Here is a 57,671-nt window from a genome sequence, read left to right as displayed (position 1 = left end):
CGTCACCACCGCAAGGATCGTCGCGAACGCAACCGCCGAGATGAGCGCGAACAGGAAGTCGCCGCCAATCGCTTTGGCCAGGAGCGGCGCAGCCATGTTGCCCGCTTTATCGACCTCGGTAATATCCGCCGCGCCTACGAAGGCGGCAGCCCCGAAACCGAGAAAGATCGTCATGACATAGAAGATGCCGATAATCCAGGTAGCGTAGACCACGGAGCTGCGTGCCGTCTTGGCATCCTTAACGGTAAAGAAACGGGTCAAAATATGCGGCAGACCTGCCGTGCCGAGTACGAGGGCAAGGTTGAGCGACAGCGTCTCCAGCGGGATTTTGTATTTATTCCCAGGGTTGAGGAATGCCTCCTGCAGCGGCGTGGCCGTCTTCATATGATGGAACATCTGGGTCAGGCTGAAATCGAATTTGGCGAAAACGATCAGCGAAATGATGAACGTGCCGGCCATGAGCAGCACGGCCTTCGAGATTTGAACCCAGCTCGTGGCATGCATGCCGCCAAAGACAACATAGATGGTCATGAGCACGCCGACAATCAGAACGGACGTGACATAATCCAGTCCCAGCAAAAGCTTAATCAGCGCACCTGCTCCAACCAGCTGTGCGATCATGTAGAAGATGGAGATGGAAATCGTGTTCAACGCTGCAACGCCGCGTACTTTCTTGTCGGAGAAACGAGCGGCAATCATGTCCGCCACCGTATACTTCCCGAGATTCCGCAGCGGCTCGGCGACAAGGTACAGCACCACCAGGTAAGCTACGAGGAAACCGATGCTATAAAAGAAGCCGTCAAAGCCGACTAACGCGATCGAGCCTGCGATACCAAGAAAGGAGGCAGCAGACATATAGTCGCCGGCAATGGCTGTCCCATTCTGCCAGCCTTTAAGCCCTCCACCTGCCGTATAGAAATCGCTGGTGTTGGTTGTTTTCTTGGCAGCGTAATACGTTATAATCAGCGTGAGCATTACAATTCCGCAAAACAACGCGATAGCCATAGTCGATTACGCCCCCATATCCTTTTTAATATCGTCTACCATACGGTCAAACTGAGCCGCCTTGCGGGAGTACAGGATGCACAAGACCCATGTCATGACAAACTGCGCGAATGCAAATACCCATGCCCACGTGATCGGGCCGATCGCAGGGTGGTTCAACACGTCGGTGTACGAAGTGAGAATCGGCAGCGCAAAGTAAAACAGAAGAAAAAAGACGGTCATCGGAATAATGAACCGTTTCTTGCGGGAGAGCAGCGTTTTGAATTTTTCGGAATGCCATACTTCGGTATAGCTTTTTTCTTCCATTGCCTTTCCCTCCATTAACGATCAGGATCTATTGCGTCTCCCATGAATGAAAGCGCTTTAGAATGATTATATACAGGAGGACTGCCTGCGACCACAGCTCCTGCGCGAAACGTCCGATAGGGTGCGCGAAAGGGCGGATATGCCGCCTGAACGGGGAGACGCTCCACCGTTCCCCACGCGTGCTTCTCCCTAGGCCTCTCGAAGCAACCGGAACAAATCCCGGGCGGCCTCGCGAGACAAGGGAATCATCGTCCGCTGCTCATCCTTTAACACGATATTGTAAGCGCCGTTCTGCCAAGGGGACAGCTCCGCAATCCGGTTCACGTTAACCAGGTAACTGCGATGAGGCCGAAAGAACGAGTAACCCGCAAGCTTCTCCTCGAGCTCCTGCAGCGTGCTCTTGCTCGTAATCCGCTGGCCTTCGGCCGTCCATATGCGAATAACCCGTTCCTCGCGCACCGCGTACAGGATCGCCTCAGGATCGACGAGCACATGTTTGTCCCCATCATCGAATAGCAGTTTGCCGCGCATGCTGCGAGGAGCAGCCTCAGTAGAAGGATACGAAGCTGCCTGGAGGGCGACATCATAGGCTTCCTGCTTTGGGGTGGCTTGCCCTTCTTGAACCCTGCTGCGAATTCGCTGCAGCGTTTCCTTTAATCGCATATGGCTGTAAGGCTTTAGCAGATAATCAATCGCATTCAGACCAAACGCCTCGACAGCATACTCGTCATAGGCTGTCGTAAAGACAATGAAAGGCGAGACCGGGGAGGCCTTCAGCATTCGCGCAGCCTGCAATCCTTCCAGCTCCGGCATATGAACGTCGAGAAAGACGACATCCGGCTGCCGTAAGGGAACAAGCTCGAGCAGTTCCCGACCGTTCGCTGCATGAGGAAGCAGCTCGATATCAGGCTCCTGTTCCAGCAGGTAAGCCAGCTCCTCCCTTGCCAATCGTTCGTCTTCCGCTATCATCGTTTTAATTCGCTTCACGGTACCGGCTCCCTTCCGATAGACTGCAGGGGATGCTGAAGGATATGCTGCATCCGCCCTCTGCAAGATTCTCTACGATGAGTCTGGCTTCTTTGCCAAACATGCTGATTAAACGCTGATTGATATTGTAAATGCCGTTTCCCGTGCCCTCGCTGCCGATGATCGGCTGTTCACCGAGGCTGTCCAGCACCTCAGGCGAGATGCCAGCCCCGTTGTCCAGCAGTTGTACAACCGCCATATCGCCCGCCCGCTTTAGGGTCAACTGGATGAGGCCCCCGCTCGCTTTATCCCGCAAGCCGTGCTTGATGCTGTTCTCCACCAGCATTTGCAGCGTCGCGGGCGGAATCATAAGCTCGCCAAGCACCGGATCCAGCTGGCACTCAAACGTGAACTGATCCTCGAACCGGATTTGAATAATGTCCAAATAGGCATTCAATAGCTCCATTTCCTCACGAATGGTTGTTCTGCGGGAGGCCATGACCTTGACGTTCAAGCGCATGAACGCCCCCAGCTGCATCGTGGCATGTCTTGCCCGCAGCGGATCGCTCCGGATCAACGAATGGATCGCATTGAGCGTATTGAACAGAAAATGCGGGTTGATCTGCGCCTGCAAAAGCTTAAGCTCCGCCTCTTTCATTAAATGGCTCATCTTCTCGTGGGCCGTGGCCCCGAGCTGATAGGAAATCAGCTGTCCAAGCCCTTGGGCCATGACCAGCTCTACGCGCCGTATATCCTGCGGCCGCTTGAAGTAGAACTGAATGACGCCTACGATCTGGCTACCTTCGATCATCGGGACCAGAATGGCCGCACCGAGTGCCGGATGACGGGGTTGAATATCTTCCGCATTCTCTATGATCCGAAGCTCGCCGGTCGCGATGACATTCTTGGTCAAGTCGGATCTGATCTCTTCTCCGGGATCAATGGTACGGCTCGCGGCGCCGGCATGGGCCAGAAATCGCTCCGTATCCGTAATGGCGACTGCCGTTGTTTTCAGCTCGCGCAGCAGCAAGGTCGCCACGGCCTGAGCCGTTCGGTACGTCAAGCCCTGCTTCAGATGCGGCAGCGCCGCTTCTGCGATATGGAATGCCTTCTCCGTCTCGTAAGCCGCTGCCCGCTCTTCCTCGGTAAGCGCAACCCGCAGCATCGTCGTGAAGATCGCAATGGATATGCTGTTGGTCAGCACCATCGGCAGACCGATCAGGTTGACCAGCTCCACCGCGCGGTCCGGCTCATCGGCACAGATCAAAATAACGCCCATGTGCAGGATCGGGGCGAACATGCCGACGAATAACGCTTTTGCCGGCGAGATCACCCGCTCCTGCGAGAAGAATCGGGCTACGCCCCCGGCCAGGGCACCCGTAAGCGGTACGGCGATAGCTCCTGCCAGCCCCGTGTAGCCGCCGATATACAGGAGATGAGCTCCCGCCAGAAGCCCGCCCCCGATGCCGACGCGGGGCCCGCCGATTAGCCCGCCGATCACAACGCCGACCAAGGCGGAATGGGCCAGCGCCTGTTCCCCGGTCAGCCGCACCAACCAGAAGGAGGAGCTCGACTCGCCATTCTCTACGACAACGCCTGCATACGCTCCGAGGATGCCGAAGAGTCCAAACAGGCAGGAATAGATGAACATTCGCGTGCCGGACATCTCTTTGCGGTCCAGCAATTGGCGGAACAACGGAATTCTCGTCAGTATAAAAGTCAGGATGAGCAGCATGCCCATCCGTTCGAACAGATGCAGCGTCAACTCCTGCATGGACATCCCTCTTCTTTGATGGAGTAGGAATCTTCATCTGACGGTCAGTGGACGGTATGGATAAATAGGATAAGTGTGAATGCGGTTTCATTTCATGCAGTAAAGATTATATAGTACAGCGATGATTTGGACAATAAAAAGGAATAACATGAAACTTATGTAAAAACATTCAAGCGGAGATCCTATCCTAACGGGCACTCCAAAAAACCGTATCCCCGCGGTTAAGCGAACGATACGGCCAGTAAACAGCTGCAAGCCAAAACAGCCAAACATCTCCCCTCATTCTGATGTGTAAGGTCACTTTGGAATCACGAGGCCTTACGAGCCGGTCGAATTGGGTTTTCCAGCTCTTCTCCGGGATATCGACCACTTCCGAATGATCTGATTCGTTACCTCCGATAGCAGCAAACCCAGCGCGATGGCACCTGAAATCATGAAGGCTTGCGCCCCTAGCTGAACAGCCTGATCAAATTGATTCTGGGCGACATGCCGAAGGGCATTATAGGCGACTCCGCCCGGCACCAGCGGAATAATCCCCGACACGCTGAACACGATAATAGGCGTCTTGTATTTTTTGGCGAAAAAATGGCTGATGATCGTTACGCAAAAAGCCGCAAACACGGTGGCCGTCACCGGCTCAACCATCATGTTCTGCAGCATGATGTAGAGCAGCCAGCCCACCATGCCGGCAAACCCGCACTGCAGCAGTGCTTTTTTGGGTACGTTAAATATGATCCCGAAGGCCGCCGAAGCAACAAAACTCGTGATGAGCTGCTGTATATAAAAGGTTGCCACCATCTTCACCTCCACTCACACATCTCTTAGAATGACAACGTAAACGCAATGCCCGCGCCGATGGCAAAGGACGTAACAAAAGCCTCCGCGCCTTTGGACAAGCCGGATATCAGATGCCCCGCCATTAAATCGCGGATGGCATTGGTGATCAGCAAGCCCGGTACGAGCGGCATCACGGAGCTGATAATGATCGTATCCAGCTGATGGCCGAATCCGTATCTGACCATCCATACGGAGGTGATGCCGATGACCAGCGCTCCCGAGAATTCGGCGAAGAATCGCACCGGTATGACCCGATGCATGAATACAAAGCAGGAGAAGCCAAGACCGCCCGCAATGGCAGCCGGTACGAAATCCGGCCAGATGCCGCGAAACATAATGAGGAAGCAGCCGCTGGCAATCGCTGACAGGAAAATCAGCAGCCATGTCGGATAGATCGCCTGCTCATGCTCGATTTTCTCAAGCGCCCTATGAGCCTCTTCAATCGTCAGCTCACCGAGGCTTACGCTCCGAGACACGCTGTTGACCTGATCGATCTTATCGAGATTGGTTGTCCGATCTGAAATACGAATGAGCCGCGTAATATGCTGAGGCTCCTCCACCGAGAAGATAATCCCGGTCGGAGTCATATAGCTGTGGCTGTTCTCCACGCCGAAAGCCGCGGCGATCCGCATCATCGTATCCTCGACCCGATAGGTCTCCGCACCGCTTTGCAGCATGATTTTGCCTGCTAACAAGCAGACTTTGATGATGTCATGCTCCCGCTTCAACAAGTCATTCAAAACGACAATCCTCCTGCTGAACACATTCCGATTCAGAATCTTTGCCTATATTATAGTATCATTGCCATGATAAAGCATAGGATATGCTTTAAAGCAGCACTGCAGCAGCTGCAATCGTTCTGTTCCATGCCCATCATCGACCACAAAAAGCCCCCCGAACGATCGGGAGGCTCCTTTACGATTTATCCTTCGAATCGGCTTAATAGGCACCGCGGATGTGCATGGCTACCTGCTCCTGATAGAAAAGCGCAAGGCGTTCTTTCTCCTCCATGCTGAACGAAGGCACGTCCAGCGTGCCTAGGTTGTCTTCGATCTGGCGGACGCTGCGGAAGCCGGGAATCACCGCAGTGACCTCCGGGCAATCCAGAATCCAGCGCATGGATGCACGGGCCATGTCGCCTCGGCCCTCGGCAATCCAAGCGAGCTCTCTGGCGAGCTCGACACCCTTTTCGAACGGGAGTCCGGCAAAAGTCTCGCCCACGTTAAACTGCTCGCCGTTGGCATTGAAATTCCGATGATCCCCTTCGCTGAAGGTAGTGCTCTCCGTAAATTTCCCGGTTAAGAGACCGCTGGCAAGCGGCAAGCGCACCAAAATGCCCACACCCGACGCTTTGGCCTTCGGGAGTAGCTGGACCAGCGGTTTTTGGCGGAACAGATTAAAGATAACCTGCAGGGACCTCACCCCCGGTACCCCCAGGCAAAACAGTCCTTCCTCCACCGTTTCCACGCTGACGCCATAATGCCTGATTTTCCCCTCGTCCTGCAGCTTGTCCAGCGCTTCAAACACTCGCCCGTCCTTCAACACCTCAAAGGGAGGGCAGTGAACCTGATAAAGATCAATCCGATCCCGCCGAAGCCGCTTCAGGCTGTTCTCGCAATAAATGCGAATCGACGCCTCCGAATAGGTCTGAAGATCATGAATATCTCCGGCACGGCAAAACTTGGTGGCGATATGCACCGAATCCTCCCTGCCTTTGGTTGCGCGTGCAAGCAAATCCTCCGCATGCCCATCTCCATATACGTCGGCCGTATCGAAGAAGTTCACACCTTCGCCAATGGCGCGATCCAAGCCCTTCAAGGCTTCCTCATCGTTGGTCTGCCCCCATGAACCTCCGATCGCCCAAGTGCCGAAGCTGACCTCGCTAATGTGAAGCTCCGTATTTCCCAATTGTCTGTAGTTCATCGACGATATAGCCTCCTCATCCAACTGCCATACTAGTTCACACTACTAGACTAAACGTTAAATCGCTTTCATTCAATCCATATATGACATTTACCTATTTTTCCGCGGGTTGTTGACAATTCATTCCATCGCTCCTATAATACAATCATCAGATATCCAACGTTGGATATCCAGTTGTGAAATTCACCTTCACATACACATCCTAAGGAAGTGACCCAACATGACCAACCTCATCCTGCTCTCATTCCTGCGCCAGCGTCCGATGCACGGCTATGAAATTCAGCAGCTTATTCAGGCCAGCCGCATGGACCTATGGACGAATATTCTGTCCGGCTCCATCTATTATGCACTTAACAAGATGGAAAGCGACGGTTGGATAGCAGCCACCGCTGAAGAGCGGACCGGTGCAAGACTTCGCAAAATTTACAGTATTACGGATGAAGGCGAGAAGTTATTCCAGAAGATGATCCGCGAAACCTTGACGCTTCCTCCCCACACCGTCAAATCCGACTTCTCTCTTGGTTTGGTCTGGATCGAGAACATTCCGAAGCAGGAAGCGGTGGAATTGCTGCAGCAAAACCTTAAACAGGTGGAAGAATCGCTGGCACAATGGCGTTCAGGGAAAGAAATCAAGGGACAGTACGGCTTATCCAAGGTCGCCCTAGCTACCTTCGATAATGCAATCTCGATCCTGGAACAGGACATCGCCTTTCTCAACAAAATCATAATACTCGTTCAAGAATAAGCCTCAGCATCAGCTGCGGCTTTCCTTTACGGTAAATACCCAACATTGGATATATAATATAGGTTAGATCGGCGCAGCTTCATGGATCTTCCGCCCGGATGCGGAGCAGCCTGCCGTATGGAAGCAAGGAGCAACGAAGGAAGCTGCATCGATATAACGTCGTACAAAATCCGATAAGCCCCTTGTATAAAAGACATCTCATGCGGTATACTGAACAACAATATCAACATCAGGCCGATGAAGAGCTTCCAACTCCGAGGCGTTCTCGTCAAGGGGATCCGATCCTACAACCGATCAACGATCCTCCTAAGTTAACCGGACCCGCCCGTTACCGCGGAATCAAAGTGGATTGAACACGGACCCGCCTGTTTTGTGATTAGGTTACGGTTCAATCAATTTGGGTGGCACCGCGAGCGCATAAGCGTCCCTCGTCCCATATGGACTAGGACGCTTTTTTATTTTTTTCAGAAGAAGGAGCGCGGTGATTATGCTAGATATGAAATGGATCCGAGAGAGCACTGAGAATCAGGAAGAACTGCAGCAAGTGGCTGACCAGAAAGGCATCGCCCTGTCGGTTGCCGAACTTGTCCGGCTGGATGACCAGCGTCGGACACTGCTGCTCGCCGTGGAGGGCTTGCGGCAGCAGCGCAATGCCATCTCGCAGGAGATCAGCACGCTCGTGCGGCAAGGCAAACAGGAAGAAGCCGAACGGATGAAACAGCAGGTCAAGGACAGCAACGATCAGTTGGGCAAGCAGGAAGCGTTATACCGGGAGGTTGACGACGCCTATAACAAGCTGCTCATCCTTGTACCGAATATCGTTTCGCCGGATACGCCGGTCGGAGCTTCGGATGAGGACAATGTAGAGATCAGACGCGTTGGCGAGCCCCCCGTGTTTGATTATGAATACAGGGATCATGTTACGCTCGGCGAGCTGCACCGGATGATCGACATTCCCCGCGGCGTCAAAACCGCCGGCACGCGCAGCTACTACCTGACCGGCATCGGCGCAATGCTGCATCGAGCCGTTCAGCAGCTGGCGGTGGATATGCTGGTCGCCAAGGGTTTCACCCTTATCGACGTGCCGTTAACCGTAAGGACGGAGGCCATGCAGAATACAGCATTCTTCCCGCTTGGTCAGGATCAGGCTTTTCAAATAACGGAGCAAGATAAGTGGCTCGTCGGTACGTCGGAAGTGCCGTTGGTATCGTTCTATAGCGGTGAAGTCGTCGATGTGGCGCAGCCGATTCGCCTGGCTGCAGCATCGCTGTGCTTCCGGAGCGAGGTCGGCTCGGGCGGCCGGGACGTTTATGGCTTGTACCGGGTGCATCAGTTCGCGAAGGTGGAACAGGTCGTTATCTGCGAAGCCAGCGCGGAAGCCTCGGAGCTGCTTCTGCAAGAGATCACGGCCAATGCCGAGGAGCTGCTGCAGAAGCTCAAATTGGCTTACCGGGTCGTTGCCGTCTGTACCGGAGATATGTCGCAGAAAACGTACAAGCAATACGACATCGAGACATGGATGCCAAGCCGGAAGGCTTATGGGGAGACCCACTCGTCGTCGAATCTGCTCGACTTTCAGGCGCGTCGCTCGAACATCCGCTACCGGGACGCAGAAGGCAAGCTGCGCTACTGCCACACCCTGAACAATACGGCCGTGGCTTCGCCGCGAATTCTTATCCCGCTGCTGGAGAACCACCAGCAGCCCGACGGCTCGATCCTCATTCCGAGGGCGCTCAGACCTTACATGAACGGGATGGAGCGGATTGAGCCTCCACACACAACGGAATGAAAGACATCATCAACCTATATCTGACGTTCAACAACGCAGCCATTGAATGGCTGCGTTGTTTTGGGATTTCATTTTGTAAGTGAAGTACTTGCCTCCGCTCCGTCACTATAAATGCATGAATCGGGTTTAACCGATACTTAGACCAGCATAAAAAGCATATACTATGAAGTACATTTTTCTTTAGATTATGGAAGCCATCCGTTTTCAGCGAAGCTGAACCGTTCGATAATCGCAAGAAAAATTCCCTCTAAATGCGGTCTGGCTTCTGCGAAGGTGCATCGATGTATATTTTTCTTATGGATTAAGTAGGTATATAATGTTCGTTATATAGGGATACCAACTATCGATAAATAGATTCATTTTTTTCGGCACCCACTTAAACGGATGTCTTCTCCCTATATAAAAACTTTACCGTGCCGCGCACGAATAAGGAGGTCATACCCTATGACAGAACCTAATCTTGATCATACAGCGCCCAAAACGCTTCGCGATATCCCTATTTCCATCCTGGATCTCGCCCCGATTACAGCGGGCAGCACCGCTGCACAGTCGCTGCGGAATACACTTGATCTGGCCAAGCATGCCGAGAAGTGGGGGTATAACCGCTACTGGCTTGCCGAACACCACAATATGCCGGGGATCGCCAGCTCGGCCACTTCAGTCGTCATTGGCCATGTCGCCGGAGGCACGAGCAAAATCCGCGTCGGATCCGGCGGCATCATGCTGCCGAACCACGCTCCGCTGGTCATCGCCGAGCAGTTCGGGACCCTTGAATCGTTGTATCCCGGCCGGATTGATCTCGGTCTTGGCCGTGCGCCGGGATCGGATCAGCTCACATCCCGGGCGCTCCGCCGCGGTCCCGACAGCGACGGCCAGGATTTCCCGGATCGTCTCGGCGAGCTGCGGAATTACTTCCAGCCTACCTCCGGGTCGTCCATGCGCATCCGGGCGATTCCCGGTGAAGGCCTGCATGTACCGATCTGGCTGCTCGGCTCCAGCGGTTTCAGTGCGCAGCTGGCAGGACAGCTGGGGCTTCCGTTCTCTTTTGCGAGCCACTTTGCTCCGGATTATCTGATGGCCGCGCTTGACCTGTATCGAACCAGCTTCCGTCCTTCATCGGAGCTGAGTAAGCCTTATGCCATGATCGGCGTGAACGTGATCTGTGCCGACACGGATGAGGAAGCGCAGCGCCTGGCTACCTCGCCGTACCAGCAGTTCCTGAATATCATCCGGGGCCGAACCGGCCAGCTGAGTCCACCGGTGGACAGCATGGATGATCTGTGGAACCTGCAGGAGCAGGCCATCGTGAAGCGCCAGCTCAGCTTCTCCGCCATCGGCAGCCCTGCAACCGTCCGCGCGCAGCTGGAGCAGTTCCAGCAGTCGACGAACGCGGACGAAATCATTGTCGCGGCCGCCATCTACGATCATGAGGCGCGCTTGCGTTCTTATGAGCTGCTGGCGGATGTTGTCGGCATCAAATAAATGTTATACCAAAAAGACCAGACAAACCCGGTATTCCGGTGCTTGACTGGTCTTTTTTTCAAATATATATTACAACGTCAATCCGCCATCAATTGTAACCAGCGAGCCTGTCATGTAGCTGGAGCCCGGAGAAGCCAGGAAGGCAACCACGTTCGCGATTTCATACGCCTCAGCCGGACGGCCCATCCGCATGTTGCCCACTTCCTCAGGCACGTAGCCGCCTTCCATGAAGGACTTGGCCACCGCTGCCGTGAGCGGCGTCTGAACGCCGCCCGGGCAGATGGCGTTCACGCGAATGCCCTGCTTCACGTATTCCAGCGCTGCTCCCTTCGTCAAGCCCACCACCGCATGCTTGCTTGCCGAATAAGCGGCCGCACTGTGCTCGCTGCGGATACCTGCCGTAGAAGCGGTATTAACGATATGTCCGCTGCCCTGCTCCTTCATGACTTTCAATACATACTTCATGCCGAGAAAAGCGCCCTTGACGTTCACGTTCATTTGACGGTCAAATTCGTTCTCGTCGATGTCGTCCAGCATCGAGAACTTCTGCACGATACCCGCATTGTTGAAGAAAAAATCGATTCTGCCATAGGCCTTAACCGCCTGATTCACGTAGTTCTGGTTTTGGTCACATCCGCTTGCACGAAGATGCCCTCACCGCCCTGCTCCTTGATTAAACGCAGCGTTTCCTCGCCGGCTTCCTTGTTGAAATCAACGAGCACTACCGCTGCACCATCCTCAGCCAATTTCAAGCTGCTGGCTCTGCCGATCCCGCTGGCTGCCCCGGTAATGACAGCGATCTGTTTGTTATCGGACATGGAACAACACTCCCCTTGATGGAAAAATAAAATTAGGCCCGACCGAGTTGTATCACGATCATTTCTGCCGTCTATCGCTTATAGACAAGCCATTGGAAGGATGAATTACTTCGCGAAATATCCGCCATCGATCGGCAGCTCAACGCCTGTAATGTAAGAAGACTCATCCGAAGCAAGGAACAATACGCCGCGTGCGATATCTTCCGCTTTGCCCAGGCGTGGAAGCGGAGTCTGGGATTGGAACCACTGCATCATCTGCTCATCCTTGAAGAGATCCACGGTCATTGGCGTTTCGATGTAGCCAGGGTGAACCGAATTGCAGCGGATGTTATGCTTCGCAAAGTCAACGGCCGTGGCTTTGGTCAGCATGCGTACCGCGCCTTTGCTTGCCGTGTAAGGACCGGCGCCGCTGCCGCCTGTCAGGCCGGCAATGGAGGAGATGTTGACGATGGAACCACCGCCGGCTTCGATCATATGTGGAATAACATATTTTTGGCCGAGGAATATGCTCGTAACGTTAATCGACATGGTCTTCTCCCAGCCTCCGACCGTCAAATCCATGAACGGCGTTGCATTGGAGACACCGGCATTGTTGACCAGGATGTCGATTTTGCCGAATTTTTGAACCGTCTCATCTACGACACGAACCCAATCTTCCTCTGAAGCTACGTTGTGCTTGAATCCGATCGCTTCGCCGCCAAGCGCTTCAATCTCGGCTACGACGTCTTTGATCTTGTCTTCCTGAAGGTCCGTAATCGCAATCTTGGCTCCCTCCTGCGCAAACAAAAGAGCGTCGGCTTTACCCATACCACCTGCTGCACCTGTAATGATGGCTACTTTATTGTCCAATCTCCCCATGAGAATACCTCCTGAAATATTAGTCGTTGGTTTGGCTATCTTCATTGGACCGCCCGATCTTAAGCTGCAGATGTTCAATCATCTTCTCGTATGAAGCGATCAACACATCCATCTCCTGATCGGAGAAATCCGACCATAAGCCTTCATTCAATTCACGGTACTTCGCAATCATCCGGGCTTCAACTTCACGGCCCTGCTCCGTAATCTTAAGATAGACCTGACGCCTGTCCTCGCTGGACGCCACCCGTTCAATATAACCCTTACTGACCAGCTTGTTGCTCAAGTTGGTCACGGCCGACAGCGTAACATTCAAGGCGTTGGCAAAATACGAGCTGGTCTGCTGCCCCTCATACGCCAAGGTCTGCAGCACGTAGTACTGAGGGCCGGTCAAATCATTGTCCAGAATCTTGGCATAGTTCGCCACAAGCGTCATCATCTGACGGGCTACCATGTTAGATAATTGTTCCCTCTTATCCAGTTTCATCACCTCGATGCCCAACGAAGTCTACACATTTATTACAAATTTAAATAGTTAAAAGCTTTTAACAATCTAAATTGTATACCCTTGCACATCGCTCGTCAACCACGATAAAATGCCCGATCTGGTTGTTATTCCCACCGTCGCAAGCAGTGAAGGCAAAATGCACTCAGAGTGGATCTCGCTTGATCGAACCAAGCAAAGATTCCAATGGATAGCACGTTTTATCTATAGAAAAAAAGAGCACCTCAGGTGCTCTTGAAAGTATATCCATCCTCGTTTCGGCGTATCCCGTTAAGAGGAATAGCCGGTATATTCTAAAGTATCGTAGTCGGCGCGAGCCGAGCTTTCCCTGCTATTCCCGGTAGTGTAGGGCGCGATCAGCGCTAGGATAAATCCCATTCCGATCGGACGAGACGATGGCGGCTGGGGCAGATGCATTCGAATCATCGGGTGCCGACTACGTCACCAAACAGGGAATCACACGAAATGGGAGATCCCTAATACGCGCGTTGGTGATAAAAAAAGGCACCACCCTAAGGTGATGCCTTCCAAGTCATTATCCTGCCGTATCCATCCGCGCATCCAGTGTGAGTTGACGCAGTTGATCGAGCGTCATGCGATCTACGAAGCGCGAGAACTTCTCTTTTTTCTTGCCATGCTCCTGATAGATAGTGATCAGCTTCAGGATGATTGGAGCCAGCTGCTGCGGCGTCAAATCCGTATGCAGTTGCTTGGCCAGAGCAGCCTTCAACCCTCTCGGCTCTCCACCTACATAGATATCGTAGGTATTCCGCATCTTAATAACAGCAATATCCTTCAGCAGCGGTTCACTGGTGCCGAGCGCACAGCCCGCGTAACCGATCTTTAGCGGATTGGGTACAGGATGATCGGCGATTACTGCATCCAGCATCTTTGCAACGTCCAGTCCCGAATCCTCCGCCCCCCGGCAGAAGTTGCAGGTGATCAGGCTCTTGGAGACAAAGCCCGCGGGATGAACCTGAAGTCCGGCGGCTTCCAGCTTTGCCTTGGCTTCCACCACCCGATCTGCATCCATCTCCACGTACAATTGCTTAAAGGTTGTCATCTCAATGCGGGCATCCTCGCCTACGATAGACCCCAAGACCGCCAGCTGATCCGGGCGGAACAGCGTTCCGCCCACCTCAAAGCCGGGTGTCACTGCAAATTTTTGCGATGCCAATGTCTACACTCCCATCAAGTCGCCCTTATTATCGTTTCCTTGCTAGGTTTGATCCACGTTATATATGAACGGTCTCTTTGCTTCCGTTATACCTTCATCCGCTGCAGGCGAAGGGCATTCAGCACAACCGATACGGAGCTCAGTGCCATGGCGGCCCCGGCCACCCAAGGTGCCAGAAGACCGATGGCGGCAATCGGAATGCCCAGCGAGTTATAACCCAGCGCCCAGAAGAGGTTCTGACGGATGTTGCTCATCGTCTTGCGGCTCATGTAGATGGCATCCGGAATGCTGTTCAGATCCCCCTTCATCAGTGTCACGTCAGCGGCTTCCATTGCCACATCCGTACCTGTACCGATAGCCATGCCGATGTCGGCAACCGCAAGTGCCGGCGCATCGTTAATGCCGTCGCCAACCATGGCGACCTTCTTGCCCTGCTGCTGGAGCTTCTTCACTTCTTCCGCTTTGCCTTCCGGCAGTACCTCGGCCCGCACATGGTCGATACCAACCTGCTTCGCGATGGCCTGTGCCGTGCGTTCATTGTCACCGGTAATCATAATGACTTCGATGCCCATTTCTTTCAATCTTGCTACGGCAGCACGGGACGTCTCCTTGATTGTATCCGCCACAGCCACAAGACCTGCATATTGGCCGTCTACAGCCGTTAACATGGCAGTCTTGCCCTCGGTTTCAAGCTCTGACATTCTGCCGAGGATCGCATCTATCGGCACGTTATGCTGTGCCATCAGCTTACGTGTACCGACCAGCACCTCGTGTCCTTCCACGCTGGCACGGATGCCATAGCCTGGAATGGCTTCAAAATGCTCAGCTGCCGGAAGCTGCGTTCCTTTGGCCTCAATTCCGGCCACAATCGCTTCAGCAAGCGGATGCTCGGAGCTCCTCTCAGCAGATCCGACCAGACGAAGGAACCGCTCTTGATCAAAGTTATGAACTTCCACATCGGTCAACTCGGGTTTGCCTTTGGTGACCGTCCCTGTTTTATCCAGAATAATGGTATCGATTTTATGGGTGGACTCCAGATGCTCTCCGCCCTTGAACAGAACACCCAGTTCTGCAGCGCGGCCCGAACCCGCCATGATCGAGGTCGGTGTAGCCAGACCCAACGCACACGGACAAGCAATAACCAGAATCGCAATAGCGATTTCTAACGATTGAGCGAAATTACCAGGCGTTACCCAGAAGTACCACACGAGGAAGGCAGCAATTGCAATGCCGACCACGATCGGAACGAAAATGCCGGAGATGACATCAGCTACCCGCTGAATCGGAGCTTTGGAGCCTTGCGCTTCCTCAACCACCTTGATAATTTGGGCTAGAGCGGTCTCCTTACCCACTTTCGTCGCTTCCAGCGTCAAGCGTCCGTTCTTGTTTATGGTGGCGCCGATAACAGCATCGCCCGCTTTTTTCTCAACCGGAATGCTTTCACCTGTCAGCATCGACTCATCTACCGCCGACGTGCCCTCCACGACTTTACCGTCCACCGGGATTTTCTCACCCGGCTTTACCAATACGAGATCACCCACCAGGACCTGCTCCACCGGAATGGTCATCTCCTGACCGTCACGAACGACCAGCGCCGTTTTGGCTTGAAGGCCCATCAGGGTTTTAATAGCCTCCGACGTACGGCCTTTAGCCAGGGATTCGAACAGTTTCCCCATAATGACCAGCGTGATCAGCACCGCACTGGTTTCATAGTACATTTCGGGCCCATGGTGTACATTGGCTCCTGCAACGGCCCAATCAATTGTTAAATACAGACTGTAGAAATAGGCTGCCGACGTACCGAGTGCGACCAGAACGTCCATATTGGCGCTTTTGTTGCGAAGAGCCTTATAGGCACCCACATAGAACTGTTTCCCGATAAAAAACTGCACCGGCGTTGCCAAGATCAGCTGGAACCAAGGGTTCATAAACAGATCCGGCATCCAGATCCAAGAGGTGAAGGAGAAATGGCTCACCATGGCCCAGAGCAGCGGCAGAGACAGAATCGCCGACAGGAGCAGCTTCCGCTTTTGCTTGGTGATGGCCTCCTTGCGGTGACCTTCCTGATCAAGCGTCTCCTGTTTGGAAACCGCCTGATACCCAAGCTTCTCTACACGCTGTTGAATATCGCTGAGGCTTACCTCTGCGGGATTGAATTCCACCCGGGCCGTCTCCAATGCAAAATTGACGTTGGCCTGATTAACACCTGGCATCTTGCTTACCACTTTCTCGATTTTCGAAGCACAGGCAGCACAGTACATGCCAATCAGCTGCAGGTCCACGGTTTCCTTTGCTGTTCCGTAACCCAGCTTTTCAATTTTCTCTTCCATCTGCTGGACGGAAACCACATTCGGATCAAATGTAACCGACGCTTTTTCCAGCGCAAAATTCACATTCGCTTCCTGGACGCCCTCCATTTTGCTTAGACCCTTCTCAATCCGATTCGCACAGGCGGCACATGTCATACCCGTTAACTGCAGCGACGTTTTCTTCTGTTCCATTGTTGCTTCTGCTCCCATCTTCTCCTCACCCCTCTTCATCCTCGTGCCGTTTAGTTAAACTACGTTGTATCCTTGTTCCTCGATAATTTCTTTGATTTTATCCAAATTGACTTGGCCTGCGTCGTATTTAACGGAGACCGTGCCTGCCTTCAGGTCCACATGACCCTCGATGTTCTCATTCTTTAAAGCTCCTTCAATGGAATTCACGCAATGCATGCAGGACATACCTTCTACTTTTATGGTTACCTGTTCCATGTTCAATCTCTCCTTTTGGATTATGTTTTATTGTGAGCAGCCCTTCTAAAAGCATGCCCGGAATAAGTTTTGAACGGGTTGTGCTCGTTTCTTGATGTTAGTATACCCCCCTACCCTATATTTAGTCAATGGGTTTTCTCACTTTTTTTGAAAAAATGTCCCCCGCTATGCTTTAACCGCTTAACCGTGCGGTATTCTTCACCTTGAATAAACACCAACTGCCACCTTTAGAAGGTGGCAGCTCCATGGACACTCATCATAACCAGACCGTCTCCAGCCAGGAATTCCATTATTTCATTAACTTGTTCATGGTTGTTAACAGCTCGGTAATAACATCGTCGTCACCTTCCTGCAGGCGTTCCACCACACAGCTCTTCATATGATGCTCAAGCAGCAATTTGCTGACGCCGTTCAAGGCCGACTGGATCGAGGAGATCTGGTTTAATACATCATCACAGTACGTATCCTTCTCAATTAAGCCCTTTACACCGCGAATCTGTCCTTCAATCCGGTTCAACCGGCTGACGAGATTGCTTTTCGTTTTGTCGGAATGATGGCTCTTCCGTTCACCGGTTACTGCGCACGCATCATGTACATGGTTCTCGATTGTCATACCCATTCCCCCCTTGATCACGTTACTTCATCTTATTCTAACCCTATTTCCATTATATCATATAGCCCCCCACCCTATAAAGCCCAGCTTATGGAATAAAGATTGAAGCCATAGCCGGATGTACAGCGGGATCGATTCAATTATTGAGATTTTAGAACGATTCATATAACATGGTCAAAAGGTTAATCATCATTTTACGGGAGTGAACATAATGAGCCGTATCACCATATTAATCGCGGATGATGAGTCCGAGATTGCCGACCTGATCGAGCTGCATTTAAAAAAAGAGGGTTACCAGTGCATTAAGGCACGCAATGGCCAGGATGCCATTCATGCGGTTCAAACGTATCCGATTGATCTGGCTATTTTGGATATTATGATGCCCAAGCTCGACGGCTATGAGGTAACAAGGCAAATTCGCGAAAAGTTTTTACTGCCTATTATTTTTCTCAGTGCCAAAATTTCGGACCTCGATAAAATCGAGGGATTGGTGCGAGGGGCGGATGATTATATGACCAAGCCGTTCAACCCCATGGAATTAGTAGCTCGCGTGAACGCCCATCTCAGGCGTACCAAGCAGTTGAGTCAGTCGGCAGTGGAAGTGAATAAACCTATCGTGGAGATCGGGGGCGCCGTCATTTATCCGGATCAGCGAGTGGTCGAGCTCTACGGTAAGCCCATTGAATTGACGCCAAAAGAATTTGATATCTTGTATCTGCTCGCCAGGCATCCCAAAAAAGTCCATAGTGCCGAACATATATTTCAGCAGGTATGGGGCGAAGACTACTATGAAGGCAGAAACACGGTGATGGTGCATATTCGTACGCTGCGGAAAAAGCTCGGGGAAGATACCAACAAGCATAAACTGATCAAGACGGTATGGGGAGTAGGTTATACCATCCATGTCTAACATGATATTTAGCTTTCGGACTAAAATGATTCTGCTGCTCATGGCCAGTATGCTTGCATCCGGCGCTATTACCTTTGGGATCTATAAAGCTCTCCAGCTGTACTATCGATCCGAAGTTTTGTTTGAGAATCCGTTAACTCGAATTCGATATTTCATGAGGTACGAAATTGGGGATGTGAACTCGTTTTTAATTATTTTTGTACCGCTAGCCATCATGTTTTTCTTCTTGTTCACCAAGCCTTACGCAAAGTACTTCAAAGAGATCTCCAAGGGGATCCATCAGCTCGCAACCGGCAATTTCATTGATCGGGTCCATATTACGTCCAAAGATGAGTTCGGTACGATTGGGCGAGATATTAACTTAGCCATGGATAACCTGCGGGAAGCGGTAGAACGGGGCGACTCTGCTGAGAGCAGCAAGGATCAGCTGGTTCTAAACCTGGCCCATGACTTGCGCACACCGCTGACCTCCGTTATCGGGTATCTGGATTTCATTCTTAAAGACAATCAGCTGACTCCGGAGCAATCCAGGCATTATGCCCATATCGCTTACACCAAGTCTCAACGCTTGGAGAAACTTATCGATGAGCTGTTTGAAATCACCCGAATGAACTACGGCAAGGTCCAGCTTGAGAAGAACATGATCGATCTCGGCGAGCTGCTCAACCAACTGAACGAGGAACTATATCCTATATTTGAAAAAAACGGCCTTACCTCCAGAATGAACATTGCAGAGCAGCTGATTATAGGCGGAGATGGAGATTTACTGGCGCGCGTATTTGAGAATCTCCTCACCAATGCGATCCGGTATGGGAATGATGGCCAATTCATCGACATTCACGCATATGTGGATGCCGATGAGGTTGTCGTTCAAATCATCAACTATGGGGATTGTATTGAACCTGAGGAGCTTCCGCATATTTTCGATATGTTTTACACCGGCGACCGGGCACGAAGCCATCAAACGGGAAGCACGGGGCTCGGGCTCTTCATTACCAAAAACATTGTGGAGCAGCATGGTGGAACCATTTCCGCACAGAGCAGCATGATCCGCACACTCTTCGAGGTGCGTTTGCCCCGAAGTGACCGCCAATAGGCTTCGTACAGCAACGACGATTCAATTATTTAAGAAAAATTTTAGAAATAGCCTGCTTCTTTTTTAATTAGTTTCCCCTAACCTTAAGAACATAGAACTGGGAAAGCAAAAATAGGAAGCAGGGTTATTTAACATAACGAATACGTTCTTTTTACTCAAACCATTTTATCCTATTGTACAAACCCGAACCTCCAGATCGGTGCGTACCGTATCTCCAGAATCCTAGCATCGCCAAGTCTTGAATCATTTGCCGGAGGACGCGTAATAACTATCAAGAAACAGAAAGGTGTCCGCTTGCCCTTTATGGAACATGGATGAAAAGATAAAAATATCCGACGATTCTGTTTTAGGCGGACTCTTCTCGAGGAACTTCCCCTTCTTATTGTCATAGAAATACTCCAGGATGTCATCGGATGGTGATGGATCGTATTCTCCATATCGTTTCTTGATCTCGCCAATTTGCATTCCTATTTCAGCGCCGCGCGTTGTTTGATAATGACCTTTCGATTCTTCCTCCATCCTGATCGCAACAACGGCATCATCTCTGTAGAACACCGCGATCCCGAAATCGTAGTCAAATACACCCCTGGCATGCTCTTGTCCCGTGCCAAGCACTTTTTCAGCATCCGTACGATTCATGCCGTAGTGTACCTTTTGGCCATTATCTATGCGCACGATCCCCATGTCTTCTTTGGTAAACTTCTCCGTTGGCTCACCGCCGCCGTTACAGCCTCCTAAGACCAGGATCAATACTATCAACAAGCAGAAGTATCTAACCATGTAATCCTCCTCCTCTAGAGTTTTTTTCCAATATTTTACCATATAATGCTTTATAAAGGGCACTATTTCTACCTGGGCGTGCATCAAAAGTACATGCTCACACAAAGATTCGGCATTCGAAAAGTATCCATCCATAAAAAAAAGGATGCCCCATCAGATCCAACATCTGATGGGGCATCCCCTAATTTCCACGTCCAGTTATAATATGAACTTAGTAAATCGTCCGCCCCTGCTCATCCGGCACGCCGGATTTACGGAAGAAGTACGTGTTGATCACATCTCGCCAATGCTTCGCATGCTCAGCCTGATCGGCCAGGCGCTCGGTTACTTGAATGAAACGCACCGGATCGACTTTATCCTCTAGCGAGGTCCATGCGTCGAGCAGTCCAGCCGCTGCCTGCGCCCCGGCAAAATGTGAGTCATAAATATGCTGAATCACCGTTTTACCGGATTTCAACACATGGGAATACGGCACATGATGGAAGAACAGCAGCAGCTCGTCAGGACAATCCGCCAGCGAATCATATCGAGCCTTATTCGGCTCGAAATACTGTGCGGTATAACCCGTGCCTGTCGCCACCGTGCGATCGACGCCCATCCCGTCCCGATCGGCAAAATGGTACGTACCCCACCTTGAATATTCATAGCCGTCGACATCCGGGCCATAATGCGTATGCGGCGTAATCATCCAGCCCACCCCGAGCGGGGAGGTGTAGCTTTCATAGATCGGCCACGATTGCATCAGCATGTTGCATACCGTGTCGACCACCGGTGCAACATTGCCGAAGGTTAACCTCGTCCATTCTTCCGCGATCCTCTCCGAGGACAAGTCCGGATCCCAGATCAGGCGTCCGAAGCCATACAGATTCGCCTGCGCCAAGGTGTGACCCGTCCAGTTCTCATCATTTCCGATGTTGGAAACGGCGGCAATCCCGCTGTATTTCATGCCGTGCAGGGAACCGTTGACAATCTTCTTCACCTCGGACCCGGACCCATTCGCGCAGGTATCGAAATCCAGCACCTCTTTCCACTGCGGCACCAAATAGCATACGTGACGCTGCTGGCCTGTATACTCCTGGGCGACCTGAAACTCCAGCACTTGATTGGTCTCTCTCATGCTGCCGAACAACGGGGACACCGGTTCCCGAACTTGAAAGTCCATCGGCCCGTTCTTGATCTGCAGCAGCACATTGTCCTTAAACCTGCCGTCCAGCGGGGTAAAATGATCATAGGCCGCCCGCGCTCGGTCCGTGCTGCGGTCGCGCCAATCCTGCATGCAGTTGTAGACGAAGCAGCGCCAGATGACGAGCCCGCCGTGCGGCTCCAGTGCCTCGGCCAGCATATTGGCGCCATCGGCATGGTCCCGCCCATAGGCAAACGGGCCGGGGCGGTGCTCCGAATCCGCCTTCACCAGGAAGCCGCCGAAGTCCGGGATATGATCGTAAATCTCATCCGCCGTGTCCTTCCACCACTGCCGAACCTCTTCGTTCAGCGGGTCGGAGGTGGACACGCCGCCGATATGCAGCGGAGCCGCAAAGTTAATGCTCAAGTACAATGTCATGCCATAATCCCGGAAGATATCCGCGACCTTCGCAATCGTCGGCAAATATTCCGCAGTAATGAATTTCGTCTCGATCTCGTGCACATTGACGTTATTAATGGAGATGGCATTCATGCCCACGGAAGCCAACAGGCGGGCGTAGTCTCTTACCCGATCCAGGTTTTCGGTGAACCGTCCATTTTCGTAAAAAATCGAGTGGCCCGAGTACCCGCGTTCCACCGAGCCGTCGGCATTGTCCCATTGATTGATCATCCGCAGTCCGTTCACTGGCTGCTCGGTCACCTTCAGTCCGGTTAACGGTTGGTGGGAGGCCAGCAATCTCAATAAATGAAACACCCCATATAATACGCCTTTACCGGATCCACCAGTCAGTACCAGCTTCTCCTGCTGCCCTTGAATTGAATGCTCCAGCTGAAAGCCTTCTGCGCCTAGCCGGGCTGCCACCTGGCCCTTATCCCCGCCTGAGCCGACCCCATCCCCCATGCCCTGTTCGGCTGAAGCCGCATGAATGCGAACCTCAAGATAGGACGAAGCCGGTGCCTCGGACGTGATGACCGGTACGATACCGAGCATGGATTGGCACGCCCTCTTCAGTTCCTCCATGGCCGCGTTTGCAACCCGCGACTGCTGAAGGTCCGCAACAATCGTGCCGAGCAGCCTGCCGTATCCGGCAGCAAGCTCGCGGTCCTTCACGGGCGCATACTGCAGCCAAGCTTTATATAAAGTACTGTTCAATGTCAGTTCCTCCTTCTTCGATCGTGATCCGAGCCAAGACGGATTACACCTTGGCTGTACTCTCGACCAATCGGTTAAACGCCGGTTTCGGCTGATGCCGCTCATCAAACAGGAAGGGCCAATTCTTTCGCCCCCGTACCGGGAAATCGTCCAGCCAAGTGTAATCGTCGGCTGCGCCCCAGAAGGTAACGGACGTAATATGACCCCGGTACTCCTTCAGAATGCCGAACATCGCCTCATACCGCTTAGCCTGAGCCTCCAGAAGCTCTTCCGGCGCTTCGGTCAGATCCTTCCGCTTGTCGTCAAACCGGAACATCGACACATCGAGCTCCGTAAGCTGGAGCTGCAGGCCGAGCGACGCGTACTTCTCGATCGCCGCCCGGATATCGTCAAGACCCGGGTCGTACAGATTCCAGTGCGCCTGCAAGCCTACGCCATGGATCGGCGTTCCTTGATCCAGCAGCGACTTGACCAGCGTATGGATTTTGTCCCGCTTGTTCGGATGAGACTCATTGTAATCGTTATAGAACAAGAGGGCCGACGGATCGGCTTCATGAGCATACTCAAATGCCTTGGAGATAAAATCGGGACCCGCAATGTCCAGCCATTTGGACGGACGAAGAAGTTCGGCACCTTCATCGGAGATTACCTCGTTGACGACGTCCCAGGCGTAAATATCGTCCTTGTATCGCTTCACGACCGTGTCGGTATGCGACTTTAGCCGTGCGTACAGCGTAGCTTTATCCACCAGGCTCCCGTTCTTGTCCTCGAACAGCCAGTCGGTCGTTTGGTTATGCCATACCAGCGTATGGCCGCGCATCTTCATTCCATGCTTGCGGGCGAAGGCGGCAAGCCGGTCCGCGTCCTCGAACGTATACGTATCCTCCGCCGGATGCACGCTGACAAACTTCATTTCATTTTCCGCTGTAATGCTGTTGAAATGGTACGATAGCAGTTCCTCCTGCGTTTCGATTGTCCGCGGGTTCACAGCCGCTCCGATGAGAAAGTCATCCGCGAACATTTCCTTAAGCCTCGGTTCATTTCGATGCGTGTTGGACACTTCCAGTCCCTCCTTGAATTAGAGATAACAGCATGTATTGATGGTTTATGATCGTGATGACACCAGCAGCGGTAGCAGTTCCTGCAGATTAACCTTTCACGCCGCCAAGGGTCATCCCTTGCACGAAGTATTTTTGCAGGAACGGATACACGAGAATGATTGGCACGCTGGCCACAATGGTCATCGTTGCCCGAATAGAGGTCGGCGTAACCTGATTCGCGCCGCTCTCGGAGCTAGCAAACTGGCTTGCATAGTCGTTGCCCGAGTTCATCGAGGAGTTCGAATTCTGGAGTATTTTCATCAGCTCATACTGAAGGGTGCTTAATTCGCTGTATGAGGAATTGTATAAGAATACGTCAAACCAGGAGTTCCACTGGGATACCGCCGTAAACAGCGATACCGTAGCAAGCACGGGCACGCACAGCGGAAGCACGATTTTCATGAAAGTCGTGAACTCGCCAGCGCCGTCGATCCGGGCCGATTCCAGAATTCCCTCCGGCAGTCCTTCAATGAAGGAACGAATGACAATCACGTTAAACACGCCGATCAGGCCCGGAATGATGTACACCGAGAAGGTGCCCAGCATGCCCAATTCGCGAATCAACAGGAAGTTCGGAATTAAACCGCCGCTGAAATACATCGTCAGGATGAAAGCAATCGATACGAATTTGCGCAGCACATATTCCGGTCGGCTGATCGTATAGGCGACCATGGCACAGCAGAATACCGAGGTGATCGTTCCGATCACCGTACGCAGAACCGAGATGAAGGTCGCCTGAAAGATCGTCGCTTCGTTAAACACATATTTGTAATTCTCCCACGTGAAATCTCGCGGCCATAGATAAATGCCGCCTTTCACCGAATCCGTCGCATTGTTGAAGGATACTGCGAGCGTATTAATGAACGGGTACAACGTGATAATCATGAGACAGATCATGAACAAAATGTTAAAGGTATCGAATATCCGGTCCGCAGGAGACTTGAACCGGGCATGAGCTCGTGGTGAATCTGATGTCTTCGCCATATGAATCCTCCTGTACGTTTTCTGATAGAGAACGGCCCTCGCAAGCTTTCGCTTAGAACAATCGATCTTCGCCAAGTCTCTTCGCGATATGGTTAGCCGTGAACAAGAGTATGAAGCTGACGACCGTCTTGAACATGCCGGCTGCGATCGAGAGCGAGAAGTTGCCCATCTGAATACCATATTTGAGCACGAAAATATCCAGGTTCTCGGAATAATCCACGTTCATGCCGTTACCAAGCAAATATTGCGGTTCAAAACCGGATTCGAGCAGGTTTCCGATATTCATGATCAGCAGGATGATGAATACCGGTTTCAGACCCGGCAAGGTAATGTTCCAGATCCGTTGAAAGCGTCCGGCGCCATCGATTTCCGCCGCCTCGTACTGCGAGGGATCGATCATCGTCATGGCTGCCAAATATATAATGGTGTTCCAGCCGACATTCTTCCATACCTCCGAAACACCGAGTATTCCCCAGAAATATTCCCCTTCCCCAAGCCATAGGATCGGTTCCTTAATGATCCCGAACCACATGAGGAGTTCATTGATTATCCCGCCGTCTGCCGACAGGGCTGTCGAAATAATGCTCGCAGCCACAACCCAAGAGATGAAATGGGGCAAATAACTGATCGTCTGCACGACCCGCTTAAACATCAAATTACGGAGCTCATTGAGCAGGATCGCTAACACAATCGCCGTAACAAACCCCAAGACGAGATTAATGAAACTCATGGCGAGCGTGTTGCGCATGACCCGAAGGAAGTGTTCGTCCTGAAACAGGAAAGCAAAATGCTGCAAGCCCACCCATTCCTGATCGAAAATCTTCTTGGCCGGTTTAAAATCCTGAAAAGCGATCGTCCAGCCCCATAAAGGCATGTACTTAAAGACAAACAACCATATCAAAAAAGGAATCGACATGAAGACCAGCGCCTTCTGTCGCAGCAGCTTCTGGAAGAAGCTTTTTTCGCCTGTTGGCGGTCTATTGTTTAATTCAGTATCGTTTTTCCGTTGTTTATTGAAGAAACCTTTCGATACCGCCGGCGTTTCGCGTAACGCCGTAGTCTCTGCAGGTCCAATCGGGTTCGCTTTATCCACGGTTTCTTCTCCTTCCTATCCAGGCCCTAGAAGAGGAGGGACGGATCTCGGCCATTTCGGCGGTCCGCCCTTGTTCGCCTCTCCTTCATCTATTATTGTCCTTGGGCATTTGCGATTTTCTTGGCTACTTCCTCGGTGATCAGATCCTCGTATCCCTTCACGTCCAGCTTGCCGAACTCGCCCACGTATTCGTTCCAGATACGGTCAAACTCTGCAGGGCTGGCAAGAACCAGTTTCGGGAAGTATTTGCGCTGCAAATCGCTTTTCTTCTGCGTGAAGATTTGGGCCGGCGAGCCCTGATCGATCGGAATGCTCCAAGCCGGGTACCAAGGACGATCGTCCGGTGCCGCAAACAATTGCGAGAAGGAATCGATGTCGTATGCTTCAAGCAATGTCTTGTCCGGTTCGGAGTAGGACATTTTGGCAACCTCAGGCTGGCGTCCCGCACCCACGGAATTACCGTCAGGAAGCGTAGAACCGTTGCCGTAACGAGGCCAGTTGTATTCAAAGTACTTGAAACCGAACGACTCGCGGAAGGCTTCCGTATTGGTCTGTGCAATCTGCTCTTCCGTACGGTAGAAGCGGCCGTTCTCATCTACGGAATACGTCTCGTCCTTGATGCCCCAGTTCGACAGAATCTGGTTCTCGTCCGTCAGCAGGTTATTGAAATACTTCACAATGCGTTCCGGGTCCTTCGCGCTGACGGAGATTCCTACGCCGCGGTTGTTTACAAAGGATGGCGGATCCAGATACTGATCCTTGGTATTCTCATCGTATACGATCGGCAGCGCCATGTATTCGAGATCGTCGTTACCCGATTTATTGGCTGTTTCGCGCAGGTTGTTCATCGCTTGGCCTACCTGCCATCTGTAATCGAAGAAGCCGAGCACCTTACCGGAAGTCAGTTTGGCAAGGTATTGATCATAGTTGTCCACGAAAGAGGATTTATCGAACAGGCCTTCCGCATTCAGCTTGTTCAGCTCTTGCAGGTACCGCTTCGTAATGTCGTCGTCCGCGTAATCATTCGCTACGTGAGTCTCCATGTCGATGATGATCCCGCCATCGTTCGGATAGCCGGCCAAATGCATCGGGGCATTGGTCAGAGCAAAAAATTTATCCTGCGTCGTCAGCGCCAGATATCCGGTCAAGCCTTCCTCCGGATGTTTCTTCACGTAGTCGCGGATCAGGGCCAGGTACTCGTCGAAGGTCTTGATTTTCGGATAACCCGCTTCCTTCAGGACGCGGCGTTGGATCCAGAATGCGCCCTGTTCAATGTTGGGAGCCGATGTGTATTCCCCTACCACCGCGCTCAGCGGCAGGAAGTAGATGTTGCCGTCCTCGGCCTTCATGAGGTTATAATACGGCTCGTACACACGCTTGATATTGGGACCGTACTTATCGATCAGGTCATTCAGCGGGATGAAGGCTCCAGCGCCTACCAGCTTGTCGATCGAGTTCCCCGGCACGATGACGTCGGGGTAATCGTTACTGGCAATGAAGGTTCCTACCTTCGTGTTCTCGTCCCCTACCAAATGCTCCATTTTAAAGTTCACGCCGGTTTGGTCTTCGAAAATTTTACCGATGGTGGTTTCGTTCGTATTTTTGTCTTTACCTGCTGCTGCGTTGAAATACGTGAAGGTGACCTTCTCTTCTTTCTTCTCGCCTTCGCCGCCAGCAGCCGGTGTGGTTTCCGCTGCATTATCTTTACCGCCGCCGCAAGCTGCTAGAAGCGATACCATCATGACCACGGTCAGACAGCTCAGCCAAAATTTCTTGTTCATGCTCTTGACCTACCCCTTTCGGTCTCGTTAATTTGTAAGCACTTTCATTATAAGAGAGCTCATGAGCGATTTTCACCCGTCAATCTTTAGGTGATACTTAGAAAACTATAGAACCGTTTCTTTTGTTGTGAAAAATGGCAGCTTCCAGCTCCGCAGCCTTCCTGCTGGACTCCTGCCGACTAACGAACAAATCCTGCTGTAGTCACTCCGAATCGGAATGCCAAGCAGGATTTGCCGTCGTTATGTTTCGATGGGGATGGACAGCCTGACCCGGGTGCCTTGTCCGGGCGAGCTGTCGATGTCAAACCGGAACCGGCTGCCGTAGTACAGCTTCAACCGGTATATGACATTCTGAATGCCGATCCGCTCGCCCATCTCGTCCTCGGTATTCAGATAACGGCGGATGCGTTCTACCTTCTCCGCGGACATGCCTGCCCCGTTATCTTGGATGGTACAGATTAGGGATTGGCCCTCGCGCACAATCTGAACTTCAATGCGCCCCCCGTGTTTGATCGGCTCGATGCCGTGAATGCTGGCATTCTCCACAAACGTGACGATGGCCATCTTCGGTATTTGCAGGTGTCCCTCTTCGGCTGGCGCATGGACCGAATAATCGATTTTGTCGCCAAACCGGTATTTCTGGATCTCAAGGAAACAATGGATAAACTCCACTTCTTCCTTGAGCGTCACCATGTCTTTTTTCCAAACGAGCGAATTGCGGAAGATCTTCGCCATATTATGAATGATTTTTGCCGTCTCATCCTCATCCTTCATCAGGCTGCGCATGCGGATCGTCTCCAAAGCGTTAAAGAGGAAGTGCGGATTAATCTGGCTCTGCAGGGCATTTAATTGCGCGTGCCTCCGCTGCAGCTCCAAGTTCTTCTTCTGGATATCCGCTACGTACACGTCATTGATCAGGCTCTCAAGCTGCAGGGTCATCCGGTTGAATTCACCCGTCAGCTGACCGATCTCGTCACGTGCTTCAGCCTCTTGGATCGTGTCGTAATTTTGGTTCTTGACCTTTTTCATATGTTTGAGTATCCGTACCAGACGTACGTTCAGGGACCGGCTGATCCAGACAATCACCAGGCTCGGAAGCAGGAAATTGAGGCAGGTCAGCACAATGACGAACCGCAAGGACTGATGCACGTCACGCAGCACTACATCCTCCGGCGTCACCGCCATGATCGTCCAGGTGTTCAGATTGTTGGTCGTGAACGTATCGGTATGAAACTCCAGAAACTTCTCACCATGTGCGATGCTGCTGTACGGTACGGAGCCCTGCATGATATCGACCTTGGGATCCGTGGTATATTCAATATTCCCGGCGCCGCTCAGCAGGTATACTTTGCCCTGCACATTCAGATTGCTCATGATCTGACGGATTGAGGACATCCGCATATCAATCTTGAGATACTTGGTATGGTCATCCTGCGAGCTGAAATAATTCATGCTCCGGATGATGCTGAAGCTGTCCAATTGGCCGTTGTTGCCCGTGCGCATCACGATCGGCTGGGTAACGTTCTTGCCCGCGATCGCCTTGTACCAAGCCTCTTCCTTCACCTGGCCATCGATATAATTAATGCCGCCGGAATACAGCAGGGTCGGATTGTCCACGTATACCGTAATCTCGCTGACCGAATTGTACACGGCGCTGCCCGAGTTCAAAATGCGGCGGAGATAGGTATCGTAAGCCTCGATATAATCGGCCGGATGATCGTACACCGTCTCCACGATCTCGTTCAATTGAACGTCCGTGTAGAAGACCGAGGAGATCTCCAGAGCATCCTCGACTTCTCGGCGGAACTCGTTCTTCATCTGCTCCAGCGCTACGGTTATATCCTGGATCCGCTGCTCCCTCACGCTGCCGGATGTCACGTTGTAGAAGATGAGGTTGGTAATCAGGATCGGTAAAAATACAGCCAGGAAATACAATAGCAGCATCTTGTCCCGCAGACGGACATTATTTAGGCTCGGCTTCATGCATTCGTCCCTTCGGACGCGGCCTCCCTCATCAAGCGGCTCCGGTACTCGCTTGGCGTCATCCGTTCCATCTTCTCGAATTGCGTAACGAAATAGTCCGGATTGCCGAAGCCGACCCGCTCCGCCACCTCATAGATGCGCAGATCCGTCTGGCGCAGCAGTCTCTTCGCTTCGTTCACGCGCAGCTGCAGCAGGAAATCATTAAAGTACATACCGTACGCCTTTTTGAACAGTTGTCCCAGGTAAACCGGGTTCATATAGAATTTCCCTGCAATGCCCTTCAGACTGATGTTCTCATGATAATGGGCCTCAATGTAAGCCCGGATCTTCTGGATTCCGCCCTTGTGCTGCTCCTTGCGAAGCTGCGCGATATAGGTCGCGCTTTCAATCGCAAAATCCGTAAACAACCGCTTCAGCCCATGGAGCGACAAGTTTCGGTCATGCCACTCGGTCATCGGCTCCAGACTGGACAGCCGGCTTTGATCCCCATCCATGCTGCTGAGCACCCGGACCACGCCCAGCACGCATTGGTTGATCGCCGTCTTCACCGCTTCGGGAGCATACAGCTGCTCCTGAAAGGATTCGAACAGCGAGCGAATCGTCCCCTCCAGCTTCTCGAAATGCAGCTCCTCGATCTGCTCCAGCAGCTGCTGGTAAAGACGCTCCTCCAGCCCGATATATTGCAGATCATGCACCGAGGCTTCCTCATGGATCACCATGCCGCTCTCATCATAGATGTACTTGTATAGGAGCGCTTCCTTGGCCGTTTCGTAGGCGTCCTGAATGAGGGAAAGTGTCGAAACCGGCCGGCCGAAATAGACGAAGATTCGTTCTTGCTCCGAATCGGCGAGTGATTGCTGAATGCGCCTAGCAAATCCCCGCTGACACCCCTGGAACGATTGCAGGATGCTCCCCGGAACGATGATGCCGATTCGATTACGGTGCTCATGCAGATAGAAGGGCTGTTCCCCATTCGAGATCGCAAGAAGGGCCGCTTCCACCCTGTCCTTGAATTCGCCTCTGCCCCCGTCATTGTCGTTAGCCGAAGCCAGCGGATGGTCATTCCGTTCGACAAAGACATAGAACAGACGATCTCCCGGCAGGAGCTCAAGGCGTTGCTCCCATTCGTATAGCAGCGTCTCATCGGCTTCCCCTATAATGAGCGATTCCATCAAGGCTCCGGACAACAGCCTCTCTTCTCGCACGCGAGCCTCGCGGTCTGACTCCAGCCGTTCGCTGAGCCGTACCAGCGCATGGCTGAATTCCGTCTCGTCAATCGGTTTCAGAATGAAATCATGCACGCCGTAACGAACAGCCTGCTGGGCATAGTTAAAATCATCGTATCCGCTTACAATAATGAAATACGGCTTCACCATATCGTCCGTAACGACACGCCTGATCAGCTCGAGTCCATCCAGCACCGGCATACGGATATCGGTAATGACCACATCCGGCTGAAGCCGTTCAATCAGTTCCAGCGCATCTTCTCCGTTATCCGCTTCATCCACAATTTGAAAGCCGCAGGCTTCCCAATCAATCAGCTTCAGGAGCCCTTTGCGCGTAAACACCTCGTCATCCACCAATATCGCCCGGTTCCATTGCACGGTATGTCCCCCTCGCCTATTCGTGCACATCTGCCTGTCACAGATCTTCTATCCATCCACCAGCAAACGCTTTCATATAGTAAGTCTATTGTTCATGCTCCGCACGGAATTGTCAATGGATTTGAAAATAGCGCTCGGCATTGTGGTAGCAAATATCCTGGATAATGGCACCGATATATTCATAATCCGCGGGCAGTTCCCCTTCCTTGATCCAGTCCCCGAACAGGCGGCACAGCACTCTGCGGAAATACTCATGCCTCGGAAACGACATAAAGCTCCTGGAATCGGTCAGCATGCCCACAAAGGTGCTGATCAGCCCCATGGAAGACAACGCGGTGAGTTGCTTCAGCATCCCTTCCTTCTGATCGTGGAACCACCAAGCGGAACCGAGCTGAAGCTTGCCCTCGACACCAGCGGACTGGAAATTCCCGATCGTGGTAGCGATCATTTCGTAATGAGAAGAATACAGGCTGTACACAATGGTCTTCGGCAGCTGATCGTTTCTGTCGAGCCTGCTCAGAAATCCGTTCAAGCTTTCCGCCAGATGAAAATCGAGAATCGAGTCATACCCGCTGTCCTTGCCGAGCTTCGCGAACATGCGCGCATTATTGTTCCGGATCGCTCCAATGTGCAGCTGCATGGTCCAGCCCTTGGCGTGGTACATTTCTCCGAGCTTAAGCAAGGTGTAGGTGCGATATTTCCGTTCCTCAAGGGGTGTTAAGCTGCCACCGCTGATCGCTTTGCCGTAAATGTCCGCAACCTCTTTTTCATCGGCTTGTTCGCAAGGAAACGCGCCAAAGCCGTGATCCGACAGGCGGCAGCCATGATCGTGGAAATACTGAATCCGTTCTTGTAGTGCATCCAGCAGCCCTTGATAGGTATCCACGGCTAAACTGGCCGTCGTTCCTAAAGTCTCCACATAGGAGGTGAAGTCCGGGTTCGTGATATCCAGCACCCGATCCGGACGGAATGCAGGGGCAACGACGGTGGACAGCTCCCCATGATCGCGAATGGCACGATGAAACTCCAGCGAATCAACGGGATCATCTGTCGTGCAGGCCACTTTGACTTTGAATTTTTCCAGAATTCCGCCTGCCCGCAAGGCAGGAGCCTTCAGCTTCTCATTGCAAGCGTCCCAGATCTCCTTGCCATTCTCCGCGGTCAACCGCTCCTGAATCCCGAAGTAACGGGTCAGCTCCAGATGGGTCCAGTGATAGAGCGGATTGCCAACCAATCGCGGAACGCATTCCGCCCAAGCCATAAACTTCGCTTCGGCGCTTGCGCTGCCGGTAATCAGCTCTTCGTCGACGCCAAGCCAGCGCATTGCCCTCCACTTGTAGTGATCTCCCTCCAACCATAGTTCCGTCAGGTTATCGAACTGTCGGTTGGTGGCAATATCCTTCGGGTTTAGATGGTTGTGATAATCGAATATCGGCATCCCTTCCGCATAATCATAAAACAGTTTCTTCGCGCTGTTGCTGTTTAGCAGCAGATTTTCCGTGTCCAAACGGCTCATGTGATTGCCCTCCGATTCTTATTTAGATTTTCAGTTCCATACTACCATACAAGTATGGTAGTATGGAATACATTAGGAGGTGATGCAGTGGTAGAATCTTTGCGATTACAGCCGGGATCGGCCGGAAATATCGTGTACTCCCGGCTTAAGCAGCAGATTGTCAGTCTGGAGCTCCCGCCGGGAACGGCTCTGTCCGAGAAGGAGGTTTCCCTATCCTTCGAGGTCAGCCGGACGCCGGTGCGGGAAAGCTTCGTCCGCCTGGCCCAGGAAGACCTTGTGGTTGTGCTTCCCCAGCGGGGCACGCGCGTTTCGCTCATCGATTCGGAGCTCGTCGAGGAAGCGCGCTTCATGCGTGAACAGCTGGAGAAAGCCGTGGTCCGGCTTGCCTGCGAAAGCTTCCCCGAGGACAAACTCGCCGAGCTGGAGCGAAATTTGTCCGAGCAGCGCGAGAGCATCGAGAAGCATGACGGCAAGCACATGTTCGAACTGGATGAGGCCTTCCACCGTATTTTGTTCGAAGGCTGCCGCAAGGTCGGCACATGGAACGTGCTGCAGCAAATGAACGCTCATCTGAACCGGAGCCGGATGTTATGGCTGTCCGCCGATCCGAATTGGACCAACCTGTACGAGCAGCATCGGGAGATCGCGGACGCGATTTCACGTCATGACGCCGATCATGCCGAACGGGAAATGCAGGCACATCTCAGCCTGATCATCTCCAATCTGGCCGTGCTGAAAGAGAAGCATCCCGATTATTTTAAATAAGCCTATGCCGGCGGATGGCTTTATCCGTTCGCAGGCTTCCAGCTTGGCGGTGCACTCGTAACTGCAAAATTTCCATCAGCTTTGCGTTAACTCCTTAAACTTGTAAAGGCGGTGAAGAAATGCGCATGGTATTCAGATGGTTTGGCGAGGGCAACGATACGGTCTCGCTGGATCAGATTAGACAAATCCCCGGCGTGGAGGGCATCGTATGGGCACTTCACGATATTCCTGTCGGCGAGGAATGGCCGATGGATCGAATTGAGGAAATTGCGGACCAAGCCAAAGCGTTCGGGCTTCATATTGACGTCGTGGAAAGCGTGAATGTGCATGAGGATATCAAGCTTGGACTTCCCTCACGGGATCAGTACATAGCCAACTACATCCGGACGATTGAGAAATTAGGCCAGGTCGGCGTCAAAGTCATCTGCTACAATTTCATGCCGGTGTTTGACTGGGCTAGAACCGATCTTCATAAACAGACGCCTGATGGTTCGACGGCGCTCTTCTTCGAGAAGGCCAAGATCCACGGCATTGATCCGATGGAGCTGGTACAGACGATCAACCGAAACAGCACGCTTACGATGCCAGGCTGGGAGCCGGAACGTTTGGCACATCTGACCTCCCTGTTCGAAGCATACCGCGGCGTTACCGAGGACGATCTGTGGCGCAACCTCGAATATTTCTTAAGCGCCGTCATCCCGGCTGCCGAGAAGAACGGCATCCGAATGGCCATTCACCCGGATGATCCGCCATGGCCGATCTTCGGTCTGCCACGGGTCATTACCAGCCAGGAGAATCTGCGGAGATTCCTCAAGCTATATGATAGCCCGGCTAACAGCTTGACCCTGTGCAGCGGTTCGCTTGGCGCCAATCCGGACAATGACATCGTCTCCATGATCCATGAGTTCCATGACCGGATTCCATTTGCGCATATCCGGAATGTACGCGTCTACGAGAACGGCGATTTCATCGAAACGTCCCATCGTACCGAGGACGGTACCGTCGATATTTCCGGCATCGTGCAGGCCTATCATGACAACGGTTTCACCGGATATGTAAGACCCGACCACGGGCGGCATATTTGGGGTGAGCAGTGCCGTCCGGGTTACGGTCTGTATGACCGCGCCTTAGGCATCATGTATCTCTGGGGGCTGTGGGACGCTTACAGCCGGGAGCGTGCAGGAAGCGCAGCTCAGTTGAAGGAGGCTGTTCAATGAGTGAGGTAAATCAACATGCAGCGGGTTCATCTGAACCCGGATCGAGTGGAGCTTCTCATGAATCCACGCCGCAAGGGGCCCTATCTCTTCCCATTCATCCGTCATTAAACGGGAAGACGGTTGTCATCACGGGCGGCTCCGGGGTGCTGTGCCGGGCAATGGCTTTGGAGCTGGGCCGGCAAGGTGCCCGGGTCGCCGTCTTGAATCGTACGGCCGAGAAAGGGCAGCAGGTGGCGGATGAAATTACGGCCGCCGGCGGAACGGCGATTGCCGTTCCCTGCGATGTAACGGATACGGAAAGCGTCCGACAAGCCGAGAAAGCTGTGCGCGAGTCTTTCGGACCCTGCGATATCCTGATTAACGGAGCCGGCGGCAACCGGAAAGACGCGAATACAACCAACGAAATTTTCCGTCCGGAGGATGTGGGGCAGCCGGATCTGACCACCTTCTTCGGGTTAAGCGTGCCGGGCTTCCGCAGCGTATTCGATTTAAACTTTATCGGCACGCTCATACCGACGCAAATCTTTGCGGAAGGGATGCTGGGGCGTCCCGGGGCCGTCGTGCTGAATATCTCGTCCATGAGCGCACCCAGCCCGATGACCAAGGTTCCGGCTTACAGTGCAGCCAAAGCAGCCATCAACAACTTTACGCAGTGGCTGTCCGTTCATCTCGCGGAATCAGGCATTCGTGTGAACGCGATTGCGCCAGGCTTCTTCCTGACCGAGCAGAACCGCAATCTGCTGACCCATAGCGACGGTTCATTAACCGAGCGCTCTCATAAAATCATCTCCCATACCCCCATGAGACGGTTCGGCGTGCCGGAGGATCTGCTCGGCACCCTGCTCTGGCTCGTGGATGATCAGACCTCCGGATTCGTCACGGGAACGGTGATTCCCGTAGACGGCGGCTTCATGGCTTATTCCGGCGTATGACGGATTACTATGCAACAGCCAGTTGGCGTCAAAAGCTTGACTGGCTGGGTCATATAAAGCTATGACTAAGCAGGTGAAATGCTGAAATGACCTCCATTAGGGGAGTCTCCTGTTCATTCCTTAACCTGATACAGCAGCAGGGCCGACTTAAGATCCATGATCTTAAACCGGCCCTGCTTTTTTTGTCTACGGTAACTGAATATGTCTGAGCTTATCCGGATTCGCAACACTATAAATCGTTTCGATCCGATGGTTCTTAAAGGCAAAAGAATAAATAAATTGGACACCGTGATCCAACCGGATCCGCATTCCCGGCAGACCATTGACGGTAAGATAAGAGTACACATATTGTCCTTCATACATTTTAAGCAGGCTCAAATGCAAGTGGATCACTTTATGGACTCCAACCACAGGTATTTGCGCCGCTCTGACTTTACCGCCGCCGTCCGAGTAGAACACGACTTTTTCGCTTAGCAGCTCCAGCAGCTTATTCGTGTTCCCCTGTAAGAGGGAGTCCACAAATTCTTTGATTTGCGCCTCCGCCATCGAAATCGATGGACTCTGATCAGGATCAAAATGAATGCTGCCCTTCGCACGGCGGAAGATTTGACGGCAATTAGCACTGCTTTTTCCCAGAATTTCAGCAATTTCGTCATAAGAATAGTGGAAAATCTCACGCAGAAGAAAAACGGCTCTTTCCACCGCGTTGAGCTGCTGAAGGAGTAACAGGTACGCTGTAGAAATCGACTCTTGCTGCTCTACGATATGAGATGGGTCCGTCTCTGACGCCATATTCTCGATCAGGGGTTCCGGCAGCCAGGGGCCAACGTACAGCTCGCGCTTTTTGGCAGAAGAGCGCAGCAGATCCAAGCAACGATTCGTTACAATTTTGTACAGAAACGCTCTCTCATTACGGATTTCTTCGGGATGGGGCAATTGATTATAGCTGATGAAGGCCTCCTGTACGATATCTTCCGCATCCATCACACTTCCCAGCATTCGGTAAGCTAACGAGAAGAGAGCGGATCGATAGGTTTTATACAATGACTCTGTGCTCATCATTCGGGATCCTTTCCTCACTTTCAAGCGAGAGTATATGCTGTACAGCCCGCTTGGCGCTTGCGGTTGCAGCATCAACCAAGAGTTCGCCATGCGCTGCCCATTCTCCCGCTACATACAACCCGATGATTTCCGGGACGGCTGGACCCGGGTTCTCTTGGCGGTTCACGTGCATAAAATCGTGGCAGACCGTAATGTTAGGAAGGTATTGCTTCTCAACGAGCTCGCTGCGCCAACCCGGCTGCACCAAGTCTAAGGTTTCTTCTAATTCCTGCAAATCCCTTCTTGCATCCTTCTCCTTGCCTTGATACTTAAGCAAGGTTATGACTTGTGCGCCATCATCACTCAGGTAAGCCGCACGGGACTGATTCGAGAGAAAGACGGTTTGATCGAGGCCGTACACAAACTGCTGCTTCGGTTCCGGAAGACGACGCAGGGCTACATCCAAGCAAGCCGCTGTCACTTCGACCGCCTGCTCTTTCCAAGTATGAAGGGCGGTTTCTTCCGCATGGGGCACCAGTTCGTGAGCGACAGCTGGCGGTGTGGTAAGAATAATATGATTGGCTTCTATTTTCATGCCATCACCGCAAAGGACGTGCCGTACCTTTCCCTCGTGATGCTCAACCGAAATGACTTTATTCTTCGTGACGATTTGAACCCCCTGCTCCAGAGCCTTTTGTTTTAATTCATCGACCATGGCCCCCCAGCCCCGATCCAGATACAACACGCCCTTCAGCGCATGCTTAAGCTGCTGCAGTACAGGACCGGCAGCCTGCAGGTCAGGGGCTACCACATAACTCGCTGTACGCAATAACGAATAGAATAAATTTCGCACCATGGGATCCTGCACGTTACCTTCAATCCATTCGCGCACACTTATGTTATCGTACAGCTGTGTATCCAGTTTACCTAGTTTCGCAAGCCAGGCACCGAGCTCCATCTTGCCCTTCCAGGTTAATAGAGGGGTGGTGAAAAGGGATTTCACGCCCATGGGTAACGGACTAAGTTTTCCTTTCCAGATCCCGTACCCGTCAATCGAAGGTTGACCCCCGGGCAATTGGAGCCCTAATTCGCGAAAGGTTGAAAGGGCATCTCCATGATATAAGGCATGCCCGCCCAGATTGAAGTAGGCTCCCTTCTTCTTATGGGTCATGGCCCGACCACCTAAACGCTCCTGCTTTTCAACGAGTATCGTTTGCTTCCCGGCTCTTGCCGCATAGATTGCAGCTGTTAAGCCGGCTACCCCTCCACCTACAATGGCTACGTCATATTTTAGCATCCGTCATCATCCCTTTTTCGTTTTATACGGGTATGACGGGGGAGAGCATCGGGATGTGACAGGAATGAAGCTCAAATCCGAAAATTCATATCATTCATGATTTCGGAATTCCTACATAAAACCCCTCTTCAATACGAAGAGGGGTTTTATGTAGCTTTTATTCATAACTGCACGTTTGAACTTCATTCCGGTTTACTGCACGGTCTCCGGCTTAAAAAAAGCAGGCAAGTACTTTTTGTTCGCCTCCAGCATTTCACCCAGCAGCTGCTTCGCTACACTAACGGAAGGCACCAGCGGATGGTGAACCAGCGCTTGCAGCGCAATTCCGCGATCGCCGGTAATGGCCGCTTCAATCGTCAATTGTTCATATACTTTCACCGCATGCATCAGTCCTTTCACATGGGAAGGAACGTTCTGCGGTGTAAGCGGAATCGGCCCTTGGCCTGTTACCACGCAGTTGATCTCGATGCTGGCATCCGCAGGCAGGAAGTCATAGATATTGCCGTTTGCGACATTCAATGTCTGGATGTCATGACGGTCATTGTAAATGGATGTCATCAGGTTGACTGCTGCTTCGGAGTAATAAGCACCGCCCCGCTGCTCCAGTTGCTTCGGTTTCACGGCCAAATTCTCATCCTTGTAGAGCTCAAACAGCTCCTGCTCTACCCGGCTGACAACATCCGCTCGGGTTCCGTCTTTCTCCAGCGATGCCTTCATATCCGCAAACATCGTATCGGTCATGTAGAAATATTTAAGATAATACGTCGGGATTGCGCCCAGCGAGCGGATAAAGTCCGCATCCCATCCGAAGGTCGGCACGTTCTTCGCCGTATACGATTTCCCGCCGTCCAGCAGCTCCGGCAGCTTCTCTTCCCCGTTGACGATCGCCGACGTCACCCAGTGAAGATGATTGATCCCGACAAACTCAGCCAGAACGTCCTTCTCCGACACGCCATACTCGGCCGCCAGGAACTTCTGAAAGTTAATCGGCGAGTTGCACAAACCAACAGATTTCACCTTACTGTGCTTCGCAACCGCCTCCGTGACGATACCCGCCGGATTCGTGAAGTTCAGCATCCACGCATTCGGTGCCAGCTCCTCGATATCTCGGCAAATGTCCAGAATCACCGGAACCGTGCGCAGCGCCTTCAGCATGCCGCCCGGGCCCGTCGTCTCCTGCCCGATAACGCCGTGCATAATCGGAATATGCTCATCCTGTTTACGTGCCGCGAGCAAACCGACACGCATCTGGGTCGTCACAAAATCGGCACCCGCAATCGCTTGTCTGCGATCCAGCGTCAGGTGAACCTCGATCGGCAGGCCGGACTCTTTGACCATCCGTTTGGCCAGATTGCCTACAATCTCCAGCTTATGCTTGCCCTCTTCAATATCAACGAACCATAGTTCGCGAATCGGCATTTGCTCATAATTGCGAATGAAACCTTCAACAATTTCCGGGGTATAGGAGGAACCTCCCCCGATGACCGCTATCTTCAATCCTGCTGCCACGTTAATCGCCTCCAAGGTATGATATCAATCCGTATTTATCAGGTTCTATTCCAACGATAAACGGATCAGGCTGTAGTTACCTGCTCAAACGTAAATGCCTTCAGTTTGGCCTCCGTCGCTGCATCAATGGCATGGCCGTCGGCATCCATCGCGCAGAGAAGCGCACCGGACACCGGATCGGATGTCAGTCTTACACAGGCTGCATGTGGTGCCCGGACCGAAACAATCCGTTCGATCGCATCCGTCAGGATCGAGCTGTTCGGCCTGTTCAGCACACTGCCGATATAGACAATGTCAAAGGTTTCATCCGTCATGTCCAGCCGCCGGATCAGCGTACATACCGCATTGGCCAGCTCTTCGCCCTCATTCTCAAGAATTCCGGTTGCCACCTCGTCACCTGCTTCAGCTGCCTGGAACAGCGTCTTAACCAGGCTTGGCGGAACCTTCGTCTTACCGTAAAGAACATCCTCATACATCGGTTCTACGGACGCGTATCCCATCTGCTCCAGTACGAGCGATGTCAATAAGGTTGCCGGTCCCCGCTCATCCCAGGCCCGAATGACTGCCCGGAAAGCCAGCGTGGCAAATCCGGAACCGCCCGCGTATCCATCTCCATACAAGAAGCCGAATCCGCCATACTGCAGCTCTTCTCCCGCACGGTTGCGGGCCGCGCTGTTGAAGCCCGTACCGCAGATCAATGCGGCGCCATACGGTCGGCTCGTTCCAGCCCGCATCCCGATAATGGTGTCGCATGCGATATCATGCTTAGGATAACCGAGGGCCCCGATCATCGGACGCAGGATCTCGTAATCGGCTTCCCGATCTGCTCCGGCCAAGCCAAAATATGCATAACTGATATTTTCTTTGGCAACTCCAGCCTCTTGAAGAGCCGCATTACAGGCTTCCTCAATGTTACGGGCCGCATGTTCACGGTGAATCTGGTGATTGCCGTTCCCAGACGCTCCCTTGCCAAGAATGTTCCCTTGCTCATCGCAGATCACGGCGTGTGTCTTACTACCGCCGGCATCTACACCCAGATACAAACTCATGCACTTCACTCCTACCCGCCTTACAGCGGCGTCATGTGGTGGTATATATTTAAGATACCGCTTCCACTGACATCCATCTACTGTTATACGATCAAGGAGTGATACTATCTTACTGTTTCTTGGTTTTTGTAGTGGAGGGGATTACCGGAGTGCCTGCATAAGCACGCTCCCGAATTTCGCTTGGCGATGCGCCGACATGCTGCTTGAACAGACGATTGAAATTGGAAAGGTTCCGAAACCCGCAGGATTCCGCAATCTCGATAATCTTCTGGTCCGTCGTCTCTAGCAAGTGCACGGCATGCGTCAAGCGCAGCTGAATCAGATAATGGTGCGGTGAAGTGCCGACCGCCTGCTGGAACAGAGCGCTGAACCGGGAAGGGCTCAGATGCGTTAAATCGGACAGCTCCTGCAGCGTCCAGCTGTAGTCCAGATGAAGCTCCATCGTGCGCAGAACTTCTTTTAACGCATGCATCCCCCTGCCCTTGATCGGCCTGTTCGCTTGTGTCGGAGTCGACAGATGACGGTTCGCTAAACTCAGGAAACGAATGAGATCCGAACGGATCAGGCTCATATAAGCGGTACCTCGGGCTTGATACTCTTCCATCATGCGCCCCAGCAGGCTGGCCAATTCATCGTGTACGGGGGACTGCCTGTCCATGTTTCCGAGCGAACGGAAGGGAGCCATCAGATCCGGATCGAACTTGAGGTCGATGGATAACAGCGAAGGCTCGAACATAATGACATCCATCACCAGGTTCTCGGTCTCATACGCCCGGTGAAGATCATTGCTGTTGATGAAAATAATATCCCCCTGCTGAAACTGGAGCTTCATCCCGTTGATCAGAATAAATCCGGTCCCGCTCTGAATATAATTGAGCTCCAAAGCATGATGCCAATGCAGGCGCTGGGCTCCGGCAAATATGCCGTGCGTGGTCGACGCGGTAAAAGGAAAGGCAGCGTTCGTAAAATCTATAGCATCAGGAACGACGCTCTGCGGACGATTCACTAAAAAAGCACCTCCATGCCTTCGTACATCAACGTGTCAACAATTTACCCTCATCGTAACATGTGCGCTTATCAGAAGAAAAACGTTTATCGATGTTTTTATCAGAAGATAGACCGCATGTAGTCAAAGTTTCCCTTGCGAGATAAAGAGGGTAGGTTACACCTGGAGTCTATACTTTCTATCTCTTTTAAAAAAGGACCCTGCCTCAGTATGTCTGAGGCAGGGTCCTTAAAGGTGCATTAAGATAATGTAAGCTCAACCGTCCAGCCGAACGGATCCTCAACGGTTCCGAGCTGGATGCCTGTGATGGCATCATATACGCGTTTGGAGAGTTCGCCCGTTGCTCCCTCACCAATCTTCAATTGCTGATCCTGCCATTCCAGGGAACCAATCGGTGAAATGACCGCTGCCGTGCCGGTGCCAAAAGCTTCGGTCAACAATCCGCTGCGGTGAGCCTCCACGATTTCATCAATGGAGATGGCCCGTTCTTCTACCGGGATGTTCCAATGCTGAAGCAATTGAATGACGGAGTTCCGGGTAACTCCATCCAGGATGCTGCCATTCAGTGCCGGGGTTACGACCGTATCGCCCAGCTTGAAGAACACGTTCATGCTGCCGACTTCCTCGATATATTTGCGATGTACGCCATCGAGCCACAGCACCTGCGAGTATCCCTTCAGCGTTGCTTCATCCTGTGCCTTCAAACCCGCCGCATAGTTGCCAGCCGTCTTGGCATTGCCCACGCCTCCGGCTACGGCACGCACGTATTTCGGCTCCACGTAAATGCTGACCGGATTGATGCCTTCCGCATAATACGAACCGACCACCGACAGGATAATCATGAACTTGTATTGCAGCGATGGCGCTACGCCAAGCACGGGCTCGGTTGCGATTACAAACGGACGGATGTAGAGCGATGTGCCCGGCTCGGAAGGAATCCAGTCGCGATCCACGAGCACCAGCTGCTTGAGCGCTTCCATAACGAGCTCCTCGTCCAATGCCGGAATGCTCAGGCGCTGGTTGGACAGGTTCAGCCGCTGAATATTTTTGTTCGGGCGGAACATGAGAATCCGCTCATCTTCCGTCAAGTAAGCCTTCAAGCCTTCAAATACGGTCTGCCCATAGTGAAATACCTTGGCGGCAGGGTCCAGTTCGATCGGCTGATACGGAATGACGCGCGGATCGTGCCAGCCTTTACTGGCCTCATAATCGAGAATAAACATGTGGTCCGTAAATACCGTGCCGAAAGCCTGTTTATGATGGCTCGGCTTTGTCTTCGGGGTGGTCGTTAATTCCACGGGTATCGGGTAAGTCATGTGCACACATCTCCTTATTTTGTAAACGTTATTAGTTGAATCATATCAATCGATGCCCTATATTAAAAATATCTGATTTATAGGGATACCATACCTTATAGGTATGGAGAGGGGGGTATGAACATGGATATTCGGCAGCTGCGATATTTCCTGACGATTGCACAGGAAGGACAGATCACGCGTGCAGCGAAACAGCTCAATATGGAGCAGCCTCCATTAAGCCGTCAGCTGAAATTGATGGAGGAAGAGCTCGGGGTTCTGCTGTTTGAACGCAGTGGCAAACAGCTTCAGCTCACCCACGCAGGCGAGCTGCTGCAGAATAGAGCCGCGTCCCTGCTGAACCAGTTCAATGAAACGCTAACCGAGGTAAAGGAGATCCACGCGGGAATCCGCGGCATGCTCTCCATCGGCGCCGTCGTCTCCTGTATTTCACTTCTGCCGCAGCGCATCCATATTTTCCGGCAGGAATATCCCGAGGTCACCTTCAAGATTCGGGAAGGCGATCACTCCCTGCTGGCGGATCAGCTCGACAAGCGGAATATCGAGCTGGCGGTGACCCGACTCCCTTTCGAATCCAGCTTCGGACCTGAGCGTTATGCCGTTCAGCCTCTGCCCTCCGACCCGTTCGTCGCGGTCCTTCCAGGCAGCTGGGAAAGCGCATCCTCCCAATCCGAAATCTCGATGCGCGAGCTGGCGGAATATCCGTTCTTGTCCTTAAAAACCGATCAGACGATCGGGATGCATGAGCGGGTCATCCAAGAATTTAAGCGCGGCGAACTTGAACCGCGTGTCATATGCGAATGCTCCAGCGTTGCCATTATCGTTGCTTTGGTAGCTGAAGGCATCGGTGCCACCATTTTACCCGAGTCGGTCATGTCCTCATTCGCGATCCCCAACATCCGGACACTGTCCATTACGAGCGCTGATTTCCAGTCGGACGTGGGCATTGTCTGGCTCAGGGATCATGTCCTATCCAACCGGGCCCGGCATTTTTTAGCTACCTTTATAGAATAACATTTGTTGATGCCCCTCGTCTTCCCTTGCTTTGTCCAAGCCGTGCCACTTTATGGATTCCATTATTCGTTATTCATTGTTAACAAACTTAAAGTCACGAATCGTCCCGCACCGGCTAAACCCGATATGTTGGTACAATCGATTGGAGTCCGGATTGGCCTGATCGGCATACAGCATGGGCACCAAACCGTCCTGCAGCAAGCGAAGTCCAAGGTCTGCTACCAGGGCGCTGGCATAGCCCTTTTTCCGTTCAGCCCTCGGCGTATATACAGCGTTGATGCGACCGTGCCTTGGCGACCGGTGTGCAGCATTGGCCATCGATACCGCTTTTCTGCCGGCTATCCATAAATATAACCCGCCCTGCTGGATGAGTCGCTGCGCTGTCTCGACCTGGCTTGCCGCATTCGCGCGGACCCCATAAGCATCCTCCGAGAATCCGACCAGAAACCGCGCCACCTGCTGCGTATCTTCAGCAGCGGCCTGCCTGATGGTGCCCTCGACGAATTGAGGAGGCTTCACGGCGGGGGCATGATAAGACTCCATCGTCATATGAAGACGGTAGGTCTCATGACGTTCCTCTGCATAACAGCGTGCAAACTGCTCGGCCACATCCGGCTCCCCGGTCACCCCAGGGAGGGTCACTCCCTCAAGCTCGCTTACCAGCTCTTGGAGCAGGTGCTGCCGCTTATCCCCGGAAACCTGCCGGGAAATCCATAACCATGCGTTCCCACGGGGAGACTGCGCAAAGATCATGCGTCCATCCGGCGATTTCAGCCCGATGTTCTGCGGCGACCCGGCAAGGAGATGAATCAGATTGTATGACACCTCATCCTGAATAAAATCTTCCTGGTACAGCACCTCGTCCTGAAGCATCAATTTCGCAAGCATTCGTACACTCCTCTCTTTTCCATCATCAATCTCTGTCCGTTCAAGCTCTGAACCGATCGTACGGGCACGCCAGCAACATGTAGCCCATGGTCCCAGGAACACAAAAAAGCCCCGTCCCTTGTAGGGACGGAGCCTTGTCTCCGCGTTACCACCCTGATTCGCACCGGAAAGCCGGTACGCACTCTCGTCATCATCCATCAATGATGCCCCATGATAACGGCAGGGAATACCCGGATGCGCCTCAAGTTATAAACGTTCGGCGGATCTGCTCCGAGGTGATGGCCATGCATCGCTGCTGACTGCTTCGCACCACCCAGCAGTTCTCTGATTCAGCTTCCTTGGCGACCCTGGCGTCCTCATCCTAGCATTTCCGAAAAATTTAACTCAGTTTACTCCGGCGGCATCTCGCTGTCAAGCCCGATTCCCCATATGAAGAAATGCTTTAGACTCCATCTTATTTGTTATTAAAACGGAAGACCAGCATATCCCCTTTCTCCGGATGGACGCCATCATGCTCTGTATATCTTCCGCCCGTGTACGTGTTCAACGTTTTGCGCCAAAAAATCTGGGTACTCATATTGCGCTCGGTCGGATTCGTTTGCAGTTCCCATGCACCTTGGAACTGATCGAACACAAGCTCAGCCGCTCGTTGGGCTACACCTTGTCTTCGAAAAGTCCGAAGCACAAAAAAATCATTCAAGTAATACTGGATATTCGGCGATGGAATGTACGGGGTGGTGGCCACCAGGGCCAACCCTGCCGCAATGCCATCTACGGAGATTAGATAAGGAAAAAGAACCGATGGCTGCTCCCACCACACATCGAGCTGCTTACTCTGTTCGCTTAGGGTCGGCACATCCTCTTTTTCAAATACACCGAACCGGTTAGGACGGACCCCCCATATCTCAGCAATGTCATGCAAGTACAGCGGATATATGTTATGCAGAATAAATGACTGTTCCTTCGGGCATAAACGTACCTCAATATTCACGGTCAATCCCCTCCCTAATGAATGATGTATGTAAGTTTAGTATGTCTAGGATAACATATTTACTCTTCCAAGAGGTTTACAGGTATGTAAATTGCGTTACGAATGTTGTAAAAATCCGTTAACCCTACTCCTTATTTCACCATGATTTCAGTATATGTCCTACAGCTCATCCAAAATAATGTTGAATTCTGTTAATTTATATCATGCAAAGAGCCAACCGATTGTATGCATCGGTTGGCTCTTCGTTTTCTCAGCGCTGTATTCAGTGCGTTTGCAGTCTTATCAAACGGGGATAAACCCCCTTGCCGCAATGCTCCTGCGAGGAAGCTTACTCCGTCAAACCCAGGGCATTCCGCGCCATCGTCATATATTCATCCTGACCTGTCAGAAGAGCGAACTGGGCGATCAGCACGGGATACGCGGCATGCTGCTCGACAATATGATCGAACATACGCGGCCACACCCTCCCTCCGGCTTGTGCATACCGGTCCAACAGGACACGGAGATTATGCTCGCCATAAATGGCGTAGTATAACACGAAGTCTTTGGCCGGACTTGCTACCTCGGATTCCGTCCAATCCAAGAGTCCGGTAACCTGCACGCGCTCATCAATCAAGATATGCGGGGGATGAAGATCCCCATGGATGAGGGCAGAATGCGTCGGCCAGTAGGAATCCTCCTCCAGCCATTTCTGCCATCTCTCCCACAGCGCATCGGAGACGCCCAGACGGTTTTTGATGTCTTCCATATTTTGCGCTGTCTCCACGCGAACCTCTTGGGGACTCTTCACCCGCAGGCCTGCCGCCCGTGCCGCATCATGATCGACGCCATGCAAGGCAACCAGCGTCTCAGCCAAGGAGCGGACAAATTCGTCACCCGGATTCTCATGATCCATATTCCATGCATAACCTTCCATGCTGACGGAAGCGGCAGGCTGCCCGCCAAGCAGCGGATAGGCGATGAGCTCCGGCGTGTAAATGCGCCAATCCGGCACATCAACCGGAAGATGGGACTGGATCAGCTTCAAGACCCGAGCTTCGTTGTCTGCCCTTTCCAGCACATCCGATCGTCTCGGTTTACGCAGAATCCACCGTGCTCCAGTCCCGGCTTCCTCAGCGAATCCAACAAGGAAATCCATGCCGGATTCATTCATTTCAATTCCCTCCGGATTCAATGTCACCCCGTGTTTTCCGGCAATCTCCAGCATCTCTTGGATAACTTGTGTATAATCATCATTTTGTTTTGCTATTGTCATAAGGAATCAATCCCCTTCCATATTTCATTGCATCATGGCAGTCATAACAACAAAAAAAGCACAGGCATCGAGCTGCCTGTGCTGGGTAACCGGAACGGGTCTTAGCTGTCCACCGTTCCTGGAATGTCTAATCTAAATACACATTCAAATACAACAGGAAGGTGAAAACACCGTTATCCCGTAAATGAAAAAACATGTATTCTATAGACATCTCATAAAAATGGGTTACGTAAAAAAGACGGACCCATCCCGATTACCCTGCATCTGTGCAGGTCTCTTTAGCGCTATTTCATTAGCCGCGAAAAGATCTCAATCGGGAATAATCCAACATACGTAACCCTCCGTTCGTCATAAGTTGTGTTTAACTTTACCAAAACCATTCATAGTTTGCAAGACCTGATTCGTAAAATTTTTCCACCTTCCAGAAAGAAGCTGCGATCCTTAATGATTCGGCACAAAATGACCAAGTCACCCCGAAAGTGCCTGCTTCTCGTCTTCCGGTCGCTCTATTTACGCTTCCTGCAAATGCTCTTTGCAAAAAGTCATGAGTTCTTCCTCTTCCTCCGGCTCCATGTCGAAGTCCAGGTACTGATCGGTTGTCCGCTCATAGAAGTCGTACTTTACAATGCGCGAACGCTCTTCATCATCCAGGTAAATCACTCTCAAATAGACGCCATGCTCCGAATAAAGCTCATCATCCTCCGGCACATCCAGATCACATACAAACTCAAAGCGTTTACCTGTCAGGATTCCAAACGGATCCTTTACCAATTCAACGCTGTATTCTTTGATTGTCAGCATATTCCCATCCTTTCTATCACTCTACTCATTATACACAACTGAGCATTCATTCTTGCATTCTTCTATTTATGAAAAAAGCCGTAGATAAAGGGCGGGGCCCTTCCCCATTTTCTACTCTATCAGCATATACCTCTTACGAGTGCTGCGTCATTCGCTTACGATATAGTTATGATTCCCATGTAAAAAGGAGATGAAGCGCGTGTCCCAAAAGGAACATCTGACCATCACGGTAGAGAAGGGCCAGCAACGCTTCTCCGTGACATCGCCTCTTGGAGGGGTTGGGCGGTTCGTCTTTGTGGTGAACGATCAGTTCACCAATGCCCCCAACACCACACAAATCGCCAGTGGTGCCGGAAAAAGCAGCGCCGCGGGCAACAACGCAGCCATCAAATCCCCGCACACGTATCAGCAACAGAGCGTTGGAGCTGGTGGAATCGCCAAAAATTTGGGATTAAAAGATCCCAAGGATCAGGACCATTTCTCCAAACATCATTCGAAACATCATTCGAAACATCATTCGAAACATGGCAAGCATAGAAAACACCAAAAAGAAGTGGTATTCGTCATTAACAAGCAAGTCGTGAAGCTTCCGAAGGGAAGCAAAAATGCGTCGGCGACGCAAATTGCCAGCGGTGCCGGGAAATACAGCACAGGCGGCACCAACTCCGCCATTGAGAGCCGCGGCACCAGACAGCAGCACGCCGTCGGCGGCGGCAGCGGCAGCAAAGCGATTAACAAAGACATCCAGCATAAGGATCGGAAGTCCAAGCACCGCGACTGGAAGTCCAAGCATCACGAGTGGAAATCCAAGCATGACCACCGAAAAAAGAGCAAAACGTATTAAAAAGACAAAATGACCCTCGAAGGGTCATTTTTCTTTTGAGCCGGGCTGTAATTAAACTAAAATCGATCTGCCGTATGCCTATCGCTGTTTGTCATCATTGATCGTCCTCTTGACCCGTCCGTTCTTTCCCCTTCGCGGTAGCTGCGAACGATCTGGTCATGGACTTGATCAACTCCACTTTCCGGTAGCGCATGGCCGACCAATCCTCATGGACAGCGATTTGCCGAACGGGCTCATAGCCTTCGTCAGCAAGAATGCCCGTAATGCTCTCCCGGCTGCAATCGGAGTTCTTGTAGGTCTTGGATGATTTCTTGGGATAACACAGCCACAGCAAGCCGTTGTCAGTCACGGAGCTGGCTGCGATCTTGGCTAACCGCTGCAATTCCTCATTGCTTGTCCCGAAGGCTTGCACGAAATCGTAAGGTACTTGCTGAGGCTCCGTATGGACTTCCCCTTGCAGGGAGTTGATGACCTCATGATAGGCCTGTGGTGCGTTTAGCATCAGAACCGGCTGGCCGAGGTCTTTGAATTGCAGCTTTTTGACGGTTGGATGTGTCTCCAGCATGTTTAAGTTTCATTCCTCTCGATTCGATTTTTATATTGTACATTCAGACTTCTTATGAAGAAGAGCATACCCACAGGAATGGGTACGCCCTTGCAGCTGGTCAATCCACACGGCGGATAAATCCCCCTGGGATTGCGCGTTATTCTTGTTACTGCGCTTTCTTAATCTGCTTGCTTCGCAGCTGCCCGCAGGCGGCATCGATATCGGTTCCATGCTCCAGACGAACGCTGCAGCTGATGCCCTGTTTTTTCAAGGTATCGTAAAAAGAGGTAATCGATTCTTTTGTGCTGCGCTGATACTGGCTGTGCTCATCCACTGGGTTGTACGGAATGAGGTTCACATTCGCCAGATTGCGTCGCTCGCCAACAAGCTCTGCCAGCTCGAGCGCATGCTCCCGCTGATCGTTCACATCCTTCAGCAGAATATACTCCAGCGTGATGCGGCGATTCGTTTTTTCCAGATAATAATCAATCGCTGCCATCAGCTTCTCGATCGGAATCGCTTTGTTAATCTTCATAATGCGGGTCCGAATCTCATCATTCGGCGCATGCAGGGAGATGGCGAGATTCACGCCCAGATCGCTGTCCGCGAACTCGACGATTTTGTTAGCCAGCCCGCTGGTCGATACCGTAATATGACGGGGACCGATGGCAAGCCCCTTATGATCCTTGATGACACGAATGAAATCCGACATGTTCTCATAGTTATCAAACGGCTCCCCGATCCCCATCACCACGAGATGGCTGACCCGCTCGCTTTTGCCTTTTTGATCCAAGTGAAGCTGAACCTGCATGACCTGCTCCACAATTTCTGCTGCGGACAAATCCCGACTTTTCTTCAGCAAACCGCTGGCGCAGAAGCTGCAGCCGATGTTGCAGCCGACCTGGGTGGTCACGCAGACCGACAAACCGAATTTATGCCGCATCAATACGGTCTCAATCAGGTTGCCGTCCACCAGCTTGAACAGGAACTTAACGGTTCCGTCCAGAGACTCCTGCTTGGTGTGCTCCTCCAAGGTCAGAATCGTATAATGCTCCGCGAGCAGCTGCAAGCATTCCGGATGCACATCCGTCATATCGGAAAAAGCGGTGACCCGCTTCCGATACAGCCATTCCCATACCTGTGTTGCCCGAAACTTTTTATGTCCACGCTCGCCAAGCCAAGCCGTCAACTGATCTAATGTTAATCCATAAATGGATGGTTTATTCATTGATTGTTCCTCTTTCTATTCATAGTCCACTCCTTATTGTCCCAAAATTCCGAAGCGAACACAAGGGGAGTTATAGGCAATTCACGCTTCTAGTACGTAAAACAGGATTGACATATCCAATAAATACCTTTATCTTATCATTGACTGACTTAATCAATCATAAATATAAATAACAGAAGGGAGACATCAGCTCGATCTTCAACGAAGTTCACCGCTTTTAGTCCTGCCCCTGTATTCCAAGTTTGAATTTCAGAAGGAGTTTTTGCGTTTATTATTGACTGACTAAATCAATCTATATCGGAGGTCTTCGAATGAAAACAAAAGGCAAAGCGCTCATTCTAGGTGGAGGCATAGCCGGACTATTCGCTGCAACCGTGTTATCCAAACATTATAGAGAGGTGATCATTACGGATCGTGATGAGTTTCCGGCAGGACCGGAAACTCGGGCAGGTACGCCGCAGGCCTATCATCCGCACCGTTTCCTTGAGCGCGGCAAGATGATCGTTGAACGTTGGTTCCCTGGCATAACCGAGGAATTACTTCAGCAGGGGGCTCATTCCCGAGGACTGAAATCCGTTAAAATGACCAACCGCTTCGGCACGCTGGAACTGCCCGATGAGCCCAATGCGGGATGCAGCCGATCCCTACTGGAGTGGACACTGCGCAGCAGAGTGGCCAAACTGCCAAACGTTACTCTCTTACCGAAACGGACGGCGCAACAATTGCTGTTTGACCCCGACAAGAATGCCGTTACCGGCGTTGTGTTCCGGGACAGAAGCGTCAAGGAGCCGGCGCTCCTTCATATGAATGCGGATATCGTCGTGGATGCAAGCGGGCGTGGATCCAAGCTCGCTGATTGGCTGCAGAACCTCGGTTATGCGATACCGAAGGCAGAAAGGCTGCACATATCTCTTGGCTACAGCACGCGCCACTATAGAGTTCCGGAGGAAATTCAGACTGTGTGGAGTACCATCCTGAATGAAGGAGATCCCTCCCTTGGCATCGGTACGGCCGTATTCAATCCGATCGAGAACCAGATCGCGGAGGTGGTTCTATACCGCGCGGGAGGAGCTTCCTATCCGACAACCGACCATCAGCTGTACGACCAGGAAGCGCAAAATCTATTCGGTACCGCCATGGGAGATTTGCTTCAGCAGCTTGAACCGGTCTCGAGCCCGCGGGGCTACCGGATCGAGGAATGCGTGAGACAGCATTTTGAGCAGATGGAGGATTGGCCTTCAGGTCTGCTGGTGCTTGGCGATGCCTTCTGCAGCTTCGATCCGATATTCGGCCAGGGCATGACGGTGGCGGCCATCCAAGCAGATACGCTGGATCAATGCTTGCAATCGATGCAGAATGGAGTCCTGCTTGAGGAGGGATTCGAACGCTTCGCCCTTCTAAAGATTCAATCCGCCATGGAGCCTGCATGGTGGCTTAGCGCAGCTGCGGATCTCAGATGGCCGGGGGTGACATACGAAGGCCACCTGTCCGCCCAAGGGTTCTCTTTTGCCCAGAGCCTATTCGATATATGCCAAGAGCTGGCTTTTGGTCATCACGATATGGCCGTATTCGAACAGTACATGATGGTAACGGGTCTATTTGCCTCGCCGCAGGCTTTGTTTAATGCAGACTATATCACCTCGCTTGTGAATGCGGACCCATCGGGAAAAGGTAAAGCTTGGCTCCATCAAGTATTACAGGAGGCAAATTTGCCGCTGGAGGAATTATTGGGGCGGATCATCCCGGTCTTTAACAACGAATTTCTGCCCTTATCGATGGGATTGCCCGAATAAATCAAATGCGTTATTGTTGATATCAGCAAGAGAATACCATGATGAGGGATGGACGCAATGGCCCCGCTAAACGAAGAACAATTGCATCAAATACGCGACGAACGAAAAGAACAAATCATGCAAGCTGCCATCAAAGTATTTTCTAGAAGAGGTATTTTCGGAACCAAAATGAGCATGATCGCCAGCGAAGCCGGAGTCAGCCATGGCCTTCTCTATCATTACTTTAAATCCAAAGACGAGTTGTTCATCACGCTCGTTCAATGGTCGATGGAGGAGGCACGGCTGGCGCTCTCCGAAATCTATAACGTGCCCGGCACCCCTCTTGAGAAAATTACATTGCTAACCTCCATGATTCTCCAAGAGGATGATAATTCGCACTTTATGCTGATTCAGCAAGCACGTACCTCCGATGGCGTGCCCGAAGAGGCCAAGCGGATTATCGAGAACTATTCCATCCATGCCTTCGTTGACCAGCTGATGCCGCTGTTTCAAGCAGGGCAGGACGCCGGAGAGATCGCGGCTGGCGATCTGAGAGAGCTGGTGGCCTGTTATTTATCCGTGTTATCGGGATTAATGACACTGAAATCCCAAGGAGATCCGAGCTATACGCCGCCTAAGGCGGAGCTGCTGCTGCGCCTGCTTACGAACGGACAAGGGCAATAACGCAAACCAAACACACCTCCCATGAAACCAACCGGATCATTTCCGTACATTTCATAAGCGGTGTGTTTTTACATTTGCACCGGAAGGCCCGGCTGAATTCAAGATTCGATGCCGAGCTGCTTCCTGATTCGCTTCGTGTTAGATATAGAATTTATGAGTTATCAGTGGAACTGATAAAACTCTATATCGCAAGAAAACCTACCTATGCATCGCGGTCGCTCATCCTTGAAGTGGCCTCGATAGAATTTTTCTTATCAAAAGCGGACTTTTTGAACAACCTCTATTGTCGTATATCAGAGGGGCGCCCCGGGTTCATGCTTCTCCTGCTCTCGTATCTGCGAACCGTCGCTCAGCGTAATCCAAGTGTCGAACTGCCGCTGTCCTTCATGCAGGCGAATCACCCTCGCACCACGGAGCATGCCTTCCCGGCCATATGTGCCATAACCGGTAGCTCTCCCGTAACAGAGACGAATGCCGTGCAATTCACCCCAGTAATCATTGATATGATCATGACCAGCGAACGTCCCCATCACATCGCCCCGCTCCAGCATGGCCGCGAATAGTCCGGTGTTCACTTCGGGACAGCACACCCTCTCGAACTTGCTCCCGTAGCACGTTTTCCGTTCCCAGACTTCATGATACTCCGGCAGAGGGATATGAAAAAAAGCCAATGCGGGCAGCGGATTCCCTTCAGACTTGGTGCTGTAAGCCAAGGACGCCATTTCATACCAGCGGATCTGATCGCGCCGAATCCAATCATACCCCTGAACAGCAGGATGTTCGGACTCTCTCCCTGAATCGAAGAAATACAGAACAGCCGCCGTGTCTTTCCCATGACTGTCGTATAAAGGAATCGTATAATTACCAACCCCGTGAATTTCCGGCGAGCCGTGCTCTGCACAGTTGTAGGTGTGCTGCAGGGCTGCATTCATAAGTTCTTCCCGCGTGACATCCCCTTCTGTATCATGATTCCCGAATACGAAGGCCCAGCGTATTCCGCGTGATTCCACCGTCTTAACAACATCCTTGAAAGCCTGCACTGGATCCTGGCACCTTTTCCAGCCGGGATCCGCTTCCCCGGAATAAATAAGATCGCCCGTAAATACCACCAGATCAGGCTGCTCCAGGTCCAGTACCGTTTCCATACAGCGCCGGCTCATCTGGTCCTCCGGTTCCCCATTCTTCCAATGAATATCTGTGAACTGCACAATCTTGAAGGTATGATCGTCTCCGAATCGAAGAGTTGGCTTCAACATAACCGTCTCCTTTACATGGACATGTGGTTTTTTAATGAACTGTTGTGGTTTTATGTGTATATTAGAGGAGGAAACGCCGAAAAGTCAATGATTTTTCGTTGACAATATCGTTTTTTCAGCCTAATATAAGATCGAATCCACATCTTCGGTCAACATCAGTCATATACAATATTGAGGTGAATGAATTTATGTCTGTAACCTATGAGGAACGCAGGGGGAAGATCTTAAATCAATTGGAGCTTGAAGGCAAGGTGAAAGTCCACGCCCTTGCGGAGCAGCTGGAGGTATCCGCGGAAACGATCCGGAGGGATTTGGATCGGTTAGAGAAAGAAGGCAGGCTGCGCAAAGTTTACGGCGGCGCCGTTAAATCGCGTTCCGGGCATATCGAGCCGTCCTTTACCAGCCGTTCCCAGACCTGCGCAGAGGAAAAGGCCGCGATCGGTAAACTCGCCGCTTCCCTAGTCAAGGAAGGGGAGACCATTCTGCTGGATAACGGAACCACTACAATTGAAGTTATGCGTTATCTGAAGGACCGGTCTGATGTCACGGTCATCACCCATTCGCTGCCTATCCTGAATCTGGCAATGGAGATTTTTCAGGGGAAGATTATTTATATCGGCGGGGATATGGACCGGACCAAACAAGCCGCAACAGGTCCTCTGACCGAATTGCTGCTGGAACAGTTCAAGGTTAATAAAGCGTTTATCTCGGTCGGCGGTATTTCATTAACCGATGGCATTACCGACTATGATCTGGATGAGGCCTACATATCGCGAAAAATGCTGGAGCGTTCGGAGGAAGGCATCGTTCTTGCCGATCATACCAAGCTCGGGGTAACTACGTTCTCGAAGCTCGCCAAACTGGAGGACATCTCCATGGTTATCACAGATCCGGGCTGTTCACAGGAATGGGTGGATAATCTGTCCGCCCGCAGCATTGAAGTACTTATCGGACATTTCTGATGGAGCTGCTATCACTGCTGCTGGTGCTGTCTTCCGGTCTGACCCATGCCCTGTGGAATCTATTCACGAAGCGAAGCATTCATAAATCGGTGTTTCTGTGGTGCATCCATTCTGTCACCTTAATCCTCCTGATGCCTAATTTTCTCATGGAGATGTCAGGGCTGAAGCTGGAACCGCATATTTACGGACTTATGCTTCTGTCCATGACCATCCAGGGCTTCTATATCACGCTGCTCTCCAAAGCCTATACTCATGGCGATATGTCCCAGGTATACCCGTTTATGCGAGGGCTTGGCGCCATGCTGACTTCGCTGTGCAGCCTCGTGTTGTTCCATGAGCATCTAAGTGCAGCGGGTTATATGGGCCTGAGCATCATTATCTTTTCGTTGTTTGCTTTATCGGGTTTGAGATTCAGAGGCCCTTCCAGCCTGAACCCCAAAGCCTTAATCTATTCCTGCCTGGTCGGGCTTTGCATTTCCGGATATACGCTGACCGACAAGGCCGTTCTGGATGCGGGGGTCTCCCCTATCGCGCTAATCCAATTATCCAATATCAGTTATTTCTTCGCTCTGATCGTTCCCGTGATGCTGTCCAGACAGCTGAAACAGGAATGGTCGGTGAACTGGCGCACGATTCTGCTGGGCTCCATCCTGGCACCGGGCTCTTACTTGCTGTTCCTGTTCGCCATGCGGCTCACCCCGCTTGCCCACATCGCGCCGGTCCGTGAAATCAGCACGGTATTCGGCACCATACTCGGCATTATCGTTCTGCGTGAGCAGCAAGGCTGGCGGCGTATCATTATGTCCGTGCTCATCACGCTAGGTATCATGACCATAGCCTTATGGGGGTAGAAATCGCCATCCCATGTAAGCAATCCTGTACACATTTTGCATAATCGTCTTATTCAGCTTCAATACATAAAGATCAAATGGTTCTTACCGAGGAGGATGTATCGATGGCTAAACGTGTCGTTATTCTTGGAATTGATGGAGCAGGCAGGTTTGTTCAAGAAGCGGACGCACCGCATCTTCACGCCCTGCTGCAAGCAGGAGCATACTCTTACGATGCTCAGACGGTGTTTCCCAGCATCAGCGCTGAATGTTGGGGCTCGTTGTTATATGGCGTAAACCCGGGCCAACACGGTCTTGATAATGACCGGGCGATTCACCAGCATATTCCGGAGAGCTTCCCCTATGCGTCGCTATTCAAGCTGGCCCGCCAGCAATGGCCGGACGCTCCCCTGTCTGCATTCAGCTGCTGGGAACCGATCAACACAGGAATCATTGAGAATACGATCAACGTTCATATGGAATCTAAACCGGACCCCGAGCTGACGGAAGCCATTGTCGATTATATCCATCAGCAGCCCGACTTCAAACTGATGTTCATTCAGTTGGATCACCCCGACGGTGCGGGCCACAAGTACGGATTCGGTACCGATAAACAGCTGGAGCAGATTGCCGTTACGGATAAGTACGCAGGTATGATTGTCAAGGCACTGGATGATCAGCAGCTGCTGGAAGACACCTGGATCATCACGGTCACGGACCATGGCGGCGGAGCCGCTCATCCTAATGACCACGGCAGCGACCACCCGATGGACATGACCATCACCTGGGGGATTACGGGGCCGGGCGTAAAACCCGGCCTTCTCGATGCACCGATCAGCATCATGGACACGGCTGCCGTCATCGGTCATGTGCTGGGGCTGGGCGCACCGGATTGCTGGGAAGGAAAGATACCTGAAGGAATATTCTAATCCGGAAATCCGAGTTATGGCAAAAGCCCGTTCCAATTGATGAATCACTTTCACTTACCTATCCAATATACTTTCTGAGAGCTTAAAAAAAAGCCGGCGATTACACGCCGGCTTCTGTCGTTAAGACGATCTCTTCCGTTGTCTTTAGATCCGCAAACCATCTCAGGGTAGCGTTCACATGATCTATGATCTGCTGCGCGGTTAACACTGAATTGTTCCAGGTGCTGTGGGCATCCGTCACCAGCGTGACATCATAGCCCAAACTGGATGCTCTCCTGCACGTGGTATCTACACATAACTCACTCTGCATACCCGCCAGAATGACATGTTCGATGCCCTTTCGTTTCAGTTCTTCCTCAAGCGTTGTATTAAAGAATGAATCCGGTCTAGTCTTCTGAATAATGGTATCCGACATCGCAGGCGCAATCTCGCGGTTAATCTTCCACGCCTCCGACCCTGCCTTCAAGCCTTCGTCATTATGTTGTATGTAAAAGACTGGAATGCCGCCGCTTCTGGCTTTTGCGATCAGCTGCTTGAGATTGTGGAGCAATCGATCCCCTTCAAACACCGGATCATTCTCTTGAAACATCTCATTCTGCACATCAATGACCAATAGCGCACTCTTCTTCAACTACAACACCCTCCTGTACGATCAATTTACTCATCGACTTTATTATAGAACGAACGTTCCTGTTATGTATATGAAAATTTAGATCTCTCACCAAAAAATGGACCCGCTCCACGCCAAAAAAGGAATCCCTCTCTTAGGACTCCTCTTCGTCTCCTTCAGCTACTCTTCCTCGACGATAACCTCCGGGGTTGCCGACTTTTTCTTTACATTATA

General features: G+C 51.9%; 52 protein-coding genes and 1 pseudogene (2 of these 53 only partly in view). 15 read left to right on the top strand and 38 right to left on the bottom strand.

Annotation, left to right across the window (positions count from 1 at the left end; translation table 11 throughout):
- The 7 genes from OHJ21_RS29435 to OHJ21_RS29405 form a co-directional block, all read right to left on the bottom strand.
- Positions 1 to 1,005, bottom strand: partial view of a solute symporter family protein gene (locus OHJ21_RS29435; protein WP_100541089.1) — the 5' portion only. 507 nt of this gene lie to the left of the window's left edge; only the first 1,005 of its 1,512 coding nucleotides appear in the window; it begins with the start codon at positions 1,003 to 1,005; its stop codon lies beyond the left edge, outside the window.
- A 6-nt stretch (positions 1,006 to 1,011) separates the two neighbouring features.
- Positions 1,012 to 1,311, bottom strand: coding sequence for a DUF485 domain-containing protein (locus OHJ21_RS29430; protein WP_009593006.1), 300 nt, complete (start codon positions 1,309 to 1,311; stop codon positions 1,012 to 1,014).
- A gap of 189 nt (positions 1,312 to 1,500) precedes the next feature.
- The gene (locus OHJ21_RS29425; RefSeq protein ID WP_100541090.1) at positions 1,501 to 2,298 is read right to left on the bottom strand and encodes a LytR/AlgR family response regulator transcription factor; all 798 of its coding nucleotides are present in this window, start codon (positions 2,296 to 2,298) and stop codon (positions 1,501 to 1,503) included.
- Positions 2,285 to 4,051 (bottom strand): LytS/YhcK type 5TM receptor domain-containing protein, encoded by a 1,767-nt coding sequence (locus OHJ21_RS29420; RefSeq protein ID WP_100541091.1) that lies wholly within the window; start codon positions 4,049 to 4,051, stop codon positions 2,285 to 2,287. The genes OHJ21_RS29425 and OHJ21_RS29420 overlap by 14 nt, the downstream gene beginning before the upstream one ends.
- Positions 4,052 to 4,369: 318 nt before the next feature.
- Positions 4,370 to 4,849, bottom strand: a complete 480-nt coding sequence (locus OHJ21_RS29415) for a threonine/serine exporter family protein (RefSeq protein ID WP_076323830.1) — start codon at positions 4,847 to 4,849, stop codon at positions 4,370 to 4,372.
- 23 nt (positions 4,850 to 4,872) lie between these two features.
- The gene (locus OHJ21_RS29410; protein WP_100541092.1) at positions 4,873 to 5,628 is read right to left on the bottom strand and encodes a threonine/serine exporter family protein; all 756 of its coding nucleotides are present in this window, start codon (positions 5,626 to 5,628) and stop codon (positions 4,873 to 4,875) included.
- 199 nt (positions 5,629 to 5,827) lie between these two features.
- Positions 5,828 to 6,811, bottom strand: a complete 984-nt coding sequence (locus OHJ21_RS29405) for an aldo/keto reductase (protein ID WP_100541093.1) — start codon at positions 6,809 to 6,811, stop codon at positions 5,828 to 5,830.
- Positions 6,812 to 7,031: 220 nt separating this feature from the next.
- Here OHJ21_RS29405 and OHJ21_RS29400 point away from each other — a divergent pair, with 220 nt between their 5' ends.
- The 3 genes from OHJ21_RS29400 (at position 7,032) to OHJ21_RS29390 (ending at position 10,827) form a co-directional block, all read left to right on the top strand.
- Positions 7,032 to 7,556 carry a PadR family transcriptional regulator gene (locus OHJ21_RS29400; RefSeq protein WP_100541094.1) on the top strand — a complete coding sequence of 175 codons (525 nt, stop codon included), beginning with the start codon at positions 7,032 to 7,034 and terminating at the stop codon, positions 7,554 to 7,556.
- Positions 7,557 to 8,043: 487 nt separating this feature from the next.
- The gene (serS, locus tag OHJ21_RS29395; RefSeq protein ID WP_486021943.1) at positions 8,044 to 9,345 is read left to right on the top strand and encodes a serine--tRNA ligase; all 1,302 of its coding nucleotides are present in this window, start codon (positions 8,044 to 8,046) and stop codon (positions 9,343 to 9,345) included.
- A 444-nt stretch (positions 9,346 to 9,789) separates the two neighbouring features.
- Positions 9,790 to 10,827, top strand: a complete 1,038-nt coding sequence (locus OHJ21_RS29390; RefSeq protein ID WP_486021941.1) for an LLM class flavin-dependent oxidoreductase — start codon at positions 9,790 to 9,792, stop codon at positions 10,825 to 10,827.
- A 69-nt stretch (positions 10,828 to 10,896) separates the two neighbouring features.
- On the opposite strand, the pseudogene OHJ21_RS29385 reads toward OHJ21_RS29390, so the two are convergent.
- The 7 genes and pseudogenes from OHJ21_RS29385 to OHJ21_RS29355 all read right to left on the bottom strand — a co-directional run bounded on the left by OHJ21_RS29385 (position 10,897) and on the right by OHJ21_RS29355 (position 17,551).
- Positions 10,897 to 11,645 (bottom strand): annotated as a pseudogene (locus OHJ21_RS29385) (SDR family NAD(P)-dependent oxidoreductase).
- A gap of 105 nt (positions 11,646 to 11,750) precedes the next feature.
- The gene (locus OHJ21_RS29380; protein ID WP_486021939.1) at positions 11,751 to 12,503 is read right to left on the bottom strand and encodes an SDR family NAD(P)-dependent oxidoreductase; all 753 of its coding nucleotides are present in this window, start codon (positions 12,501 to 12,503) and stop codon (positions 11,751 to 11,753) included.
- Positions 12,504 to 12,522: 19 nt separating this feature from the next.
- Complete coding sequence (locus OHJ21_RS29375) at positions 12,523 to 12,954, bottom strand: MarR family winged helix-turn-helix transcriptional regulator (protein WP_100541100.1); 432 nt, start codon at positions 12,952 to 12,954, stop codon at positions 12,523 to 12,525.
- A gap of 586 nt (positions 12,955 to 13,540) precedes the next feature.
- Entirely contained in the window at positions 13,541 to 14,182 is a 642-nt protein-coding gene (locus OHJ21_RS29370) for an NAD(P)/FAD-dependent oxidoreductase (RefSeq protein ID WP_100541101.1), read from the bottom strand.
- Positions 14,183 to 14,268: 86 nt separating this feature from the next.
- A complete protein-coding gene (locus OHJ21_RS29365; protein WP_100541102.1) occupies positions 14,269 to 16,701 on the bottom strand; it encodes a heavy metal translocating P-type ATPase in 2,433 nt (810 codons plus the stop codon).
- A 36-nt stretch (positions 16,702 to 16,737) separates the two neighbouring features.
- The gene (locus OHJ21_RS29360) at positions 16,738 to 16,938 is read right to left on the bottom strand and encodes a cation transporter (protein WP_100541103.1); all 201 of its coding nucleotides are present in this window, start codon (positions 16,936 to 16,938) and stop codon (positions 16,738 to 16,740) included.
- Between the two features lie 289 nt (positions 16,939 to 17,227).
- Positions 17,228 to 17,551, bottom strand: coding sequence for a metal-sensitive transcriptional regulator (locus OHJ21_RS29355; RefSeq protein ID WP_100541104.1), 324 nt, complete (start codon positions 17,549 to 17,551; stop codon positions 17,228 to 17,230).
- Between the two features lie 211 nt (positions 17,552 to 17,762).
- Between OHJ21_RS29355 and OHJ21_RS29350 the strand changes: the two genes are divergently transcribed.
- Entirely contained in the window at positions 17,763 to 18,461 is a 699-nt protein-coding gene (locus OHJ21_RS29350; protein WP_100541105.1) for a response regulator transcription factor, read from the top strand.
- Positions 18,454 to 19,557 (top strand): HAMP domain-containing sensor histidine kinase, encoded by a 1,104-nt coding sequence (locus OHJ21_RS29345; protein ID WP_100541106.1) that lies wholly within the window; start codon positions 18,454 to 18,456, stop codon positions 19,555 to 19,557. Before OHJ21_RS29350 ends, OHJ21_RS29345 begins: the two co-directional genes overlap by 8 nt.
- A 243-nt stretch (positions 19,558 to 19,800) precedes the next feature.
- Here the strand turns inward: OHJ21_RS29345 and OHJ21_RS29340 are convergent, their stop codons facing one another.
- The 9 genes from OHJ21_RS29340 to uxaC form a co-directional block, all read right to left on the bottom strand.
- The gene (locus tag OHJ21_RS29340) at positions 19,801 to 20,337 is read right to left on the bottom strand and encodes a hypothetical protein (protein ID WP_394059370.1); all 537 of its coding nucleotides are present in this window, start codon (positions 20,335 to 20,337) and stop codon (positions 19,801 to 19,803) included.
- Positions 20,338 to 20,548: 211 nt separating this feature from the next.
- A complete protein-coding gene (locus OHJ21_RS29335) occupies positions 20,549 to 22,633 on the bottom strand; it encodes an alpha-glucuronidase family glycosyl hydrolase (RefSeq protein ID WP_100541108.1) in 2,085 nt (694 codons plus the stop codon).
- 43 nt (positions 22,634 to 22,676) lie between these two features.
- Complete coding sequence (locus tag OHJ21_RS29330) at positions 22,677 to 23,693, bottom strand: endo-1,4-beta-xylanase (RefSeq protein WP_100541109.1); 1,017 nt, start codon at positions 23,691 to 23,693, stop codon at positions 22,677 to 22,679.
- A gap of 88 nt (positions 23,694 to 23,781) precedes the next feature.
- The gene (locus OHJ21_RS29325) at positions 23,782 to 24,717 is read right to left on the bottom strand and encodes a carbohydrate ABC transporter permease (RefSeq protein ID WP_100541110.1); all 936 of its coding nucleotides are present in this window, start codon (positions 24,715 to 24,717) and stop codon (positions 23,782 to 23,784) included.
- Between the two features lie 52 nt (positions 24,718 to 24,769).
- Complete coding sequence (locus OHJ21_RS29320; protein WP_100541111.1) at positions 24,770 to 25,810, bottom strand: ABC transporter permease; 1,041 nt, start codon at positions 25,808 to 25,810, stop codon at positions 24,770 to 24,772.
- A 92-nt stretch (positions 25,811 to 25,902) separates the two neighbouring features.
- Positions 25,903 to 27,591, bottom strand: coding sequence for an ABC transporter substrate-binding protein (locus OHJ21_RS29315; RefSeq protein ID WP_486021934.1), 1,689 nt, complete (start codon positions 27,589 to 27,591; stop codon positions 25,903 to 25,905).
- A gap of 240 nt (positions 27,592 to 27,831) precedes the next feature.
- Positions 27,832 to 29,574, bottom strand: a complete 1,743-nt coding sequence (locus OHJ21_RS29310) for a sensor histidine kinase (protein ID WP_100541113.1) — start codon at positions 29,572 to 29,574, stop codon at positions 27,832 to 27,834.
- A complete protein-coding gene (locus OHJ21_RS29305; RefSeq protein ID WP_486021933.1) occupies positions 29,571 to 31,178 on the bottom strand; it encodes a response regulator in 1,608 nt (535 codons plus the stop codon). Before OHJ21_RS29305 ends, OHJ21_RS29310 begins: the two co-directional genes overlap by 4 nt.
- A gap of 112 nt (positions 31,179 to 31,290) precedes the next feature.
- A complete protein-coding gene (uxaC, locus tag OHJ21_RS29300; protein ID WP_486021931.1) occupies positions 31,291 to 32,694 on the bottom strand; it encodes a glucuronate isomerase in 1,404 nt (467 codons plus the stop codon).
- A gap of 87 nt (positions 32,695 to 32,781) precedes the next feature.
- On the opposite strand from uxaC, the gene OHJ21_RS29295 reads away from it, so the two are divergent.
- The 3 genes from OHJ21_RS29295 to OHJ21_RS29285 all read left to right on the top strand — a co-directional run bounded on the left by OHJ21_RS29295 (position 32,782) and on the right by OHJ21_RS29285 (position 35,608).
- Positions 32,782 to 33,459 (top strand): GntR family transcriptional regulator, encoded by a 678-nt coding sequence (locus OHJ21_RS29295; protein WP_100541116.1) that lies wholly within the window; start codon positions 32,782 to 32,784, stop codon positions 33,457 to 33,459.
- A 119-nt stretch (positions 33,460 to 33,578) separates the two neighbouring features.
- Positions 33,579 to 34,676 carry a mannonate dehydratase gene (gene uxuA, locus OHJ21_RS29290; protein WP_100541117.1) on the top strand — a complete coding sequence of 366 codons (1,098 nt, stop codon included), beginning with the start codon at positions 33,579 to 33,581 and terminating at the stop codon, positions 34,674 to 34,676.
- Positions 34,673 to 35,608, top strand: coding sequence for an SDR family oxidoreductase (locus OHJ21_RS29285; RefSeq protein ID WP_486021928.1), 936 nt, complete (start codon positions 34,673 to 34,675; stop codon positions 35,606 to 35,608). Before uxuA ends, OHJ21_RS29285 begins: the two co-directional genes overlap by 4 nt.
- 186 nt (positions 35,609 to 35,794) lie before the next feature.
- Here OHJ21_RS29285 and OHJ21_RS29280 read toward each other — a convergent pair whose 3' ends face one another.
- From OHJ21_RS29280 to OHJ21_RS29255, 6 genes are all read right to left on the bottom strand, one after another.
- Entirely contained in the window at positions 35,795 to 36,667 is an 873-nt protein-coding gene (locus OHJ21_RS29280; RefSeq protein ID WP_486021926.1) for an RNA polymerase sigma-70 factor, read from the bottom strand.
- Positions 36,645 to 37,946 (bottom strand): phytoene desaturase family protein, encoded by a 1,302-nt coding sequence (locus OHJ21_RS29275; protein ID WP_100541120.1) that lies wholly within the window; start codon positions 37,944 to 37,946, stop codon positions 36,645 to 36,647. Before OHJ21_RS29275 ends, OHJ21_RS29280 begins: the two co-directional genes overlap by 23 nt.
- A gap of 192 nt (positions 37,947 to 38,138) precedes the next feature.
- Complete coding sequence (locus OHJ21_RS29270) at positions 38,139 to 39,455, bottom strand: 6-phospho-beta-glucosidase (RefSeq protein WP_100541121.1); 1,317 nt, start codon at positions 39,453 to 39,455, stop codon at positions 38,139 to 38,141.
- Between the two features lie 65 nt (positions 39,456 to 39,520).
- Positions 39,521 to 40,504, bottom strand: a complete 984-nt coding sequence (locus OHJ21_RS29265) for an N-acetylglucosamine kinase (RefSeq protein WP_394059348.1) — start codon at positions 40,502 to 40,504, stop codon at positions 39,521 to 39,523.
- Between the two features lie 109 nt (positions 40,505 to 40,613).
- Positions 40,614 to 41,510 (bottom strand): AraC family transcriptional regulator, encoded by an 897-nt coding sequence (locus tag OHJ21_RS29260; RefSeq protein ID WP_100541123.1) that lies wholly within the window; start codon positions 41,508 to 41,510, stop codon positions 40,614 to 40,616.
- Between the two features lie 239 nt (positions 41,511 to 41,749).
- Complete coding sequence (locus OHJ21_RS29255; protein WP_486021923.1) at positions 41,750 to 42,826, bottom strand: branched-chain amino acid aminotransferase; 1,077 nt, start codon at positions 42,824 to 42,826, stop codon at positions 41,750 to 41,752.
- Between the two features lie 123 nt (positions 42,827 to 42,949).
- Here OHJ21_RS29255 and OHJ21_RS29250 point away from each other — a divergent pair, with 123 nt between their 5' ends.
- Positions 42,950 to 43,840 (top strand): LysR family transcriptional regulator, encoded by an 891-nt coding sequence (locus OHJ21_RS29250; RefSeq protein WP_486021921.1) that lies wholly within the window; start codon positions 42,950 to 42,952, stop codon positions 43,838 to 43,840.
- Between the two features lie 69 nt (positions 43,841 to 43,909).
- Here OHJ21_RS29250 and OHJ21_RS29245 read toward each other — a convergent pair whose 3' ends face one another.
- From OHJ21_RS29245 to OHJ21_RS29230, 4 genes are all read right to left on the bottom strand, one after another.
- Entirely contained in the window at positions 43,910 to 44,926 is a 1,017-nt protein-coding gene (locus OHJ21_RS29245; RefSeq protein ID WP_486021920.1) for a GNAT family N-acetyltransferase, read from the bottom strand.
- Positions 44,927 to 45,182: 256 nt separating this feature from the next.
- Positions 45,183 to 45,719, bottom strand: a complete 537-nt coding sequence (locus OHJ21_RS29240) for a GNAT family N-acetyltransferase (protein ID WP_015737925.1) — start codon at positions 45,717 to 45,719, stop codon at positions 45,183 to 45,185.
- Between the two features lie 328 nt (positions 45,720 to 46,047).
- Entirely contained in the window at positions 46,048 to 46,974 is a 927-nt protein-coding gene (gene mphI, locus OHJ21_RS29235; protein WP_100541127.1) for a macrolide 2'-phosphotransferase MphI, read from the bottom strand.
- A gap of 510 nt (positions 46,975 to 47,484) precedes the next feature.
- Positions 47,485 to 47,775, bottom strand: coding sequence for a DUF6509 family protein (locus OHJ21_RS29230; protein WP_100541128.1), 291 nt, complete (start codon positions 47,773 to 47,775; stop codon positions 47,485 to 47,487).
- Positions 47,776 to 47,974: 199 nt separating this feature from the next.
- On the opposite strand from OHJ21_RS29230, the gene OHJ21_RS29225 reads away from it, so the two are divergent.
- Positions 47,975 to 48,619 carry a hypothetical protein gene (locus OHJ21_RS29225; RefSeq protein ID WP_486021917.1) on the top strand — a complete coding sequence of 215 codons (645 nt, stop codon included), beginning with the start codon at positions 47,975 to 47,977 and terminating at the stop codon, positions 48,617 to 48,619.
- 94 nt (positions 48,620 to 48,713) lie between these two features.
- Here OHJ21_RS29225 and OHJ21_RS29220 read toward each other — a convergent pair whose 3' ends face one another.
- Positions 48,714 to 49,184 carry a DUF3052 domain-containing protein gene (locus tag OHJ21_RS29220; RefSeq protein ID WP_486021915.1) on the bottom strand — a complete coding sequence of 157 codons (471 nt, stop codon included), beginning with the start codon at positions 49,182 to 49,184 and terminating at the stop codon, positions 48,714 to 48,716.
- 148 nt (positions 49,185 to 49,332) lie between these two features.
- Positions 49,333 to 50,394: a dual-specificity RNA methyltransferase RlmN gene (rlmN, locus tag OHJ21_RS29215; protein ID WP_100541130.1), complete on the bottom strand. Its 1,062-nt coding sequence runs from the start codon at positions 50,392 to 50,394 to the stop codon at positions 49,333 to 49,335.
- Between the two features lie 311 nt (positions 50,395 to 50,705).
- On the opposite strand from rlmN, the gene OHJ21_RS29210 reads away from it, so the two are divergent.
- A complete protein-coding gene (locus OHJ21_RS29210; RefSeq protein ID WP_486021913.1) occupies positions 50,706 to 52,187 on the top strand; it encodes an NAD(P)/FAD-dependent oxidoreductase in 1,482 nt (493 codons plus the stop codon).
- A gap of 57 nt (positions 52,188 to 52,244) precedes the next feature.
- Positions 52,245 to 52,850, top strand: coding sequence for a TetR/AcrR family transcriptional regulator (locus OHJ21_RS29205; protein ID WP_100541132.1), 606 nt, complete (start codon positions 52,245 to 52,247; stop codon positions 52,848 to 52,850).
- Between the two features lie 293 nt (positions 52,851 to 53,143).
- On the opposite strand, the gene OHJ21_RS29200 is transcribed toward OHJ21_RS29205, so the two are convergent.
- Entirely contained in the window at positions 53,144 to 54,103 is a 960-nt protein-coding gene (locus OHJ21_RS29200) for a metallophosphoesterase family protein (RefSeq protein ID WP_100541360.1), read from the bottom strand.
- A 191-nt stretch (positions 54,104 to 54,294) separates the two neighbouring features.
- Between OHJ21_RS29200 and OHJ21_RS29195 the strand changes: the two genes are divergently transcribed.
- The 3 genes from OHJ21_RS29195 (at position 54,295) to OHJ21_RS29185 (ending at position 56,827) form a co-directional block, all read left to right on the top strand.
- The gene (locus OHJ21_RS29195) at positions 54,295 to 55,068 is read left to right on the top strand and encodes a DeoR/GlpR family DNA-binding transcription regulator (protein WP_100541133.1); all 774 of its coding nucleotides are present in this window, start codon (positions 54,295 to 54,297) and stop codon (positions 55,066 to 55,068) included.
- Positions 55,068 to 55,919 carry a DMT family transporter gene (locus OHJ21_RS29190; protein WP_100541134.1) on the top strand — a complete coding sequence of 284 codons (852 nt, stop codon included), beginning with the start codon at positions 55,068 to 55,070 and terminating at the stop codon, positions 55,917 to 55,919. The genes OHJ21_RS29195 and OHJ21_RS29190 overlap by 1 nt, the downstream gene beginning before the upstream one ends.
- 104 nt (positions 55,920 to 56,023) lie before the next feature.
- Entirely contained in the window at positions 56,024 to 56,827 is an 804-nt protein-coding gene (locus tag OHJ21_RS29185; RefSeq protein WP_100541135.1) for an alkaline phosphatase family protein, read from the top strand.
- Between the two features lie 100 nt (positions 56,828 to 56,927).
- Here OHJ21_RS29185 and OHJ21_RS29180 read toward each other — a convergent pair whose 3' ends face one another.
- Both OHJ21_RS29180 and OHJ21_RS29175 read right to left on the bottom strand, forming a co-directional pair.
- Positions 56,928 to 57,458 carry a cysteine hydrolase family protein gene (locus tag OHJ21_RS29180; RefSeq protein WP_100541136.1) on the bottom strand — a complete coding sequence of 177 codons (531 nt, stop codon included), beginning with the start codon at positions 57,456 to 57,458 and terminating at the stop codon, positions 56,928 to 56,930.
- Between the two features lie 159 nt (positions 57,459 to 57,617).
- Positions 57,618 to 57,671, bottom strand: the end of a protein-coding gene (locus OHJ21_RS29175; RefSeq protein ID WP_486021910.1) for a MarR family winged helix-turn-helix transcriptional regulator. Its footprint extends 426 nt past the window's final position; only the last 54 of its 480 coding nucleotides appear in the window; its start codon lies off the right edge, out of view; the stop codon is at positions 57,618 to 57,620.

Origin of the sequence: Virgibacillus sp. LDC1, from assembly GCF_025792345.1 — a bacterium.
Classification (GTDB): domain Bacteria; phylum Bacillota; class Bacilli; order Paenibacillales; family Paenibacillaceae; genus Paenibacillus_AQ; species Paenibacillus_AQ lautus.
This window is presented reverse-complemented; position numbering and strand designations above follow the sequence as displayed.

What these genes read in the sequence shown, in the direction of transcription:
- uxaC (WP_486021931.1), bottom strand. Translation starts at nt 32,694, where the DNA reads ATGAGCCGTTTGGACACGGAAAATCTGCTGCTAAACAGCAACAGCGCG.
- OHJ21_RS29325 (WP_100541110.1), bottom strand. Translation starts at nt 24,717, where the DNA reads ATGGCGAAGACATCAGATTCACCACGAGCTCATGCCCGGTTCAAGTCT.
- uxuA (WP_100541117.1), top strand. Translation starts at nt 33,579, where the DNA reads ATGCGCATGGTATTCAGATGGTTTGGCGAGGGCAACGATACGGTCTCG.
- OHJ21_RS29355 (WP_100541104.1), bottom strand. Translation starts at nt 17,551, where the DNA reads ATGACAATCGAGAACCATGTACATGATGCGTGCGCAGTAACCGGTGAA.
- OHJ21_RS29220 (WP_486021915.1), bottom strand. Translation starts at nt 49,184, where the DNA reads ATGCTGGAGACACATCCAACCGTCAAAAAGCTGCAATTCAAAGACCTC.
- OHJ21_RS29315 (WP_486021934.1), bottom strand. Translation starts at nt 27,591, where the DNA reads ATGAACAAGAAATTTTGGCTGAGCTGTCTGACCGTGGTCATGATGGTA.
- OHJ21_RS29375 (WP_100541100.1), bottom strand. Translation starts at nt 12,954, where the DNA reads ATGGTAGCCCGTCAGATGATGACGCTTGTGGCGAACTATGCCAAGATT.
- OHJ21_RS29360 (WP_100541103.1), bottom strand. Translation starts at nt 16,938, where the DNA reads ATGGAACAGGTAACCATAAAAGTAGAAGGTATGTCCTGCATGCATTGC.
- OHJ21_RS29190 (WP_100541134.1), top strand. Translation starts at nt 55,068, where the DNA reads ATGGAGCTGCTATCACTGCTGCTGGTGCTGTCTTCCGGTCTGACCCAT.
- OHJ21_RS29265 (WP_394059348.1), bottom strand. Translation starts at nt 40,504, where the DNA reads ATGAGTTTGTATCTGGGTGTAGATGCCGGCGGTAGTAAGACACACGCC.
- OHJ21_RS29230 (WP_100541128.1), bottom strand. Translation starts at nt 47,775, where the DNA reads ATGCTGACAATCAAAGAATACAGCGTTGAATTGGTAAAGGATCCGTTT.
- rlmN (WP_100541130.1), bottom strand. Translation starts at nt 50,394, where the DNA reads ATGAATAAACCATCCATTTATGGATTAACATTAGATCAGTTGACGGCT.
- OHJ21_RS29415 (WP_076323830.1), bottom strand. Translation starts at nt 4,849, where the DNA reads ATGGTGGCAACCTTTTATATACAGCAGCTCATCACGAGTTTTGTTGCT.
- OHJ21_RS29310 (WP_100541113.1), bottom strand. Translation starts at nt 29,574, where the DNA reads ATGAAGCCGAGCCTAAATAATGTCCGTCTGCGGGACAAGATGCTGCTA.
- OHJ21_RS29420 (WP_100541091.1), bottom strand. Translation starts at nt 4,051, where the DNA reads ATGCAGGAGTTGACGCTGCATCTGTTCGAACGGATGGGCATGCTGCTC.
- OHJ21_RS29350 (WP_100541105.1), top strand. Translation starts at nt 17,763, where the DNA reads ATGAGCCGTATCACCATATTAATCGCGGATGATGAGTCCGAGATTGCC.
- OHJ21_RS29195 (WP_100541133.1), top strand. Translation starts at nt 54,295, where the DNA reads ATGTCTGTAACCTATGAGGAACGCAGGGGGAAGATCTTAAATCAATTG.
- OHJ21_RS29380 (WP_486021939.1), bottom strand. Translation starts at nt 12,503, where the DNA reads ATGGGGAGATTGGACAATAAAGTAGCCATCATTACAGGTGCAGCAGGT.
- OHJ21_RS29405 (WP_100541093.1), bottom strand. Translation starts at nt 6,811, where the DNA reads ATGAACTACAGACAATTGGGAAATACGGAGCTTCACATTAGCGAGGTC.
- OHJ21_RS29345 (WP_100541106.1), top strand. Translation starts at nt 18,454, where the DNA reads ATGTCTAACATGATATTTAGCTTTCGGACTAAAATGATTCTGCTGCTC.
- OHJ21_RS29280 (WP_486021926.1), bottom strand. Translation starts at nt 36,667, where the DNA reads ATGAGCACAGAGTCATTGTATAAAACCTATCGATCCGCTCTCTTCTCG.
- OHJ21_RS29340 (WP_394059370.1), bottom strand. Translation starts at nt 20,337, where the DNA reads ATGGTTAGATACTTCTGCTTGTTGATAGTATTGATCCTGGTCTTAGGA.
- OHJ21_RS29430 (WP_009593006.1), bottom strand. Translation starts at nt 1,311, where the DNA reads ATGGAAGAAAAAAGCTATACCGAAGTATGGCATTCCGAAAAATTCAAA.
- serS (WP_486021943.1), top strand. Translation starts at nt 8,044, where the DNA reads ATGCTAGATATGAAATGGATCCGAGAGAGCACTGAGAATCAGGAAGAA.
- mphI (WP_100541127.1), bottom strand. Translation starts at nt 46,974, where the DNA reads ATGACAATAGCAAAACAAAATGATGATTATACACAAGTTATCCAAGAG.
- OHJ21_RS29205 (WP_100541132.1), top strand. Translation starts at nt 52,245, where the DNA reads ATGGCCCCGCTAAACGAAGAACAATTGCATCAAATACGCGACGAACGA.
- OHJ21_RS29185 (WP_100541135.1), top strand. Translation starts at nt 56,024, where the DNA reads ATGGCTAAACGTGTCGTTATTCTTGGAATTGATGGAGCAGGCAGGTTT.
- OHJ21_RS29255 (WP_486021923.1), bottom strand. Translation starts at nt 42,826, where the DNA reads ATGACTTACCCGATACCCGTGGAATTAACGACCACCCCGAAGACAAAG.
- OHJ21_RS29365 (WP_100541102.1), bottom strand. Translation starts at nt 16,701, where the DNA reads ATGGGAGCAGAAGCAACAATGGAACAGAAGAAAACGTCGCTGCAGTTA.
- OHJ21_RS29210 (WP_486021913.1), top strand. Translation starts at nt 50,706, where the DNA reads ATGAAAACAAAAGGCAAAGCGCTCATTCTAGGTGGAGGCATAGCCGGA.
- OHJ21_RS29390 (WP_486021941.1), top strand. Translation starts at nt 9,790, where the DNA reads ATGACAGAACCTAATCTTGATCATACAGCGCCCAAAACGCTTCGCGAT.
- OHJ21_RS29245 (WP_486021920.1), bottom strand. Translation starts at nt 44,926, where the DNA reads ATGGATGATGACGAGAGTGCGTACCGGCTTTCCGGTGCGAATCAGGGT.
- OHJ21_RS29250 (WP_486021921.1), top strand. Translation starts at nt 42,950, where the DNA reads ATGGATATTCGGCAGCTGCGATATTTCCTGACGATTGCACAGGAAGGA.
- OHJ21_RS29275 (WP_100541120.1), bottom strand. Translation starts at nt 37,946, where the DNA reads ATGCTAAAATATGACGTAGCCATTGTAGGTGGAGGGGTAGCCGGCTTA.
- OHJ21_RS29285 (WP_486021928.1), top strand. Translation starts at nt 34,673, where the DNA reads ATGAGTGAGGTAAATCAACATGCAGCGGGTTCATCTGAACCCGGATCG.
- OHJ21_RS29400 (WP_100541094.1), top strand. Translation starts at nt 7,032, where the DNA reads ATGACCAACCTCATCCTGCTCTCATTCCTGCGCCAGCGTCCGATGCAC.